The sequence below is a fragment of the Streptomyces gilvus genome, from assembly GCF_022513565.1.
Classification (GTDB): Bacteria; Actinomycetota; Actinomycetes; order Streptomycetales; family Streptomycetaceae; genus Streptomyces; species Streptomyces gilvus.
In genome coordinates, this window is record NZ_JAKWBE010000008.1 from 1 (window position 1) to 54,986 (window position 54,986).

The 54,986-nt window shown below is 71.4% G+C and carries 59 protein-coding genes (1 of these 59 running past the window's edge); 24 read left to right on the top strand and 35 right to left on the bottom strand.

From position 1 onward, the window contains the following. Positions 1–211 precede the first annotated feature (211 nt). Positions 212–853 carry a DNA-3-methyladenine glycosylase gene (locus tag MKW14_RS14380; RefSeq protein ID WP_240862878.1) on the bottom strand — a complete coding sequence of 214 codons (642 nt, stop codon included), beginning with the start codon at positions 851–853 and terminating at the stop codon, positions 212–214. 152 nt (positions 854–1,005) lie between these two features. On the opposite strand from MKW14_RS14380, the gene MKW14_RS14385 reads away from it, so the two are divergent. The 3 genes from MKW14_RS14385 to MKW14_RS14395 all read left to right on the top strand — a co-directional run bounded on the left by MKW14_RS14385 (position 1,006) and on the right by MKW14_RS14395 (position 3,021). Then, positions 1,006–1,788, top strand: a complete 783-nt coding sequence (locus MKW14_RS14385; RefSeq protein ID WP_240862880.1) for a sporulation protein — start codon at positions 1,006–1,008, stop codon at positions 1,786–1,788. A gap of 43 nt (positions 1,789–1,831) precedes the next feature. Next, positions 1,832–2,371, top strand: coding sequence for a YbhB/YbcL family Raf kinase inhibitor-like protein (locus MKW14_RS14390; protein ID WP_240862882.1), 540 nt, complete (start codon positions 1,832–1,834; stop codon positions 2,369–2,371). A gap of 143 nt (positions 2,372–2,514) precedes the next feature. Continuing rightward, complete coding sequence (locus tag MKW14_RS14395; protein WP_240862884.1) at positions 2,515–3,021, top strand: HNH endonuclease; 507 nt, start codon at positions 2,515–2,517, stop codon at positions 3,019–3,021. A 146-nt stretch (positions 3,022–3,167) separates the two neighbouring features. On the opposite strand, the gene MKW14_RS14400 is transcribed toward MKW14_RS14395, so the two are convergent. The 3 genes from MKW14_RS14400 to MKW14_RS14410 form a co-directional block, all read right to left on the bottom strand. After that, positions 3,168–4,109, bottom strand: a complete 942-nt coding sequence (locus MKW14_RS14400; protein WP_240862885.1) for an SPFH domain-containing protein — start codon at positions 4,107–4,109, stop codon at positions 3,168–3,170. Between the two features lie 131 nt (positions 4,110–4,240). Then, positions 4,241–4,672 (bottom strand): NfeD family protein, encoded by a 432-nt coding sequence (locus MKW14_RS14405; protein ID WP_208784235.1) that lies wholly within the window; start codon positions 4,670–4,672, stop codon positions 4,241–4,243. Between the two features lie 110 nt (positions 4,673–4,782). After that, positions 4,783–5,580, bottom strand: a complete 798-nt coding sequence (locus MKW14_RS14410; RefSeq protein ID WP_208784236.1) for an ABC transporter ATP-binding protein — start codon at positions 5,578–5,580, stop codon at positions 4,783–4,785. Between the two features lie 138 nt (positions 5,581–5,718). Between MKW14_RS14410 and MKW14_RS14415 the strand changes: the two genes are divergently transcribed. Beyond that, positions 5,719–6,507 carry an Rv1486c family protein gene (locus MKW14_RS14415; RefSeq protein ID WP_240862887.1) on the top strand — a complete coding sequence of 263 codons (789 nt, stop codon included), beginning with the start codon at positions 5,719–5,721 and terminating at the stop codon, positions 6,505–6,507. A 140-nt stretch (positions 6,508–6,647) separates the two neighbouring features. Here MKW14_RS14415 and chpE read toward each other — a convergent pair whose 3' ends face one another. From chpE to MKW14_RS14430, 3 genes are all read right to left on the bottom strand, one after another. Beyond that, the gene (gene chpE, locus MKW14_RS14420) at positions 6,648–6,890 is read right to left on the bottom strand and encodes a chaplin ChpE (protein ID WP_240862889.1); all 243 of its coding nucleotides are present in this window, start codon (positions 6,888–6,890) and stop codon (positions 6,648–6,650) included. A 168-nt stretch (positions 6,891–7,058) separates the two neighbouring features. Next, positions 7,059–7,700 (bottom strand): response regulator, encoded by a 642-nt coding sequence (locus tag MKW14_RS14425; protein ID WP_133048267.1) that lies wholly within the window; start codon positions 7,698–7,700, stop codon positions 7,059–7,061. Continuing rightward, positions 7,693–8,841 (bottom strand): GAF domain-containing sensor histidine kinase, encoded by a 1,149-nt coding sequence (locus MKW14_RS14430; protein WP_240862890.1) that lies wholly within the window; start codon positions 8,839–8,841, stop codon positions 7,693–7,695. Before MKW14_RS14430 ends, MKW14_RS14425 begins: the two co-directional genes overlap by 8 nt. A gap of 226 nt (positions 8,842–9,067) precedes the next feature. Here MKW14_RS14430 and MKW14_RS14435 point away from each other — a divergent pair, with 226 nt between their 5' ends. The 3 genes from MKW14_RS14435 to MKW14_RS14445 all read left to right on the top strand — a co-directional run bounded on the left by MKW14_RS14435 (position 9,068) and on the right by MKW14_RS14445 (position 11,922). Next, positions 9,068–9,769, top strand: coding sequence for an SDR family NAD(P)-dependent oxidoreductase (locus MKW14_RS14435; RefSeq protein WP_240862893.1), 702 nt, complete (start codon positions 9,068–9,070; stop codon positions 9,767–9,769). Next, positions 9,766–10,851 (top strand): S-adenosylmethionine:tRNA ribosyltransferase-isomerase, encoded by a 1,086-nt coding sequence (locus tag MKW14_RS14440; protein ID WP_240862895.1) that lies wholly within the window; start codon positions 9,766–9,768, stop codon positions 10,849–10,851. Before MKW14_RS14435 ends, MKW14_RS14440 begins: the two co-directional genes overlap by 4 nt. Positions 10,852–11,151: 300 nt before the next feature. Beyond that, positions 11,152–11,922 carry a transglycosylase SLT domain-containing protein gene (locus tag MKW14_RS14445; RefSeq protein ID WP_240862897.1) on the top strand — a complete coding sequence of 257 codons (771 nt, stop codon included), beginning with the start codon at positions 11,152–11,154 and terminating at the stop codon, positions 11,920–11,922. A gap of 99 nt (positions 11,923–12,021) precedes the next feature. Here the strand turns inward: MKW14_RS14445 and MKW14_RS14450 are convergent, their stop codons facing one another. Continuing rightward, positions 12,022–14,535, bottom strand: a complete 2,514-nt coding sequence (locus MKW14_RS14450; RefSeq protein ID WP_240862899.1) for an ABC transporter ATP-binding protein/permease — start codon at positions 14,533–14,535, stop codon at positions 12,022–12,024. A 240-nt stretch (positions 14,536–14,775) separates the two neighbouring features. Between MKW14_RS14450 and MKW14_RS14455 the strand changes: the two genes are divergently transcribed. Together MKW14_RS14455 and serB are read left to right on the top strand one after the other, a co-directional pair. Beyond that, a complete protein-coding gene (locus tag MKW14_RS14455; RefSeq protein ID WP_240862901.1) occupies positions 14,776–16,704 on the top strand; it encodes a streptophobe family protein in 1,929 nt (642 codons plus the stop codon). A gap of 805 nt (positions 16,705–17,509) precedes the next feature. Next, entirely contained in the window at positions 17,510–18,736 is a 1,227-nt protein-coding gene (gene serB / locus MKW14_RS14460) for a phosphoserine phosphatase SerB (protein WP_240862903.1), read from the top strand. Between the two features lie 91 nt (positions 18,737–18,827). Here serB and MKW14_RS14465 read toward each other — a convergent pair whose 3' ends face one another. From MKW14_RS14465 to MKW14_RS14475, 4 genes are all read right to left on the bottom strand, one after another. Then, positions 18,828–19,346, bottom strand: a complete 519-nt coding sequence (locus MKW14_RS14465; protein ID WP_240862904.1) for a SixA phosphatase family protein — start codon at positions 19,344–19,346, stop codon at positions 18,828–18,830. Positions 19,347–19,422: 76 nt separating this feature from the next. Then, a complete protein-coding gene (locus MKW14_RS14470; RefSeq protein ID WP_240862907.1) occupies positions 19,423–19,626 on the bottom strand; it encodes a hypothetical protein in 204 nt (67 codons plus the stop codon). 184 nt (positions 19,627–19,810) lie between these two features. Next, positions 19,811–19,927, bottom strand: a complete 117-nt coding sequence (locus tag MKW14_RS40895) for an SGM_5486 family transporter-associated protein (protein ID WP_276620575.1) — start codon at positions 19,925–19,927, stop codon at positions 19,811–19,813. A gap of 48 nt (positions 19,928–19,975) precedes the next feature. Beyond that, positions 19,976–21,310, bottom strand: a complete 1,335-nt coding sequence (locus tag MKW14_RS14475; protein WP_240862909.1) for a CynX/NimT family MFS transporter — start codon at positions 21,308–21,310, stop codon at positions 19,976–19,978. 81 nt (positions 21,311–21,391) lie between these two features. Between MKW14_RS14475 and MKW14_RS14480 the strand changes: the two genes are divergently transcribed. Beyond that, positions 21,392–22,081 carry a FadR/GntR family transcriptional regulator gene (locus tag MKW14_RS14480; RefSeq protein ID WP_240862911.1) on the top strand — a complete coding sequence of 230 codons (690 nt, stop codon included), beginning with the start codon at positions 21,392–21,394 and terminating at the stop codon, positions 22,079–22,081. Here the strand turns inward: MKW14_RS14480 and MKW14_RS14485 are convergent. From MKW14_RS14485 to fabG, 3 genes are all read right to left on the bottom strand, one after another. Further along, complete coding sequence (locus MKW14_RS14485; RefSeq protein ID WP_240862913.1) at positions 22,062–22,403, bottom strand: hypothetical protein; 342 nt, start codon at positions 22,401–22,403, stop codon at positions 22,062–22,064. The genes MKW14_RS14480 and MKW14_RS14485 overlap by 20 nt on opposite strands. Positions 22,404–22,556: 153 nt before the next feature. Further along, positions 22,557–23,324 (bottom strand): enoyl-ACP reductase FabI, encoded by a 768-nt coding sequence (gene fabI / locus MKW14_RS14490; protein ID WP_240862915.1) that lies wholly within the window; start codon positions 23,322–23,324, stop codon positions 22,557–22,559. A 5-nt stretch (positions 23,325–23,329) separates the two neighbouring features. Further along, complete coding sequence (gene fabG / locus MKW14_RS14495) at positions 23,330–24,049, bottom strand: 3-oxoacyl-[acyl-carrier-protein] reductase (RefSeq protein ID WP_240862916.1); 720 nt, start codon at positions 24,047–24,049, stop codon at positions 23,330–23,332. A gap of 254 nt (positions 24,050–24,303) precedes the next feature. On the opposite strand from fabG, the gene MKW14_RS14500 reads away from it, so the two are divergent. From MKW14_RS14500 to tyrS, 3 genes are read left to right on the top strand one after another with little or no spacing between them, the layout of a single operon-like run. After that, complete coding sequence (locus MKW14_RS14500) at positions 24,304–25,827, top strand: TldD/PmbA family protein (RefSeq protein ID WP_240862919.1); 1,524 nt, start codon at positions 24,304–24,306, stop codon at positions 25,825–25,827. After that, positions 25,824–27,218 carry a metallopeptidase TldD-related protein gene (locus MKW14_RS14505; protein ID WP_240862920.1) on the top strand — a complete coding sequence of 465 codons (1,395 nt, stop codon included), beginning with the start codon at positions 25,824–25,826 and terminating at the stop codon, positions 27,216–27,218. The genes MKW14_RS14500 and MKW14_RS14505 overlap by 4 nt, the downstream gene beginning before the upstream one ends. Before the next feature lie 56 nt (positions 27,219–27,274). Next, entirely contained in the window at positions 27,275–28,543 is a 1,269-nt protein-coding gene (tyrS, locus tag MKW14_RS14510) for a tyrosine--tRNA ligase (protein WP_240862922.1), read from the top strand. A gap of 88 nt (positions 28,544–28,631) precedes the next feature. Here tyrS and MKW14_RS14515 read toward each other — a convergent pair whose 3' ends face one another. Further along, positions 28,632–28,910 carry a GlsB/YeaQ/YmgE family stress response membrane protein gene (locus MKW14_RS14515; protein WP_240862924.1) on the bottom strand — a complete coding sequence of 93 codons (279 nt, stop codon included), beginning with the start codon at positions 28,908–28,910 and terminating at the stop codon, positions 28,632–28,634. A gap of 245 nt (positions 28,911–29,155) precedes the next feature. On the opposite strand from MKW14_RS14515, the gene MKW14_RS14520 reads away from it, so the two are divergent. Both MKW14_RS14520 and MKW14_RS14525 read left to right on the top strand, forming a co-directional pair. Next, the gene (locus MKW14_RS14520; RefSeq protein ID WP_240862926.1) at positions 29,156–29,554 is read left to right on the top strand and encodes a DUF3099 domain-containing protein; all 399 of its coding nucleotides are present in this window, start codon (positions 29,156–29,158) and stop codon (positions 29,552–29,554) included. A gap of 213 nt (positions 29,555–29,767) precedes the next feature. Continuing rightward, the gene (locus MKW14_RS14525) at positions 29,768–29,989 is read left to right on the top strand and encodes a hypothetical protein (RefSeq protein WP_240862928.1); all 222 of its coding nucleotides are present in this window, start codon (positions 29,768–29,770) and stop codon (positions 29,987–29,989) included. A 13-nt stretch (positions 29,990–30,002) separates the two neighbouring features. Here MKW14_RS14525 and moaA read toward each other — a convergent pair whose 3' ends face one another. The 3 genes from moaA to MKW14_RS14540 all read right to left on the bottom strand — a co-directional run bounded on the left by moaA (position 30,003) and on the right by MKW14_RS14540 (position 33,152). Then, the gene (moaA, locus tag MKW14_RS14530; protein ID WP_240862929.1) at positions 30,003–30,992 is read right to left on the bottom strand and encodes a GTP 3',8-cyclase MoaA; all 990 of its coding nucleotides are present in this window, start codon (positions 30,990–30,992) and stop codon (positions 30,003–30,005) included. Between the two features lie 181 nt (positions 30,993–31,173). Further along, positions 31,174–32,799, bottom strand: coding sequence for a monocarboxylic acid transporter (locus tag MKW14_RS14535; protein WP_240862931.1), 1,626 nt, complete (start codon positions 32,797–32,799; stop codon positions 31,174–31,176). Then, positions 32,796–33,152, bottom strand: a complete 357-nt coding sequence (locus MKW14_RS14540) for a DUF485 domain-containing protein (protein WP_240862933.1) — start codon at positions 33,150–33,152, stop codon at positions 32,796–32,798. Before MKW14_RS14540 ends, MKW14_RS14535 begins: the two co-directional genes overlap by 4 nt. Before the next feature lie 252 nt (positions 33,153–33,404). On the opposite strand from MKW14_RS14540, the gene MKW14_RS14545 reads away from it, so the two are divergent. From MKW14_RS14545 to MKW14_RS14555, 3 genes are all read left to right on the top strand, one after another. Further along, on the top strand, positions 33,405–34,931 hold the full coding sequence (locus tag MKW14_RS14545) for a S8 family serine peptidase (protein WP_240862935.1): 1,527 nt from the start codon (positions 33,405–33,407) through the stop codon (positions 34,929–34,931). Positions 34,932–35,004: 73 nt separating this feature from the next. After that, a complete protein-coding gene (locus MKW14_RS14550; protein WP_240862937.1) occupies positions 35,005–36,318 on the top strand; it encodes a CoA transferase in 1,314 nt (437 codons plus the stop codon). A 100-nt stretch (positions 36,319–36,418) separates the two neighbouring features. Then, a complete protein-coding gene (locus tag MKW14_RS14555) occupies positions 36,419–37,429 on the top strand; it encodes a CopD family protein (RefSeq protein ID WP_240862939.1) in 1,011 nt (336 codons plus the stop codon). 31 nt (positions 37,430–37,460) lie between these two features. On the opposite strand, the gene MKW14_RS14560 is transcribed toward MKW14_RS14555, so the two are convergent. The 8 genes from MKW14_RS14560 to MKW14_RS14595 all read right to left on the bottom strand — a co-directional run bounded on the left by MKW14_RS14560 (position 37,461) and on the right by MKW14_RS14595 (position 45,271). Beyond that, on the bottom strand, positions 37,461–38,510 hold the full coding sequence (locus MKW14_RS14560; RefSeq protein ID WP_374116566.1) for a zinc-binding dehydrogenase: 1,050 nt from the start codon (positions 38,508–38,510) through the stop codon (positions 37,461–37,463). Between the two features lie 64 nt (positions 38,511–38,574). Further along, complete coding sequence (locus MKW14_RS14565; protein WP_374116567.1) at positions 38,575–39,285, bottom strand: lysoplasmalogenase; 711 nt, start codon at positions 39,283–39,285, stop codon at positions 38,575–38,577. Beyond that, positions 39,282–40,172: a sterol desaturase family protein gene (locus MKW14_RS14570; RefSeq protein WP_240862942.1), complete on the bottom strand. Its 891-nt coding sequence runs from the start codon at positions 40,170–40,172 to the stop codon at positions 39,282–39,284. Before MKW14_RS14570 ends, MKW14_RS14565 begins: the two co-directional genes overlap by 4 nt. A 124-nt stretch (positions 40,173–40,296) precedes the next feature. Next, positions 40,297–41,007 carry a VIT1/CCC1 transporter family protein gene (locus MKW14_RS14575; RefSeq protein ID WP_240862943.1) on the bottom strand — a complete coding sequence of 237 codons (711 nt, stop codon included), beginning with the start codon at positions 41,005–41,007 and terminating at the stop codon, positions 40,297–40,299. A gap of 53 nt (positions 41,008–41,060) precedes the next feature. After that, positions 41,061–42,287, bottom strand: coding sequence for an amidohydrolase family protein (locus tag MKW14_RS14580; RefSeq protein ID WP_240862945.1), 1,227 nt, complete (start codon positions 42,285–42,287; stop codon positions 41,061–41,063). Then, positions 42,284–43,567, bottom strand: a complete 1,284-nt coding sequence (locus tag MKW14_RS14585) for an amidohydrolase family protein (protein WP_240862947.1) — start codon at positions 43,565–43,567, stop codon at positions 42,284–42,286. Before MKW14_RS14585 ends, MKW14_RS14580 begins: the two co-directional genes overlap by 4 nt. Before the next feature lie 10 nt (positions 43,568–43,577). Continuing rightward, positions 43,578–44,462: an SDR family NAD(P)-dependent oxidoreductase gene (locus MKW14_RS14590; RefSeq protein ID WP_240862949.1), complete on the bottom strand. Its 885-nt coding sequence runs from the start codon at positions 44,460–44,462 to the stop codon at positions 43,578–43,580. Then, entirely contained in the window at positions 44,462–45,271 is an 810-nt protein-coding gene (locus MKW14_RS14595) for an acetoacetate decarboxylase family protein (protein ID WP_240862951.1), read from the bottom strand. The genes MKW14_RS14590 and MKW14_RS14595 overlap by 1 nt, the downstream gene beginning before the upstream one ends. Before the next feature lie 173 nt (positions 45,272–45,444). Between MKW14_RS14595 and MKW14_RS14600 the strand changes: the two genes are divergently transcribed. The 5 genes from MKW14_RS14600 (at position 45,445) to MKW14_RS14620 (ending at position 50,206) form a co-directional block, all read left to right on the top strand. After that, entirely contained in the window at positions 45,445–46,428 is a 984-nt protein-coding gene (locus MKW14_RS14600) for a DEDDh family exonuclease (protein ID WP_240862953.1), read from the top strand. Positions 46,429–46,508: 80 nt separating this feature from the next. Continuing rightward, entirely contained in the window at positions 46,509–46,742 is a 234-nt protein-coding gene (locus MKW14_RS14605; RefSeq protein ID WP_240862955.1) for a metallothionein, read from the top strand. A gap of 49 nt (positions 46,743–46,791) precedes the next feature. Next, entirely contained in the window at positions 46,792–47,586 is a 795-nt protein-coding gene (locus tag MKW14_RS14610; protein WP_240862957.1) for an SURF1 family cytochrome oxidase biogenesis protein, read from the top strand. Between the two features lie 71 nt (positions 47,587–47,657). Beyond that, positions 47,658–49,445, top strand: a complete 1,788-nt coding sequence (locus MKW14_RS14615) for a glycoside hydrolase family 15 protein (RefSeq protein ID WP_240862959.1) — start codon at positions 47,658–47,660, stop codon at positions 49,443–49,445. Positions 49,446–49,450: 5 nt separating this feature from the next. Beyond that, positions 49,451–50,206, top strand: a complete 756-nt coding sequence (locus MKW14_RS14620) for an SDR family oxidoreductase (RefSeq protein WP_240862961.1) — start codon at positions 49,451–49,453, stop codon at positions 50,204–50,206. Between the two features lie 48 nt (positions 50,207–50,254). On the opposite strand, the gene amaP is transcribed toward MKW14_RS14620, so the two are convergent. The 5 genes from amaP to MKW14_RS14645 are packed head-to-tail and all read right to left on the bottom strand — an operon-like array spanning position 50,255 to position 52,577. Next, the gene (gene amaP, locus MKW14_RS14625) at positions 50,255–50,842 is read right to left on the bottom strand and encodes an alkaline shock response membrane anchor protein AmaP (protein WP_240862963.1); all 588 of its coding nucleotides are present in this window, start codon (positions 50,840–50,842) and stop codon (positions 50,255–50,257) included. Continuing rightward, positions 50,839–51,480 carry a DUF6286 domain-containing protein gene (locus MKW14_RS14630; protein ID WP_240862965.1) on the bottom strand — a complete coding sequence of 214 codons (642 nt, stop codon included), beginning with the start codon at positions 51,478–51,480 and terminating at the stop codon, positions 50,839–50,841. The genes amaP and MKW14_RS14630 overlap by 4 nt, the downstream gene beginning before the upstream one ends. Further along, a complete protein-coding gene (locus tag MKW14_RS14635) occupies positions 51,477–51,860 on the bottom strand; it encodes an Asp23/Gls24 family envelope stress response protein (RefSeq protein WP_240862966.1) in 384 nt (127 codons plus the stop codon). Before MKW14_RS14635 ends, MKW14_RS14630 begins: the two co-directional genes overlap by 4 nt. Beyond that, the gene (locus MKW14_RS14640; RefSeq protein ID WP_133048226.1) at positions 51,857–52,042 is read right to left on the bottom strand and encodes a hypothetical protein; all 186 of its coding nucleotides are present in this window, start codon (positions 52,040–52,042) and stop codon (positions 51,857–51,859) included. Before MKW14_RS14640 ends, MKW14_RS14635 begins: the two co-directional genes overlap by 4 nt. Positions 52,043–52,079: 37 nt before the next feature. Then, a complete protein-coding gene (locus tag MKW14_RS14645) occupies positions 52,080–52,577 on the bottom strand; it encodes an Asp23/Gls24 family envelope stress response protein (RefSeq protein ID WP_240862969.1) in 498 nt (165 codons plus the stop codon). 88 nt (positions 52,578–52,665) lie between these two features. Between MKW14_RS14645 and MKW14_RS14650 the strand changes: the two genes are divergently transcribed. After that, on the top strand, positions 52,666–53,415 hold the full coding sequence (locus MKW14_RS14650) for a nucleopolyhedrovirus P10 family protein (RefSeq protein ID WP_240862972.1): 750 nt from the start codon (positions 52,666–52,668) through the stop codon (positions 53,413–53,415). A gap of 25 nt (positions 53,416–53,440) precedes the next feature. Here MKW14_RS14650 and MKW14_RS14655 read toward each other — a convergent pair whose 3' ends face one another. From MKW14_RS14655 to MKW14_RS14665, 3 genes are all read right to left on the bottom strand, one after another. Then, positions 53,441–54,244 carry an enoyl-CoA hydratase/isomerase family protein gene (locus MKW14_RS14655; RefSeq protein WP_240862974.1) on the bottom strand — a complete coding sequence of 268 codons (804 nt, stop codon included), beginning with the start codon at positions 54,242–54,244 and terminating at the stop codon, positions 53,441–53,443. A 127-nt stretch (positions 54,245–54,371) separates the two neighbouring features. After that, on the bottom strand, positions 54,372–54,593 hold the full coding sequence (locus MKW14_RS14660) for a helix-turn-helix domain-containing protein (RefSeq protein WP_004002281.1): 222 nt from the start codon (positions 54,591–54,593) through the stop codon (positions 54,372–54,374). A 334-nt stretch (positions 54,594–54,927) separates the two neighbouring features. Continuing rightward, positions 54,928–54,986, bottom strand: partial view of an ABC-F family ATP-binding cassette domain-containing protein gene (locus MKW14_RS14665; RefSeq protein ID WP_240863184.1) — the 3' portion only. 1,540 nt of this gene lie beyond the right edge of the window; only the last 59 of its 1,599 coding nucleotides appear in the window; its start codon lies off the right edge, out of view — the gene reads right to left on this strand; the stop codon is at positions 54,928–54,930.

The following is a 54,986-nucleotide window of genomic DNA, read 5'->3' on the forward strand; positions in this document are numbered from 1 at the left end:
GGCGGGGCCTTTCGACATTCACTACGTTAGCCGATTCCCCGGAGAACTCATAATCGAGTTCCGCGAGTTCGAATTCGGACATGCGGACATGACGAATTCGACCCCGCTGAGGGGTGATCGTAGGTAGTGGTTTGGCCGCTTCCGGCTGCTGGCGAATCGCCGTACCCGGTTCAAGCGGCTCGGGCTACATTACGCACCTTCCAAGGCAGCGTCAACTTCGGCGGCGCCTCGGCGTATGGGCCCGATAAGGGCTCACCGTCGGGTCGTTCGCGAGCCAGTAGCGCCACGGGTGAACGCCTCCTTCGCCGGCCACTCCGGTGCGGGGACCGTTGAGTACCTGGTCGGAGGGGATCGGGGTGCCCGTGAGCATGCGCAAGGGGGTGTCGCCGGCGGCGCACGCGTCCGTACCGTCGAGGCTTCGGTCCACCCCCAGGGCCGTGGCCAGGCGGGCCGGGCCTTTGGCCAGTTCCTTGTCGTTGCGGGCCGAGAGTCGACGTTTGCGCGCGAGTTCGGCGCCCTCGATCACCTCGCCGGCGCGGAGCAGGACCGCGCTCGCCCGGCCCTCGGGACCGCAGACGAGGTTCATGCAGAACCACATGCCGTAGGTGAAGTAGACGTACACATGACCGGGGGGACCGAACATCACGTCATTGCGGGGCGTGCGGCCGCGATAGGCGTGGGAGCCGGGGTCGTTCGGGCCGTCGTACGCCTCCACCTCCGTGAGGCGCAGGGCTATCGGACCGTCCGGTGTGGTGCGCACGAGGACGCGGCCGAGGAGGTCCGGGGCGACGTCCAGGACGGGGCGGTCGAAGAACTCCCTGGGGAGTGGCGTACGGTCCGGGGGCGCGATCATGGCGTCCGAGCGTAGTCCAGGCGGCTGGATGCCAAGGGGTGGTCAAGATTTCCCCTCCTTGCCAGGGTGTGGGGCGGAACCGGTCGTGGCCGGATCGCGTTTGTAGGGATCAAGGGTCCGGACGTACGGCACGTACACGCAGAGGGAGAGACATGGCGTTCAAGAAGCTGCTCGCGAGTCTGGGGGCCGGCGGGGCTTCGGTGGAGACGGTGCTGACCGAGGTCAACGTCGTTCCCGGTGGCGTGGTCCAGGGGGAGGTGCGGATCCAGGGCGGGTCCGTGAACCAGGACATCGAGGGGCTGTCCGTCGGGCTGCAGGCCAAGGTCGAGGTGGAGAGCGGCGACGAGGAGTACAAGCAGAACATCGAGTTCACCAAGGTGCGGCTCGGTGGGGCCTTCGAGCTGCAGGCCGGGGCCGTGCACGCGGTGCCGTTCGGGCTGGAGATCCCGTGGGAGACGCCGATCACGATGATCGACGGTCAGGCGCTGCGCGGGATGAACATCGGGGTGACGACCGAGCTGGCGATCGCGCGGGCCGTCGACTCCGGTGACCTGGACCCGATCAACGTCCACCCGCTGCCGGCGCAGAAGGCGATCCTGGACGCCTTCATCCAGCTGGGCTTCCGCTTCAAGAACGCGGACATGGAGCGTGGTCACATCCGGGGGACCCGGCAGCGGCTGCCGTTCTACCAGGAGATCGAGTTCTACCCGCCGTCCCAGTACCGCGGACTGAACCAGGTCGAGTTGAGTTTCGTGGCCGACGAGCACGCGATGGACGTCGTGCTGGAGATGGACAAGAAGCCGGGGCTGTTCAGCGAGGGCAGTGACACCTACCGGTCCTTCCAGGTGGGTCTGCACGACTTCCACGGGACCGACTGGGCGGCTTATCTGAACCAGTGGCTGTCCGAGGTCGGCAGCAAGCGCAACTGGTTCTAGGCTCGGAACCACTGATTCACGTCATCGATCAGGAGGTACCGAGGTGCCCGAGCTCAAGCGGCGGCCGCTCCCCCACGACTTCCACCCGCCCGTGCCGTCGTTCACGGTGACGAGTGAGGACGTCCAGGAGGGCGCCACGCTCAAGGATGCTCAGGTCTACGCGGCCGGCAACACCTCGCCGCAGCTGCGGTGGGAGGGCTTCCCCGCCGAGACCAAGAGTTTCGCCGTGACCTGCTACGACCCGGACGCCCCGACGGGCAGCGGGTTCTGGCACTGGGTCGTGTTCGACATCCCGGCCTCGGTGGCGGAGCTGCCGGCGGGTGCGGGCAGCGGCAAGTTCGAGGGGCTGCCCGAGGGCGCGATCCAGGTTCGCAACGACTACGGGTCGAGGGACTTCTGCGGGGCCGCTCCGCCCGCCGGTGACGGGCCGCACCGGTATGTGTTCACGGTGTACGCGGTGGACCAGGAGAAGCTCGGTCCGGACGCGGACGCGACCCCGGCCGTCATCGGCTTCAACCTGCGGTTCCACGCGCTCGCGCGTGCGCAGCTGATCGGTGTGTACGAGGTGCCCGCCGAAGACTGACGTTCATGGAACGTTTGCCCGCCCCTGGTCTTGGAATTGATCAGGGGCGGGCAGTTTTTATTGCGTTGTCCATCTCGGCGTGCCCGGCCAGAGTTGATCCAGCCCGCCAGGGGGTGGGCCGGTGCACAGAGGAGGTGGGCTGGATGCGGGACACGCTGGTCTTGAACGCGAGCTTCGAGCCGCTGTCGACGGTGACGCTGAACCGAGCCGTTGTCCTGGTGCTGCAGGACAAGGCCGTCGTCGAGCAGGCCCACCCCGAACTGCGCATGCGGGGCGCCGACGTGGACATACCCGTGCCCCGGGTGATCAGGCTCTGCAGGTACGTACGGGTGCCGTTCCGAAGACAAGCCCCGTGGTCCAGGCGGGGTGTGCTGGTCAGGGACCGGCACAGGTGCGCGTACTGCGGCCGCAGGGCCACGACGGTGGACCACGTGGTGCCGCGGGCGCAGGGTGGTACGGACTCCTGGCTCAACACCGTGGCCTCGTGCGCGGAGGACAACCACCGCAAGGCGGACCGGACTCCGGAGCAGGCGGGGATGCCGCTGCTCAGGCAGCCGTTCGAGCCGACGCCGCGGGACGCGATGCTGCTGGCTTTGGGCGCCGAGGAGTTCGAGGCGCTGCCTGAGTGGCTCGCCATGGACGCCGCGTAGCCGTATGGCGCGGCGTCTGCGACGTTGCGGTGGTCTTGCGGCTGACGGTTGTTCGTGGCTTGTCGCGCCCACGCGGCGGAGCCGCACATCGATACTTCCCCGCACCCCTTGGGTGGGTGCGGGGAACCTGTGTTTGTGGGGAACCGTCAGTCTATGGAGGGGTTTTCGCGGCGCTCGGTGGCCCTGTCGGAGCCGGCGCCGTTCGAGTTGCCGCCCAGGCCGAAGTTGCCCATCGCGCCGGACAGGCCCTTGAGGGCGTCGCCGATCTCGCTGGGGACGATCCAGAGCTTGTTGGCGTCGCCCTCGGCGATCTTGGGCAGCATCTGCAGGTACTGGTAGCTGAGGAGCTTCTGGTCGGGGTCGCCGGCGTGGATGGACTCGAAGACCGTGCGGATGGCCTGGGCCTCGCCCTCGGCGCGCAGGGCGGCGGCCTTGGCCTCGCCCTCGGCGCGCAGGATCTGGGACTGCTTCTCGCCCTCCGCGGTGAGGATGGCGGCCTGGCGGGTACCTTCGGCGGTCAGGATCGCGGCGCGCTTGTCACGGTCGGCGCGCATCTGCTTCTCCATCGAGTCCTGGATGGAGGTCGGCGGCTCGATCGCCTTCAGTTCCACGCGGTTGACGCGGATGCCCCACTTGCCGGTGGCCTCGTCGAGGACGCCGCGCAGGGCCGCGTTGATCTCCTCGCGGGAGGTCAGGGTCCGCTCCAGGTCCATGCCACCGATGATGTTGCGGAGGGTGGTGACCGTCAGCTGCTCGATGGCCTGGATGTAGCTGGCGACTTCGTAGGTGGCCGCGCGGGCGTCCGTCACCTGGTAGTAGATGACCGTGTCGATGTTGACGACCAGGTTGTCCTGGGTGATCACCGGCTGCGGCGGGAACGGTACGACCTGTTCACGCAGGTCGATGCGGTTGCGGATGGTGTCGATGAACGGGACGACGATGTTGAGGCCCGCGTTCAGCGTCCGCGTGTAGCGGCCGAAGCGCTCCACGATGGCGGCGCTGGCCTGTGGGATGACTTGGATGGTCCTGATCAGGGCGATGAAGACCAACACCACCAGAATGATCAGGACGATGATGACCGGTTCCATCGTCGTTCCCCGTACCCTTCTCCGCCTCGGCGCTCTCGGAAGATCTTATGCTTGTTGAAGATCTTGCTGGTCGAGTCTGACAGACCGTCGTGCAACTCGGGTGCTGTTCGGTTCAGTTGAGTCGTACGAGGTCAGATGACGATCGCGGTCGCCCCCTCGATCTCCACGACGTCCACTTCCTGGCCTACTTCGTAGGCGCGTTCGGTGTCGAGGGAGCGGGCCGACCAGACCTCGCCGGCGAGCTTGATCCGGCCACCGGAACCGTCGACCCGTTCCAGGACGACGGCTTGTTTGCCCTTCAACGCGTCGACACCGGTGGCGAGTTGGGGACGTTGTCTGCTGTGCCGGACCGCGATGGGCCGGACCACGGCGATCAGCGCGACCGAGACGACGACGAAGGTGAGCACCTGGGCCACGGCGCCGAAGCCGAGTCCGGCGAAGACCGCGGCGGCGACGGCTCCCACCGCGAGCATGCCGAACTCCGGCATCGCCGTTACCACGAGCGGGATTCCGAGCGCGGCCGCGCCGACCAGCCACCACACCCAGGCGTCGATGTCGTTCACATGGTCATGGTAGGACCGGCGGTCCGTTCACCGACAGGGCGCAAAAGTCCGTAACCCCCCGGTTGTTGAGGGGATGGCCGAGGAGACTGCTGCGCGGGGTGTCGCGGGGGTCAGGACAGCGGGAGGCCGCGGGCGGTCCAGCGGTCGCCTACCTGTTCCACGACGAGCGGGAGGCCGAAGCAGAGGGAGAGGTTGCGGGAGGTGAGTTCGAGCTCCAGCGGACCGGCGGTGAGGACCTTGCCCTGGCGGATCATCAGGACGTGGGTGAAGCCGGGGGCGATCTCCTCGACGTGGTGGGTGACCATCAGCATCGAGGGGGCGATCGGGTCGCGGGCGAGACGGCCGAGACGGCGTACGAGGTCCTCGCGGCCGCCGAGGTCGAGGCCGGCGGCGGGCTCGTCGAGCAGGAGCAGCTCGGGGTCGGTCATCAGGGCGCGGGCGATGAGGGTGCGCTTGCGCTCGCCCTCGGAGAGGGTGCCGAACTTGCGGTCGAGGTAGTCGCTCATGCCGAGGCGGTCGAGGAACGCGCGGGCACGCTGCTCGTCGATGTCCTCGTACTCCTCCTGCCAGCCGGCGGTCATGCCGTAGGCGGCGGTCAGGACGGTCTGCAGGACGGTCTGGCGCTTGGGGAGCTTGTCGGCCAGGGCGATGCCGGCGACGCCGATGCGGGGGCGCAGTTCGAAGACGTCGGTGCCGGGCCTGCCGAGGGTCTCGCCGAGGATGGTGGCGGTGCCCTTGCTGGGGTAGAGGTAGCTGGAGGCGACGTTCAGGAGGGTGGTCTTGCCGGCGCCGTTGGGGCCGAGGATGACCCAGCGCTCGCCCTCCTTGACCGACCAGGAGACCTCCTCCACCAGAGCCCGGCCCTCGCGGACCACGGATACGTCCTCCAGCTCCAGAACATCGCTCATGAGCGCGTTGTCTCCCCTTGCAGTGTGACCGGTCTCGGCGTCTCGGCGGTCGCGGGCGCCTGCGGGCGCCGCCCTCGAAGAAATCTACGCCACCGGTCGGCCGGTCCATTCCATCGGTCCGGTCCTTAGGGTGGACGCATGTTCTCGGAACCACGTTCAGGACGCCTCGCGGCTTGGGGAAACGCCCTTTTGGCCGGACTTGTCTCACCGGACGACGCGGTGCTCGCGGTCGTCGGGGAGGATGCCGTGCACCGGATGGAGGGGCTGCCCGGCGAGTCGGGGCCGGTCGGGCTCACGCTCGGGCTGGGGCGGCTGCGGGCGCTCGGGGTGAGCGGTCTCAGGGTGGCGCTGCCCGCGCCGGGGCATCCGCTGGGGCTGAGCGGTCCGCCGGAGTTCAACGCGCGGGCGATCGAGGCCGAGGAGGCGGTGGTCTGTCACGGCGCCGCGCTGGGTCTGGTGCCGGAGGTGTACGAGGCCGGGCCCGACGGTGATGTGCACGTCGAGGTGGTCTGGCACTGTCTGCCGGTGCGGGAGGCGCCGCCGGCGGACGTGCCCTCGCTCGGCGAGGCGGAGCGGGAGCTGGCTGAGGCGCTGCGGGAGGCGACGGAGGTGTTGTCGCGGCTGGACGTGGCCGGGTCGGGGCCGGCGGCGGAGGCGGCGATCGACGCGTACCGGGCGCGGGCCGAGAGGGGCCGGGAGGTGCTCGCGCCGGGGTATCCGCCGCGGGCGGTGCGGGTGCTGGAGCTGGCGCGGCGGGTGGGTCTGCTGGTGTCCCTCGCCCGGGAGAACGGGCACGGGGGCGCGGTGAGTTCGGCGGAGATGGGGGCTCGGGCCGAGGCGCTGCGGCCTGTTGAGCGGACGGCTCGGCGGGCGCAGGTCGCGGCCTACAACGCGTACGTGGAGGAGCGGGAGCGCGGGATGCGGTGAGCGTCCCGGGCCGGTGCGCACAAGGGCCCTCGACCGGTGCGCACAAGGGCCCCTCGAGTCGCCGTGGACTCAAGGGGCCCGGTGTCGGCCTTCCGGGAGCACCCGGGAGGCCGGAGGTCACTGACCGGTGTCGTCGGACGTCAGCGGTTGAGGCCGAGGTTGCCGAAGGCGGGGTTCAGCACGCCGATGACGTTGACGCTGTTGCCCACCGCGTTGACCGGGATGTGCACCGGGGCCTGGACGAGGTTGCCCGAGACGACGCCCGGGGAGCCGACGGCCTGGCCGTCGGCGTGCGCGTCGGTGGCGGAGGCCATCCCGGCACCGGCGGCGATCAGACCGCCGGCCACCATCGTCACGGCCGCTGCCTTCTTCAGGTTCTTCACTTCTGAGCCCTCCTAGCGATCGCCGCGGCAGTCGCCGCAGCACGCACTGGAGAACGGCGGAGATCACCGGAGGTTGCGCCATCCGGGGGACATTCCCACGACGGTATGAATCTCTGTCCGGAGCGGAACCCTCCGTATTGCCGTCCGTGCGGCCCCGCGCAGGGTGTTTCAGCCCGCCACGCCGTGGCGTACGGCCCACAGGGCGGCCTGGGTGCGGTCCGCGAGGTCGAGCTTCATCAGGATGTTCGAGACGTGGGTCTTGACGGTCTTCTCGGACAGGACGAGGGCGCGGGCGATCTCCCGGTTGGAGCGGCCGTCCGCTATCAGGCCGAGCACCTCCCGCTCCCGCTCGGTGAGCGAACCAGCCCTGCCCTGGCCGGAGTTGGCCTCCTCCTGGGACAACAGGGCGCCCGCGACCTCGGGTTGGAGCAGGATGTGCCCGGCGTGCACGGAGCGGATGGCGCCGGCGAGCGCGTCGGGGTCCACGTCCTTGTAGACGTACCCGGCGGCTCCGGCGCGCAGGGCAGGGACCACCGTGCGCTGTTCGGTGAAGCTGGTGACGATCAGCACGCGCGCGGGGTTGTCGAGTTCGCGCAGTCTGCGCAGCGCGTCCACCCCGTCCATACCCGGCATCTTGACGTCCATGAGGACGACGTCGGGCCTCAGCTCCTCGGCGCGGGCGACCCCCTCGGCGCCGTCGGCGGCCTCGCCCACGACCTCGATGTCGTCCTGCACCTCCAGGAACGTGCGCAGGCCGCGGCGGACCACCTGGTGGTCGTCGACGAGCAGCACCCTGATTGCGTCAGCCACCGGGGACCTCCATCTCGATCGTGGTGCCCTTCCCGGGCGCCGATTCCACCGTGAGCCTGCCGCCGACCCCGCTCGCGCGGTCGCGCATGGACACCAGACCGAGGTGGCGCCCGGCCCGGCGGACGGCCTTGGGGTCGAAGCCGCTGCCGTCGTCGGTGACCCTGAGCAGCGTGCCGGTGCCGTGGCGGGCCAGGGTCACGCGCACGTCCTTCGCCTCGGAGTGCCTGAGGGCGTTGTGCAGGGCCTCCTGGGCGACGCGCAGGACGGCCTCCTCGTGGGCGGAGGGCAGGGCGCGCACGCCGTGGCTGTCGAAGGTGACGCGCGCGGTGTGGGCGCGGTCGAGGACCTGGACGTGGGTGCGCAGGGTGGCGACGAGGCCGTCCTCGTCGAGAACGGCGGGGCGCAACTCGACGACGGCCGCGCGCAGTTCGTCGGCGGCCTCGGCGGCGAGCGCGGCCACCTGCTGCAGTTCGCCCTTGGCGCGGGCGGGGTCGCGGTCGACGAGGGCGGCGGCGGCCTGGGCGGTCAGGCGCAGGGAGAACAGCTTCTGGCTGACGGCGTCGTGCAGTTCGTGCGCGAGGCGGGAGCGCTCCTCGGCGATGGTCAGTTCGCGGCTGCGCTCGTACAGGCGGGCGTTGGTGAGGGCGATCGCGGCGTGCTGGGCGAGGATGGCCAGCAGCTCCTCGTCCTGCTCGGTGAAGCCGCAACCGCCTTCCGGCTTGGGGCAGTTCTGCTTGTTGGCGAGGAAGAGGGCGCCGATGACCTCGTCGCCGTCGCGGATGGGCAGGCCCAGGAAGTCGGACATGTCGGGGTGGGCGGACGGCCAGCCCTCGAAGCGGGGGTCCTTGCGCACGTCGGCGAGGCGCTCCGGCCTGGCCTCGTGCAGCATCGCGGCGAGGATGCCGTGCTGGCGCGGGAGCGGGCCGATGGCCTTCCACTGGTCGTCGCTGACCCCGTCGACGACGAACTGGGCGAAGCCGCCGTGGTCGTCGGGTACGCCGAGCGCGGCGTACTGCGCGCCGAGCAGCTCACGGGCGGAGGCGACGATCGTCTTGAGGACGTCGCGCACCTCGAGATGCCTGCTCATGGCCAGCAGCGCGTCGCTGACGGCGGCGAGACCGGTCCGGGGGCCTTGGCTCATGACCTCACGGTACCGGCGGGGTGTGACAGCGCGGATCGGACCTGCGGGTGCCTGGTCGGGACCGCTGGGCCTAGGGCGGTCGGCTTAGGTCCGGGGCCCCGGACCTGCGACGTAGGCCGAAGGACCGCGCTGCTTTGGTGCCCGCGTCCGAGGCCGGCGGGCGGGCCCGTTCCTAGGTTGAGGGCATGGCCGTCGGAAGGCGGCGACGACGAGGGGACGTGGAGTCATGCCGGTAGCGATCATCACGGGGGCCTCCAAGGGGCTGGGGCGGGCGCTCGCCGAGGCCCTGGCCGCGCGGGGCTGGGATCTGGTGCTCGACGCCAGGACGGCCGAGGTGCTCCGGGAGACGGCGGCAGGGTTGGAGGCGAGGCACGGCACGCGCGTGCGGGCGCTGCCCGGGGACGTCACGGACGCCGGGCACCGGGCCGAGCTGGTGGCGGCGGCGTGGAAACTGGGCGGCGTCGATCTGCTGGTGAGCAACGCGAGCGCGCTGGGTGCCGAGCCGCTCGTACGGCTGGAGGGGCTGCCCCTGGAGGGGCTGCGGCGGGCGCTGGAGGTGAACGTGGTGGCCGCGCTGGGCCTGGTCCAGGAGGCGCTGCCGCTCCTGCGGGCCGCGGAGGCCGGCGCGGTGATCGCGGTCAGCTCGGACGCGGCCGCCGAGCCCTACGAGACCTGGGGCGGGTACGGGGCCTCCAAGGCGGCCCTGGACCAACTGGCGGCGGTGCTCGGCGAGGAGGAGCCCGGGCTGCGGGTGTGGGCGGTGGACCCCGGGGACATGGCGACGGACCTGTACGCGGCGGCCGTACCGGACGACGACGATCCGCGGCCCGCGCCGGCCGGGGTGGTCCCGGCCTTCCTGCGGCTGCTGGACGAACGGCCGGCGAGCGGGCGGTACGCGGCTCCGTCGCTGCTGGCGGAGGGGCGATGACGCTGGCCGTGCACGTGCCCGAGGAGCTGTCGGCGCGTGTCCCGGTCGAGCAGCGTGGGCCCGGGCTCGACCGGGACGCCGTGCGGCTGCTCGTGTCGCGGGGGACGGAGGTGTCGCATCACGCGTTCCGGGAGCTGCCCCGGCTGCTGCGGGCCGGGGATCTGCTCATCGTGAACACGTCGACCACGCTGGCCGCCGCCGTGGACGGGCGGGTGGGGCACGCGCGTGTGGTGGTCCACTTCTCCACGCGCGGGGACGACGGGCGGTGGGCGGTCGAACTGCGCGATCCCGACGGGAAGGGAACCACGCGCGTGCGCGCGGGCGGCCCCGCGGGGACGGAGGTGCGGCTGCCGGGGGGTGTGCGGCTGGTCCTGGAGGAACCGCTGAGCGCGTGCGGCGACCGTTTGTGGTGGGGGCGGGCCGCGGGGGCGGAGGTGCTCGGGATGCTGCGGGTGCACGGGCGGCCCATCCGGTACTCCTACACCGAGCGGGACCAGCCGCTGTCCGTCTACCAGACGGTGTTCGCGCTGCCGTCCGCCGACGGGACGGGCAGCGCGGAGATGCCGAGTGCGGCGCGGCCCTTCACGGCGCGGCTGGTGGCGGAGCTGGTGAGCCGGGGCGTGCAGTTCGCGCCCGTCACGTTGCACACCGGGGTGGCCTCGGCGGAGGCGCACGAGCCGCCGTATCCGGAGCGGTTCTCGGTGCCGGAGGCCTCGGCGCGGCTGATCAACGCCGTGAAGGCCGGTCGGGGGCGGGTCGTCGCGGTGGGGACGACGGCCGTGCGGGCCGTGGAGTCGGCGGCGGGCGCGGACGGTGTCGTACGCGCGCGTGAGGGGTGGACGGACCTGGTGGTGACCCCGGAGCGCGGGGTGCGGGTGGTGGACGGGCTGCTGACCGGTCTGCACGAGCCGGAGGCCTCGCATCTGCTGATGCTGGAGGCGATCGCGGGGCGGGCGGCGCTCGACCGCGGGTACGAGGAGGCGCTGCGCGGACGCTACCTGTGGCACGAGTTCGGGGACGTCCATCTCATCCTGCCGGAGGCACACCCTCACGCAGAGCATTGCTCCAGCAACTGCCGGTGAGACGGGCGGGGGCGCGATGTGAGCCCGCGCATAGGGCGCAGATCACGTACGAAGGTCGGTAGGAGATAGAGACTGACCTCATGAGCGGGACAGACGGTCCAGTCTGCCCCGTTTTGCCCCTGCCTGATCCACTACCCGGGATCGTACGTCACACCTTTGCCTCGGCATTTTGCGGCCGCTAAGAATGGCTGCCGTCGCTCAGCGCCGCGGGTTCCAGCCCGCGGCGTTCGTGCGGGAAGGGCCCCTGTCCCCCGCCTACCGAAGAGCGACCTCCGCGCTATTCGAAGAGGTCCGTCTGCCATGCCCAAGAACATCGACATCCGCCGTCACAGTCGTGCGCTGACCCGCCATCACAAGATCGCGATCAGTGGTGTCGCCGCCCTCGGTGCCGCCGCCATCGCCTTCACCGCGGTGCCCAGCAGCGCCGAGACGACCACGAGCGAGGCCCCCGCGTCCCGCGTGGCCTACAGCAACGAGCCGATCAAGGACGTCAAGGCGAGCGTCACCGACCGGCTCGCCGCCGACAGCATCAAGTCCGAGGCCGCGAAGGCACAGGCCGAGGCCCGCGCCAAGGCCGTCGCCGCCGCCGCGAAGAAGCGGGCCGCCGCCGCGGCCGCCGCCAAGAAGGAGGCGGAGGCCAAGAAGAAGGCGCAGGCCCGGAAGAAGGCCGCCGCCGAGCGCAGGGCCAAGGAGGCCGCGAGCCGCTCCGCCAAGCGCGCCGCCCTCAAGAAGGCGACCGTCAGGTCCTACGGCAACAACCTCGACGGCTGGATCAAGCACTCCCTGGACATCATGAAGTCCAAGGGCATCCCGGGCTCCTACAACGGCCTGTACCGCAACATCATGCGCGAGTCCTCGGGCAACCCCAACGCCATCAACGACTGGGACATCAACGCCATCAACGGCATCCCGTCCAAGGGCCTGCTGCAGGTCATCCCGCCGACCTTCAGCACGTACCACGTCGCCGGCACGTCCTGGAACATCTACGACCCGGTCGCCAACATCACCGCAGCCGCCAACTACGCGGCCCACCGCTACGGCACGATCGACAACGTCAACAGCGCGTACTGAGGTCAGCGCGGACCTCTGCCACGTGAACGCCGAAGGGCGGCACCCCCTGACGGGTGCCGCCCTTCGCGTCGTACGGACACGTCGTACGGGAGGACCGGACTACTTGCGCATGACCTCCGGCTCGTGGCGGCGCAGGAAGCGGGCCACGAAGAAGGCGCAGATCACAGCCAGCACGAGCAGCGCGATCATGTCCATGCTCCACGCGGTGACGGTGTGCTCCCACAGGGGGTCGTTGCTCTTGCCCTTGCCGGGGGGGCTGATCTTGTTGAAGTCCAGCGTGGCGCCCGCCGCGGCGACCGCCCAGCGGGACGGCATCAGGTACGAGACCTGGTTGGCGCCGATCGAGCCGTTCAGGGTGAACAGACAGCCCGTGAAGACGACCTGGATGATCGCGAACATGACCAGCAGCGGCATGGTCTTCTCGGAGGTCTTCACCAACGACGAGATGATCAGGCCGAACATCATCGAGGTGAAACCCAGCGCCATGATCGGCAGACAGAGCTCCAGGAGCGTGGCGTTGCCGAGGACCAGTCCCTGCTTGGGGATCTCCCGGCTGGCGAAGCCGATGACGCCGACCATCAGGCCCTGCAGCACGGTGACCACGCCGAGCACGAAGACCTTGGACATCAGGTAGGCGGAGCGGGACAGGCCGGTGGCGCGCTCGCGCTCGTAGATGACCCGTTCCTTGATCAGCTCACGGACGGAGTTCGCCGCGCCGGCGAAGCAGGCGCCGACCGCGAGGATCAGCAGCACCGTGGTGGCCGTGCCGTTCGGGACGGGCTGGCCGGTGGCCCGGTTGATCATCGGGTTGGGCAGCAGGCCCTTGCCGGAGTCGATGAGCAGGCTCACCGCGCCGAGGACCAGCGGCAGGATCACCGTCAGGGCCAGGAAGCCCCGGTCCGAGGCGATGACCGACACATAGCGGCGCACCAGCGTGCCGAACTGGCTCATCCAGCCCTGCGGCTTCGGCGGCTTCATCGCCTGCATCGGCGGCATCTGTACGGACTGTGGTGCGACCGCGTCGATGTCCGCGGCGTACATCTGGTAGTGCTGCGAGCCCTTCCAGCGTCCGGCCCAGTCGTAGTCGCGGTAGTTCTCGAAGGCGGAGAAGACGTCGGCCCAGGTGTCGTAGCCGAAGAAGTTCAGCGCCTCCTCCGGCGGGCCGAAGTAGGCGACCGCGCCGCCCGGCGCCATCACGAGGAGCTTGTCGCACAGCGCCAGCTCGGCGACGGAGTGGGTGACGACGAGGACCGTGCGGCCGTCGTCGGCGAGGCCGCGCAGCAGCTGCATGACGTCGCGGTCCATGCCCGGGTCGAGGCCCGAGGTCGGCTCGTCCAGGAAGATCAGCGACGGCTTGGTGAGCAGCTCCAGGGCCACCGAGACGCGCTTGCGCTGGCCCCCGGAGAGGGAGGTGACCTTCTTCTCCTTGTGGATGTCGAGCTTCAGCTCGCGCAGCACCTCGTCTATGCGGGCCTCACGCTCGGCGCCGGTGGTGTCGGCCGGGAAGCGGAGCTTGGCCGCGTACTTGAGGGCCTTCTTGACGGTCAGTTCCTTGTGCAGGATGTCGTCCTGCGGGACCAGACCGATGCGCTGGCGCAGCTCGGCGAACTGCTTGTACAGGTTGCGGTTGTCGTAGAGGACGTCGCCCTGGTTGGCGGGCCGGTAGCCGGTGAGTGCCTTCAGGAGCGTCGACTTGCCCGAGCCCGACGGGCCGATGACCGCGATCAGCGACTTCTCCGGGACGCCGAAGGAGACGTCCTTGAGGATCTGCTTGCCGCCGTCGACCGTGACCGTCAGATGACGGGCCGAGAAGGACACCTCACCGGTGTCGACGAACTCCTCGAGATGGTCGCCGACGATCCGGAACGTGGAGTGGCCGACGCCCACGATGTCGGCCGGGCCGAGGAGTTGGGAGCCGCCCTTGGGGATCGGCTGGCCGTTGACGTAGGTGCCGTTGTGCGAGCCGAGGTCGCGGATCTCCATGCGGCCGTCGGGCATCGAGTGGAACTCGGCGTGGTGCCGGGAGACCTGCAGGTCGGAGACGACCAGCTCGTTCTCCAGGGCACGGCCGATGCGCATCACGCGGCCGATGGAGAACTGGTGGAACGTGGTCGGGCTGCGGTCGCCGTAGACCGGCGGCGCCCCCGCGCCACCACCGGGGCCCGGCTGCTGCGGGACGTGCGCGGCGGCCTGCTGAGGCTGTCCCCACGCGGGCTGCGGCGCCTGCTGCTGCGGTGCCTGCTGCGCCCAGCCGGGGCTCGCGCCCTGCGCGGCGAACGGCTGTTGCTGCGGCTGGGCCTGCGGTGCTACGACGGCCGCCGCCGCGCCGGAGAGGTTCAGCCGAGGGCCGTCGGTCGCGTTGCCGAGGTGGACGGCCGAGCCGGGCCCGATCTCCATCTGGTGGATGCGCCGGCCCTGCACGAACGTGCCGTTGGTGGAGCCGTGGTCCTCGATGACCCAACTGCGGCCGCCCCAGCTGATCGTGGCGTGGCGCCAGGACACCCTGGCGTCCTCCAGCACGATGTCGCCCTGCGGATCGCGTCCGAGGGTGTAGGTCCTGGACGGCTCGAGCGTCCAGGTACGTCCATTTGATTCCAGTACGAGTTCCGGCACTCCAAGCCCCACTGAGTAGTCCCCCGAGTTACCCCCATCACAGGGAGTCTAGGGATGTCGAACATCGTCGGGAACTATTTCAGGCCCGCCCCTCTGACCGAAAGTCGGACCTTGTGAACACCACGCTCATACGCATCCGTCGGTTCCGTTGACGGGGTTGAAACCGACCCGGAGAGTGGTAAATCACGCGAGGGGGACACGCGCGGCCGCTCGGTCGCGCAGCGGATCGGGGGGTCTGCCATGAGCGCGTCGTCGAGTGTCGAGTCCGTACGGAGCGGCACAAGGGTGCCGTGGGGAGACGTCCTGCTGTCCGCGATCGCCTCCGTGAGCTGGGCGTTGATCGGGATGGCGGGCACGGCGGCCCTCGGTCTGCATCTTCTGGAGGCGGACTCGGCGGGTTCGCTGGGCCCGATGACCGCTGCCGTGGTGGCTCTTGGGGCAGGCGGTTCGATATCGCCGTCCGGCGACGTGTCCGCGTTCGGGCTCAAGGGCGCGGAGGCCCATACGGCCGTCACGATCACGCCACTGGGCGTCAGCCTGGTGGGGGCGCTGCTGCTGTCCTGGGTCTTCCTACGGTCCCTGCGGTCCGCGGGAGTTGTGATCGCGCCTGCCGAACTCCTCGCGCGCGCGGGCGCGGTGGTGGTGCTGTTCGTGGCGACACTGGGCGGGCTGGTGTGGGCGGGGCACGACGTCATCACCATCGACGGCGGCTCGCTCGGGCTGGACAAGCTCCCCGGCGCCGGTGGCGGGGGCGGCGGTGTGAACATCCCGGGCCTCGGGGATGTCGGGAACATCGGCGGGCTGCTGCCCGACAACATCGGCAACCTCATCCACGCCAAGGCGGCCGTCGGCTTCTCGGTCGACACGGCGCCCACCGTGCTGGGCGGGCTCGGCTGGTCGGTGGGGATCCTGCTGATCGCGCTGCTGGCCTCGCGCCGCACTCCCCTGCCGCGCGGCTGGGAGGCCGTGCACCGTGTCGTACGGCCGGCCGCTTCCGCGCTCGTCACGGTGCTGCTGGTCGCCGTGGCGACGGGGTGCGCGGCGGCGGTGTACGCGGCGATCGGCGACGCCCACCCCAAGCGGATCTTCGGGGCGGCGCTGCTGGGAGCGCCCAACGGCACCTGGCTCGGCATCCCGATCGGTCTGTTCGTCCCCTTCGACGGCAGGGCGACCGGCGTGCTGACCAAGTTCCTTCCCGATCCCCTGGACAAGCTCCTCACCGCGAAGACCGACCAGTCGGTGACCCTCGGCCGCCTGGCCGACCTGGACGGACGGGTGTGGCTGCTCGGCGTGGCGGCGGCGGTGACGATGCTGCTGGCGGGGGTGCTGGCGGCGGTACGGACCCCGGTCATCGCGCGCGCTACGGACTCCCGAGGCGTGGGTGGTCCGGGTGCCCTCGCCTTCGCGGGGCGGTGTGCGCTTCGGCTCGGCGTCCTGACCGCGCTGACGCTGCCGTTGCTCGCGTGGCTGACGGAGGTGTCGGTGGACGCCTCGCTGTCGGTCCTGGGCTTCGACGCGTTCGGCGCCGGGATCCAGCTGCGCGGGAATCTCGGTACGGCACTGCTGCTCGGTGCCCTGTGGGGTGCCGGCGCGGGGGCGGCCGGGGCGCTGCTGGCGTGGGTCACGGGGGCGGCGGGGCGGCGGGCGGCGCCGCTGGCGGTGGGGGGCTTGGGTGCGGGGGGCGCGGGTGCAGGGGCTGCTGGCGCTGGGCCCGTGGGTGCAGGGGCTGCCGGGGCCGGCTTGGGCACGGGAGCCGTGGGGGCGGGCACGCCGGTCGGGACCGCCGAGTATCCCCGGCACGCGCGTGGGCCGCAGCCGCCTCCGATGCCGGTGCGTGAACCGGGAACGGGGGTGCCGGGGCCGTACCGGCCCGGCTCGTCGTACCGGCCGCCGAACCCCGCCACCAATCCGTATCTGCAGCTGCCGGAGGAACTGCGGGAACCGGAGGACGAGCGTCCCGGCCCCGGCGAGGAGCAGGGGACGGGCGAGGCACCACCGCCCGGCACGGGGAACAGGGACGTGTACGGCGCGCCGACCGTGGCCCGGCCCTACGACGGCCCCCCGCCACGTCGACCGGGGAGCGGCCGCTCCCCGGAGGGCAACCGCCGCCAGCCACCCCCGCCGCCCCCGCCCCCTCCCCCACCCGGCCGCCCCAAGGGGGGTCACTGAGCGTGGCCGCGTTTCCCCAGGCGCAGGGTGGTTCCGCAGGCACGGGGCGGTTCCCCCTTGGCGCAGGGCCGTCCCCCGGACGCGGCCCGTTCCGTTGGACGCGGGGCGGTTCCCCGTACGCAGGGCCGTCCCCCGGACGCAGGGCCGTTCCCCGGGCGCGAGGCCGTTCCCCAGACCGGGGCCGTTCCGCAGGCGCAGGGCGCTTCCCCGGACACAGGAGTGTTCGCCGGACGCAAGACCGTTCCCCAGGCGCGAGGCCGTTCCCCACACGGGGGGGGCGGTTCCGCACGCGCGTGGCGCTCCCCCGGACGCGGGGCCGTTCCCCAGACGGAGGCCGTTCCCCAGGCACGGGGCCGTTCCCCAGACGGAGGCCGTTCCGCACGCGCGGGGCCGTTCCCCAGACGGAGGCCGTTCCCCAGGCACAGGACCGTTCCCCAGACGGAGGCCGTTCCCCAGGCACAGGACCGTTCCCCAGACGGAGGCCGTTCCGCACGCGCGGGGCCGTTCCCCAGACGGAGGCCGTTCCGCACGCGCGGGGCCGTTCCCCAGACGGAGGCCGTTCCTCAGGCACGGGGCCGTTCCCCAGACGGAGGCCGTTCCGCAGGCACGGGGCCGTTCCCCGGACGCCGGGCCGTCCCCCGGACGCAGGGCGGCTACCCGGACGCGCGGCGGTTACCCGTGGTGGTGCGGGCCGCCGTGGTCCCTCCGTCATGTGCCCGCCACCCCGTCGACACCCACTGTTCCGTGTCCGCCAGGCGGACCGCGGCGGCGGGCGGCACTGGGTGCCGGATACGGTGGGAGGACCATGAGCGCTTCGCAGATCCCGACCTCCGACGTTCCGGCCGACGCCCCGACCCTCCTCGTCAAGATCTTCGGCAAGGACGGGCCGGGCATCACGGCCGGCCTCTTCGACACCCTCGCCGCCTACTCCGTCGACGTGGTCGACATCGAGCAGGTCGTCACCCGTGGCCGACTCACGCTGTGCGCGCTCGTGACCCATCCGGCGGCCACGCTCGAGGGCGACCTCCGCGCCACCGTCCACAGCTGGGCGGAGTCGATGAAGATGCAGGCGGAGATCATCTCCGGCCGCGGCGACAACCGGCCGCGCGGCCTCGGCCGCTCCCTGGTCACCGTGCTCGGCCATCCGCTCACCGCGGAGGCCACCGCCCGGATCGCCGCGAAGATCGCCGAGGCCGGCGGCAACATCGACCGTATCTTCCGGCTCGCCAAGTACCCGGTGACCGCTGTCGAGTTCGCGGTCTCCGGTGTGGAGACCGAGCCCCTGCGCACCGCCCTGGTCACGGACGCGGCGGCACTCGGTGTCGATGTCGCGGTGGTCGCCGCGGGGCTGCACCGGCGGGCCCAGCGGCTCGTCGTCATGGACGTCGACTCCACGCTCATCCAGGACGAGGTCATCGAGCTGTTCGCCGCGCACGCGGGCTGCGAGGACAAGGTCGCCGAGGTGACGGCCGCCGCGATGCGCGGGGAGCTGGACTTCGAGCAGTCGCTGCACGCGCGCGTGGCGCTGCTGGAGGGGCTGGACGCCTCCGTGGTGGACAAGGTGCGCAGCGAGGTGCGGCTGACGCCGGGCGCGCGCACGCTCATCCGCACACTGAAGCGGCTCGGCTACCAAGTGGGTGTCGTCTCCGGCGGGTTCACCCAGGTCACCGATGATCTCAAGGAGCGGCTGGGGCTGGACTTCGCCCAGGCCAACACCCTGGAGATCATCGACGGGAAGCTGACCGGCAGGGTCACTGGGGAGATCGTGGACCGCGCGGGCAAGGCGCGGCTGCTGCGCCGCTTCGCCGCCGAGGCGGGCGTACCGCTCGCCCAGACCGTGGCGATCGGCGACGGCGCCAACGACCTGGACATGCTCAACGCGGCCGGTCTCGGTGTCGCCTTCAACGCCAAGCCCGTCGTACGGGAGGCGGCGCACACCGCGGTGAACGTGCCGTTCCTGGACACGGTCCTGTATCTGCTGGGCGTCACCCGCGAAGAGGTCGAGGCTGCGGACACGCACGACGACCGGTGATTCGCTCGGGAGAGCTCGCGAGAGCCGTCGCACCAAGGCCGTGGGCCCGGCACCGTTGCGGTGCCGGGCCCACGGCCTTGGTTGGCGGGCTCTACTCGGTCGGCGCCCAGTAGTCGACGAGGGTGGCCGCGGCGGGCTCCAGGCCCTTCCAGGAGCCGTCGAAGGACAGGACGGCGAAACCGGCGGCCGGGAAGCCGCGGCGGTTCATCCGCTCGCGGGCGTCGCCCTCGCCCGAGCCGGCCAGGATGTCGGCGAGGCCGTGCACACCCGGGTTGTGGCCGATCAGGATGACGTTCTGCGCGTCGTCCGGGGTCTCGTTCAGCAGGGCGATCAGCTCACCGGGCGAGGCCTCGTAGATCCGCTCCTCATAGACGGTTTTCGGCCGCTGCGGGAACTCGTGGACCGCGAGCTTCCAGGTCTCCCTGGTGCGGGTCGCGGTGGAGCACAGGGCCAGATCGAAGGGGATGCCGGTGTCGGCCAGCCTGCGTCCGGCGGCCGCGGCGTCCAGTCGGCCCCGCTCGGCGAGGGGGCGCTCATGGTCGGTCACCTGTGGCCAGTCGGCTTTCGCATGGCGGAAGAGGACGATCCTGCGGGGTTCAGCGACGCTCATGCCACCCAGCTTCGCATGAAACAGGCCATGGGGCGCAGGGAGTTGACCGGCGGCTCCACGGGTGCTCGACGGGTGCTCAGCGGGCTATGAGCTGCTGCGCCCGCTCGAAGACGTGGGTGATCACCGGGTCGCCGGCCGCCTGTGCGTCGCTGGGGTTCAGCATGAGCGCGAGGAGGACGACGAAGGCGAGCGCGGGCAGGGCGAGGGCCCACCAGGGCAGCCGGATGTCGATGCCGCCCGTGCTCGCCGGGAGGGGCCGGGTGTGCGTACGGGCCGACATGGGTGCCTCCGCGGTCTTCGAGTGGTCGGTGGTCCGCCGTCCGCGGCCACACTTCGAAGGTACGGAATCCGGCTCCCTCAACCCATCCGGAGATCCACCCACTTGACCCTGACACCCACCCCCTAGGGGATGGGGGGTTAGCCCTACCCCGGCGCGATGACGGCCGTCACCGACGGCAGGAAGGTCACGGGGAGACGATCGTCGCGACGATGGCGATGATCACGAAGATGGCGAAGAACGAGCCGAAGACGATCAGCATCTTCTTCTGGCCGTTCTGGGGATTCGGCTCGAGCACTGGCATACGGCCAGTCTCGCACCCCCCGTCCGCGCCGGATCCGCCGGGGTGAGCTCAGCGGGCGGCGGCCTCGTCCTCCACCGTGCGGTCGCGGCCCGCCAGGACGCCGACCACCATCTGCGGGACCATCAGCGCGGCCATGAGGGCGATCGGCAGCCCCCAGCCCCCGCTGTGCTGGTAGAGCACGCCGACCAGCAGGGGCCCGGGGATGGAGATGAGGTAGCCGGTGCTCTGCGCGAAGGCCGACAGCTGGGCGACGCCGGCACCGGTCCGGGCCCGCATGCCGACCATCGTCAGGGCGAGCGGGAACGCGCAGTTGGAGACGCCGAGCAGCAGGGCCCAGGCCCAGGCGCCGCCGGCCGGCGCGAGGTACAGGCCCGCGTACCCGGCGAGGCCGCAGGCGCCGAGTGCCAGCACGATCGGGCCCTGGTGGGGCAGCCTGGTGGCCACGCGCGGGATGACGAGGGCCAGCGGCACGCCCATGACCATCGTGACGGCGAGCAGCAGCCCGGCCGTGCTCGCGGGCACCCCGGCGTCCCGGAAGATCTGCGCCATCCAGCCCATCGTGATGTAGGCGGCGGTGGCCTGCAGCCCGAAGAAGACGGCCAGCGCCCAGGCGGTACGGCTGCGGGTGATCCGCAGTGCGGGCGTCTCCACGCGCGCGTGGACGCCGGCGGAGGTCCGGCCCCGGGCGGGCGCCTCCACGGGCGCGTGCTCCTGCCGTACCGCCGTGGCGGCGGGCGTCGCGCCCCGGTCCCGTACGAACGGGATCCACGGCAGTACGGCCGTCGCCGCGAGCCCCGCCCACACCGCGAGGCCGGTCCGCCAGCTGCCTCCCAGGGCGTCCGCCATGGGCACGGTCACCGCCGCCGCGACCGAGGTGCCCAGGGCGAGGGCCATGGAGTACAGGCCGGTCATGGAGCCGACGCGGTCCGGGAACCAGCGCTTGACGATGACCGGCATCAGGACGTTGCTGACGGCGATGCCCATGAGGGCGAGCGCGCTGGCGGCCAGGAAGCCGGCCGTGCCGCCCGCGTACGGCCGTATCAGCAGGCCGGCGGTGATTGCGACCATGCCCGCGCAGACGACCGCGCCCGTACCGAACCGGCGGGCGAGGCGCGGGGCCGTGACGCCGAAGACGGCGAAGCAGAGCGGGGGTACGGAGGTGAGGAGTCCGGCCACGCTGCCGCTCATGCCGAGCCCGTCGCGGACCTCTTCCAGGAGCGCGCCGAGGCTGGTGATGGCGGGGCGGAGGTTGAGCGCCGACAGGACGATGCCGATGACCAGCAGCCGCATCGTCCACGCGCGCGTGGCGGGCGGCCCGGGGTCCTGGCCGACCGAACTGCGCACGGTTTCGGACGTCGTCGTCGTGGTTTCCTCGCTCCGCATGCCCCCATCATAGAATCATGGGATGATTTGTTGTCCATCCCCTGGTCGGCCGCACTCGGCCACCTCGTGCGAAGGTGTGCCATGCCCCTGAGTCATCCCCGCCGTTCCGCGCTGTCCGAGCAGGTCATCGCCGCGCTGCGCAACCAGATCACCTCGGGCGAGTGGCCGGTCGGCTCCCGCATCCCGACGGAGCCGGAGCTGGTCGAGCAGCTCGGTGTGGCCCGCAACACGGTCCGTGAGGCCGTCCGCGCGCTGGCGCACAACGGTCTGCTGGACATCCGCCAGGGATCGGGCACGTACGTGGTGGCGACCAGCGAGCTGGCCGGTGTGATGCACCGCCGCTTCGCCGACGCCGACCCCCGGCACATCGCCGAGCTGCGCTCCGCGCTGGAGTCGGCCGCGGCGAGGCTGGCGGCCGAACGGCGCACGGAGAAGGACCTCAAGCAGCTCGACGCGCTGCTGGTGCGCCGCGAGGAGGCCTGGGAGTCGGGCGATGCGGAGGCGTTCGTGACGGCCGACGCCACCTTCCACCTCGCGGTGGTCTCCGCCTCCCACAACGACGTGATGACCGCGATGTACGCGGACCTGGGCGAGGTGCTGCGGGACTGGTTGCGCGAGGACGTGGGCGGCGCGCTGACCCCGGAGACGTACATGGAGCACACGCGGCTGGTGGACGCGATCCGCGCGGGTGACGCGGAGGCGGCCGGCGCGGCGGCGGCCAGCTATCCGTTCCTGTGCCGTCCGGGGCGGTTCACCGCTTCTGGTGGGTGATCCACGCCGAGCGGACCTCCTCCCAGCAGCGCCCGGTGAGCCGTACGGTCATGGCCGGCCCGGCGTCGACGGTGGCGCTGTCGGTGTCGAGGTCCCACCACCGGTCGCACTCCACGTGCAGGCTGACGCCGTCGGTCTGCGGATAGGGGTTGTGGCAGTACGCGGTCACTTGGGACCCGGTGACCTTGGTACGGCACTCGGCGCCGAAGGGCTCCGTCGGGGCGGGGCGCTTCACGCGTGCGTGGGGCACCGCCTCGTAAGGGAGACACAGGACGAGTACGACGGCTGCGGTCGCTGAGGCCAGGCTGCGGGACAGGCGCACAAGGGGACCTCCTCGGCCGTGCTCGGGAGGGGGCGTGTCGCGGGGGACGCGTAATCCAGAGTGCGTTGTCAGGGGTCTCCGGCGCCCGCTCGGCTAGGCCGAACGGGGGACGCCCCGCTCCTCCACGGAACGGGGCGCCGAGACGTACGGAGATCAGGCTCCGATGGCGTGCAGACCGCCGTCGACGTGGACGATCTCGCCCGTGGTCTTCGGGAACCAGTCGCTCAGCAGGGCGACGATGCCCTTGCCGGCCGGCTCCGGATCCTTGAGGTCCCACTCCAGCGGGGAGCGGCTGTCCCAGACGGAAGCCAGCTCGCCGAAGCCCGGGATGGACTTGGCGGCCATGGAGCCGATCGGGCCCGCGGAGACCAGGTTGCAGCGGATGTTCTGCTTGCCGAGGTCGCGCGCGAGGTAGCGGCTGGTGGCCTCCAGGGCGGCCTTGGCCGGACCCATCCAGTCGTACTGCGGCCAGGCGAAGGAGGCGTCGAAGGTGAGGCCGACGACCGAGCCGCCGTTCTGCATCAGCGGCAGGCAGGCCATGGTCAGCGACTTCAGGGAGTACGCCGAGACGTGCATGGCCGTGGCCACCGACTCGAACGGCGTGTTCAGGAAGTTTCCGCCGAGCGCGTCCTGCGGTGCGAAGCCGATGGAGTGCACGACGCCGTCGAGCCCGCCGAGTTCCTCGCCGACCAGGTCGGCCAGCCGGGCCAGGTGCTCGTCGTTGGTGACGTCGAGCTCGATGACCTTGGTGGGCTTGGGGAGCTTCTTGGCGATGCGCTCGGTCAGCGTGGGCCGCGGGAACGCGGTCAGGATGATCTCGGCGCCCTGCTCCTGGGCCAGCTTGGCGGCGTGGAAGGCGATGGAGGACTCCATCAGCACACCGGTGATCAGGACGCGCTTGCCCTCGAGAATTCCGCTCATGGTGTTCAGTGACCCATTCCCAGTCCGCCGTCAACGGGGATGACGGCTCCAGTGATGTACGAGGCGTCGTCCGAGGCGAGGAACCGCACCGTCGCGGCGACCTCCTCGGGCTGCGCGTAGCGGCCGAGCGGCACCTGGGCCACGATGCCCGCGCGCTGCTCGTCGGTGAGCACCTTGGTCATGTCGGTGTCGACGAAGCCGGGCGCGACGACGTTGAAGGTGATGTTGCGCGAGCCCAGCTCACGGGCGAGGGAGCGCGCGAAGCCGACCAGGGCGGCCTTGGAGGCGGCGTAGTTGGCCTGGCCGGCCGAGCCGAGGAGCCCGACGACCGACGAGATGAGGACGACCCGGCCCTTCTTGGCGCGCAGCATGCCGCGGTTGGCGCGCTTGACCACGCGGAAGGTGCCGGTGAGGTTGGTGTCGAGGACGGACGTGAAGTCCTCCTCGGACATACGCATCAGGAGCTGGTCCTTGGTGACGCCGGCGTTGGCGATGAGGACCTCGACCGGGCCGTGCTGGGCCTCGATCTCCTTGTAGGCCTGCTCCACCTGCTCGGTGTCGGTGATGTCGCACTTGACGGCCAGGCAGCCCAACTCTGTGAGGGCGGCCGGCGGCTCCCCGGAGCGGTACGTGATCGCGACCTTGTCGCCGGCGTCGGCGAACGCGCGGGCGATGGCGAGGCCGATGCCCCGGTTGCCTCCGGTGACGAGAACCGAGCGGCTCAACGGATCACCCTTTCGATAGGGGTCTGACACACCCGCCCAACACCTGGTGACAGGCGGCTTCAGTCGAAAACCTATCGGGCCGGTCGCACCCGAGGACATTCGGGCACCGACAGTGGCGTACGGGACTCACTGTCGGGTCCCTACAGAATGTTCCCGGCAGCGGCCCGAAACCTGTGGTCGGCGCGCCCGTCGACGCGACATGATCGGGGCAACCGCCGGTCCGGTCAGGTCACGACAGTCAAGGAGAGACCTCGGTGCCTCATACCATCGACGAAGCCTTCACGGCCCTACCTCTGCGCGCCCTCGCCGACGCGGCGCTGGCACGCGCGCGTGCGCTGGGCGCCGAGCACGCCGACTTCCGGTTCGAACGGGTGCGCAGCGCCTCCTGGCGGCTGCGGGACGCCAAGCTCGCCGGTTCGTCGGACACCACCGACCTCGGGTACGCGGTGCGGGTCGTGCACGGTGGCACCTGGGGCTTCGCGTCGGGAGTGGATCTGACGCTCGACGCGGCGGCCAAGGTCGCCTCGCAGGCGGTGGCGATGGCGAAGCTGTCCGCCCAGGTGATCAAGGCCGCCGGCTCGGACGAGCGCGTGGAGCTGGCGGACGAGCCCGTGCACGCGGACCGGACGTGGGTCTCGTCGTACGAGATCGATCCGTTCAGCGTGCCCGACGAGGAGAAGGCGGCGCTGCTCGCGGACTGGAGTGCGCGGCTGCTGGCGGCGAACGGCGTCAACCATGTCGACGCCTCGCTGCTGACCGTGCACGAGAACAAGTTCTACGCCGACACCGCGGGGACGGTGACCACCCAGCAGCGGGTGCGGCTGCATCCGTCGCTGACGGCCGTGTCGGTCGACGAGTCCAGCGGCGAGTTCGACTCGATGCGGACGATCGCGCCGCCGGTCGGACGCGGCTGGGAGTACCTCACGGGCACCGGCTGGGACTGGGAGAGCGAGCTGGAGCAGATCCCGGAGCTGCTCGCCGAGAAGATGCGGGCGCCGAGCGTCGAGGCGGGTCTGTACGACCTGGTCGTCGACCCGTCCAACCTGTGGCTGACCATCCACGAGTCCATCGGCCACGCCACCGAGCTGGACCGCGCGCTCGGCTACGAGGCCGCCTACGCCGGCACCTCCTTCGCCACCTTCGACCAGCTCGGCAGGCTCAGGTACGGCTCCGATCTGATGAACGTCACCGGCGACCGCACCGCCGAGCACGGACTCGCGACCGTCGGGTACGACGACGAGGGCGTCGAGGGCCAGTCCTGGGACCTGGTGAGGGACGGCAGGCTCGTCGGCTACCAGCTGGACCGGCGCATCGCCAGGCTGACCGGCTTCGAACGGTCGAACGGCTGCGCCTTCGCCGACTCCCCCGGCCATGTGCCGGTGCAGCGCATGGCCAACGTGTCGTTGCAACCGGATCCGGCGGGCATGTCGACGGAGGATCTGATCGGCAGCGTGGACCGCGGGATCTACGTCGTCGGGGACCGGTCGTGGTCGATCGACATGCAGCGCTACAACTTCCAGTTCACCGGCCAGCGGTTCTTCCGGATCGAGAACGGGCGGATCACCGGGCAGCTGCGGGACGTGGCCTACCAGGCGACGACCACCGACTTCTGGGGGTCGATGGCCGCGGTGGGCGGCCCGCAGACGTATGTCCTCGGGGGCGCCTTCAACTGCGGCAAGGCCCAGCCGGGCCAGGTCGCCGCCGTCTCGCACGGCTGCCCCTCCGCGCTCTTCAAGGGCGTCAACATCCTCAACACGACGCAGGAGGCCGGTCGATGAGCGCCCGCACCCACAAGCCCCACGAGATCGTCGAGCGGGCGCTGGAGCTGTCCACCGCCGACGGCTGTGTCGTCATCGCCGACGAGCAGTCCACCGCCAACCTGCGCTGGGCGGGCAACGCGCTCACCACCAACGGCGTCACCCGCGGCCGTACGCTCACGGTCGTCGCGACCGTCGACGGCAAGGAGGGCACCGCCTCCGGTGTGGTCTCGCGCTCGGCGGTGACCGTGGACGAGCTGGAGCCCCTGGTGCGGGCCGCCGAGGCCGCCGCCCGCAGCGCGGGGCCCGCCGAGGACGCGCAGCCGCTGGTGGCGGGCGTACCCGCGTCCCCGGACTTCACGGACGGGCCCGCGGAGACCACCTCCGCCGTCTTCGCCGACTTCGCGCCCGCGCTGGGCGAGGCCTTCGCACGCGCGCGTGCCGGCGGGCGCGAGCTGTACGGCTTCGCCAACCACGAGCTGGTGACGAGCTACGTCGGTACGTCGACGGGGCTGCGCCTGCGTCACGACCAGCCCAACGGCACCCTGGAGCTGAACGCCAAGTCGCCGGACCGTACGCGCTCGGCGTGGGCGGGCCGGTCGACGCGGGACTTCAAGGACGTCGACCCGGCGGCGCTGGACGCCGAGCTCGCCGTCCGCCTCGGCTGGGCCCAGCGGCGCGTCGAGCTGCCGGCCGGGCGGTACGAGACGCTGCTGCCGCCGACCGCGGTGGCCGACCTGCTGATCTACCAGCTGTGGTCGGCCTCCGGCCGCGATGCGGTCGAGGGGCGCACGGTGTTCTCCAGGCCGGGCGGCGGCACGCGCGTGGGCGACCGGCTGACCGAGCTGCCGCTGACTCTGCGCAGCGACCCGAACGAGCCGGGTCTGGAGTCGGCGCCCTTCGTGATCGCGCACTCCTCCGGGGGCGACCAGTCGGTGTTCGACAACGGGCTTCCGCTCAGGGCCACCGAGTGGGTGCGGGAGGGCGAGCTGCGGCACCTCACGACCACCCGGCACAGCGCGGGCCTGACCGGGCTGCCGGTGGCTCCCGCCATCGACAACCTCGTCCTGACCGGCGGCGCGGACCGTTCGCTGGAGGAGATGGTCGCGGGCACCGGGCGCGGGCTGCTGTTGACCTGCCTCTGGTACATCCGCGAGGTCGACCCGGCCACCCTGCTGCTGACCGGCCTGACCCGGGACGGCGTCTACCTCGTCGAGAACGGCGAGGTGACCGGCGAGGTGAACAACTTCCGGTTCAACGAGTCCCCGGTCGACCTGCTGGGCCGGGCCACCGAGGCCGGGCGCACGGAAAAGACGCTGCCGCGGGAGTGGAGCGACTGGTTCACTAGGGCTGCGATGCCGGCGCTGCGGGTGCCCGACTTCAATATGAGCTCTGTCAGTCAGGGCGTATAACCTCGTAGCCGGTGGTCGCTCGACCGCCCGAAGATCATCAAGGAGATACGAGAACCGTGACGGACATCGTCGACGAACTGAAGTGGCGCGGGCTGATCGCCCTCTCCACTGACGAGGACGCATTGCGCAAGGCGTTCGCGGACGGTCCCGTCACGTTCTATTGCGGCTTCGACCCGACCGCGCCCAGCCTGCACCTCGGCAACCTCGTGCAGATCCTGACGATGCGCCGGATCCAGAACGCGGGCAACCGTCCGCTGGGCCTGGTCGGGGGTGCCACCGGTCTGATCGGTGACCCGAAGCCCAACGCCGAGCGCACGCTGAACTCGCCTGAGGTCGTCGCGGGCTGGGTGGAGCGGCTGCGCGCGCAGATCGCCCCGCTGCTGGACTTCGACGGGCCGAACGCCGCGGTCATGGTCAACAACCTGGACTGGACCCAGGGGATGTCGGCCATCGAGTTCCTGCGGGACGTCGGCAAGCACTTCCGCGTGAACAAGATGATCGCGAAGGAGGCCGTCGCCCGGCGCCTGGAGTCCCAGGAGGGCATCAGCTACACCGAGTTCAGCTACCAGATCCTGCAGGGCATGGACTTCCTGGAGCTGTACCGGCGCTACGGCTGCACGCTGCAGACCGGCGGCAGCGACCAGTGGGGCAACCTCACCTCGGGCACGGACCTGATCCACAAGGTCGAGCCCGACGCCGTGGTGCACGCGCTGGGCACGCCGCTGATCACCAAGGCCGACGGCACCAAGTTCGGCAAGACCGAGTCCGGCACGGTCTGGCTCGACCCCGAGATGACCACGCCGTACGCCTTCTACCAGTTCTGGCTGAACGCGGACGACCGGGACGTCTCCAAGTTCCTGCGCATCTTCAGCTTCCGCTCCCGTGCGGAGATCGAGGAGCTGGAGAAGCAGACCGAGGAGCGACCGCAGGCGCGGGCCGCTCAGCGGGCGCTGGCGGAGGAGCTGACGACGCTGGTGCACGGCGCCGAACAGACGGCCGCGGTGATCGCCGCGTCGAAGGCGCTGTTCGGGCAGGGTGAACTGGCGGAGCTGGACGAGCGGACGCTGTCGGCGGCGCTGTCCGAGGTGCCGCACATCGAGGTCGCCGAGCTCGGCCCGGTCGTGGACCTGTTCGCCGAGGTCGGTCTGGTGGCCAGCAAGTCGGCCGCGCGGCGGACGGTGAAGGAGGGCGGGGCGTACGTGAACAACGTCAAGGTCGCCTCCGAGGACGCCGCCGCGGCCGAGGAGGATCTGCTGCACGGGCGGTGGCTGGTGCTGCGCCGGGGCAAGAAGAACCTGGCGGCGGTCGAGGTGACGTCCGCGTAGTCGACGGACTCCGCGTAGTCGACGGACTCCGCGTAGTCGACGAGGGCCGGGTTTCCATGGCGGTGCATGGAAACCCGGCCCTGTCCTGTCAGGCCGTCTGTTTCCGCTTGCCCAGCGTCGCCATGTACAGCATGTCGACCACGAAGACGATGATGATCGCGGCCACGAGCTGGAAGGCGTGGCGGCTCCAGTCGATGCCGCGGGTCGACTCCACCCCGACGGCGCGTGCGATCGCGTTGCCGACGATCGCGCCGAGCATGCCGCAGATGGTGGTCAGCCAGAGGGGACTGTGCTGCTTGCCGGGGATGATCGCCTTGGCGATCAGGCCCAGCACGAATCCCACGATGATCGCCCACAACCAGCCCATGACTGCCTCCTTCTACGGCTCGCGGTGAGCACTAGGGACAGTCTTCGCCCGTACCCCGTACGGCGCATGTCGGGTGCCGCCGTACGTGCTACGGCCGATGCCGTTCGCCCAGGCGGGAGGTGACCCGGTCTCGTAGGCGACGCAGGCGCGGCGTAACGTTGGAGGGGTCCGGACCTCGTACCCCGACCGGGGTCGGACCGGGCACGGGGCGGTGCGGGGCCGATGCGGGCGGATGGTGGAATGTGATGCGGAAGCAGCATGGCGGTGGCAACGGCCAGGTGTTCCGGATCACCGGGGCCCGGACGGGACTCCACGAGGACGTACGCGGCCGGCAGCGGCGGTATGTGATCTCGATGTCGATCCGTACGGTGGCGGTGATCCTCGCGGCCTCGCTGTGGAACGTCGAACGGCCTGTCGCGATCGTGGCGTTGGTACTGGGAGCGGCGCTGCCCTATATCGCGGTGGTGATCGCGAACGCCGGACGGGAGAACGCGCCGTCGCTTCCGACGACCTTCGTGACCATGCCGATGCGTCCGATGATCACACCGCCACGGACGAACGACGGTTTCGCGGAACCCGTCCCGGAAGATGTCGCGACGGAGCCGGGGCCGGGCGTACGAAGCGAGCCGCGCGACCGGGCCTGAGCGGCGCGGAGGTGTCGTAAACGGAAGGCGACTACGCGCCAAGCTCAAGAAAAGCTCAGATCAATCATGTTGTTCCAGTGCCGGGCGACGGGTTACCCGTGACATACTTCGTAGGCGCTCCGCATCCCCCGTCGGAGCGACGGACCGACGCCGGGCAGCTCCCCCCGTGGCTGCTCGGCGTCGCCTTTTGTGCAGCGGTTGTGAGACGAATCTGTGAGTGACGAGACCACCCCCATCTGCTCCGCCAAGGGCTGCCGCGTCGCCGCCGTGTGGGTGCTGGCGTGGAACAACCCGAAGATCCACACGCCGGAGCGGCGCAAGACCTGGCTCGCCTGTGAGGAGCACCGGGAGCATCTGTCGCAGTTCCTCGGGGTACGGGGGTTCCTGAAGGACGTCGTGCTGCTCTCGGAGTGGGAAACGGCCGACGGAGCCTAATACCGCAACGACACTAACCGCCGATCGCCGACATCGGCCTGTCCGGCTGGACGAAGGACGGGTCGTCCAGGCCGGCGCCCGCCTTCTTGCCCCACATCGCCAGGCGCCAGATGCGGGCGATCTCCTCGTCCGGTGATCCGTCGCGCAGGGCGGCTCGCAGGTCCGTCTCCTCCCTCGCGAACAGGCAGGTGCGTATCTGGCCGTCGGCGGTGAGGCGGGTGCGGTCGCAGGCCGCGCAGAAGGGGCGGGTGACGGAGGCGATGACGCCCACGCGGTGCGGGCCGCCGTCGACCAGCCAGCGCTCGGCGGGGGCCGAGCCGCGCTCGTCCGCGCCCTCGGGGGTGAGGTCGAAGCGGGTCCGCAGGGAGGCCAGGATGTCGCCCGCCGTCACCATGCCCTCGCGCTTCCAGCCGTGCTGGGCGTCCAGGGGCATCTGCTCGATGAAGCGCAGCTCGTAGTCGTGCGCGACGGCCCAGGCGAGGAGGTCCGGGGCCTCGTCGTCGTTCAGGCCCGGCATCAGGACCGAGTTGACCTTCACCGGGGTCAGTCCCGCCTCGCGGGCGGCTTCGAGGCCGTCGAGGACGTCCTGGTGGCGGTTGCGGCGGGTGAGGGTCTTGAAGACGTCCGGGCGCAGGGTGTCGAGGGAGACGTTGACCCGGTCCAGACCGGCCGCCTTCAGGGCCGTCGCGGTGCGCCTCAGGCCGATGCCGTTGGTGGTGAGGGACATCTGGGGGCGGGGATCCAGCCCGGCGACGCGCTCCACGATGCCGACCAGGCCGGGGCGCAGCAGGGGCTCGCCGCCGGTGAAGCGGACCTCCTCGATGCCCAGTGAGGTGACGGCGATGTCGATCAGACGGACGATCTCGTCGTCGGTGAGCAGATCGGGCTTGGCCAGCCACTGCAGGCCCTCCTCGGGCATGCAGTACGTACAGCGGAGGTTGCACCGGTCGGTCAGTGAGACCCTCAGGTCGGTGGCCACTCGGCCGTAGGTGTCGATGAGCACGCGGGCCCCCTCCCTCGTAGCGGATCAGTGCGGGCGGATCAGCGCCGATGAACTTTTTCCTGTCACCTGCGAGCCTACGTGACACGACTGACAACGACAGCGGCCGGATCCCACGAGGTGCGACGCGGCCGCGTCGTAGGGATCTACGACGCGGCCGCCGCGAGGGGTGGTGCGGGGGTTGTCAGTGGGCTCCGGTGCCGGTGAGGGAGCGGACCTCCAGTTCGGCGTACTTGCCGGCGTCCGGCTGCTCCTTGGAGAGGTAGGTGCCGACGATGCCGAGCAGGAAGCCGACCGGGATCGAGATGATGCCGGGGTTCTCCAGCGGGAACCAGTGGAAGTCGACGTCCGGGAACATCGACGTCGGCTTGCCCGAGACGACCGGCGAGAACAGCACCAGGCCGACCGCGGTGACCAGGCCGCCGTAGATCGACCACAGGGCTCCGGAGGTGGTGAACCGCTTCCAGAAGAGGCTGTAGAGGATCGTCGGGAGGTTGGCGGAGGCGGCGACCGCGAAGGCGAGCGCGACCAGGCCGGCCACGTTCAGGTCGCGGGCGAGGGCGCCCAGGACGATGGAGACCGCGCCGATGCCGACGGTCGCCCAGCGGGCCGCGCCGATCTCCTGCTTCTCGGTGGCCTGGCCCTTCCTGATGACGTTCGCGTAGATGTCGTGCGCGAAGGAGGAGGACGAGGCCAGGGTCAGGCCCGCGACGACCGCGAGGATCGTGGCGAACGCGACCGCGGAGATGGTGGCGAGCAGGATCGCGCCCCAGTTGGAGTCCACGCCCCCGAGATGGAGGGCGAGCAGGGGCGCGGCCGTGTTGCCCGCCTTGTTGGAGGCGATGATCTCGTCGGGCTTGATCAGCGCGGCGGCGCCGAAGCCGAGGGCGAGGGTCATCAGGTAGAAGGCGCCGATCAGGCCGATCGCCCAGATCACGGACTTACGGGCGGCCTTGGCGGTGGGCACCGTGTAGAAGCGGATCAGGATGTGCGGCAGGCCGGCGGTGCCCAGGACCAGGGCGATGCCGAGGGAGATGAAGTCCAGCTTGGTGGTGCCCGTGGCGCCGTACTTCAGGCCGGGCTCCAGGAAGGCGGCGCCCTTGCCGCTGTTGTCGGCGGCGGAGCCGAGCAGGTCGGAGATGTTGAAGTGGAACTTCAGCAGCACCAGGAAGGTCAGCAGCAGCGCGCCCGCGATCAGCAGGACCGCCTTGACCATCTGCACCCAGGTGGTGCCCTTCATGCCGCCGATGGTGACGTACACGATCATCAGGACGCCGACCAGGGCGACGATGCCGATCTTGCCGCCGTCGCTGGTGATGCCGAGCAGCAGCGAGACCAGGACGCCCGCGCCCGCCATCTGGGCCAGCAGGTAGAAGATCGAGACGACGATGGTGGACGTGCCGGCCGCCGTGCGGACCGGGCGCTGGCGCATGCGGTAGGCGAGGACGTCGCCCATGGTGTAGCGGCCGGAGTTGCGCAGCGGTTCGGCGACCAGGAGCAGGGCGACCAGCCAGGCGACCAGGAAGCCGATGGAGTACAGGAAGCCGTCGTAGCCGAAGAGGGCGATGGCGCCCGCGATGCCGAGGAAGGACGCGGCGGACATGTAGTCGCCGGAGACGGCGAGGCCGTTCTGGAAGCCGGTGAACTGGCGTCCGCCGGCGTAGAAGTCGGCGGCGTCCTTGGTCTGGCGGCCGGCCCAGACGGTGATGACGAGGGTCGCGGCGACGAACACCGCGAACAGGGTGATGATCAGCGGGCGGTGCTGGCTCGCCTCGCCCGCGGCGAGCAGGGTGTGCTGCGCGGGGCTCATGCGCCGCCCTCCATCCGGGTCTTGATGGCCTCGGCCTTGGGGTCGAGCTCGGCGGCGGCGTGCCGCGAGTACCACCAGGCGATCAGGAACGTGGTCAGGAACTGGGCGAGGCCCAGCACGAGGGCCACGTTGACATTGCCGACCACCTGGGTGCCCATGAAGTCGTCCGCGTAGTTCGACAGCAGGACGTACAGCAGGTACCAGGCGATGAAGCCGATGGTGAGCGGGAAGGCGAACGAGCGGTGGGAGCGGCGCAGTTCACCGAACTCCGCGCTCTCCTGGACCGTCACGAACTCCTCGGTGGAGGGGAGTTGGGCCTGGGTTTTCGAGGGGGGCGGTGTCTCGGTGGCCACGGAGTCTCCTCGCGTTGCGGATGCGGGCGGGACGGGGTCGGGGCGAGTGTCCTCGCGTTCCCTGTCCAAGGTCACGGCGCCACGCGAGGACAGGTTCAACGTCCTTGACCTCTTTCCGAACTCGCCTTGGGGAACTCATTGCTGACCAGCGACGTCGGGGGATAGTTTTCGCCCTGGACCGCCCGTCATGTACCTGCCCGAGCACCACCTGTGTCTCGGGCGGTTCTCGTATCCGGATGATGTGGAGACCCCATGGCTCATCTGCGTTCCAGACGCCGGCTCGCCCTCGCGGTGCCGATCGCGCTGTCGCTGACCGCCTCGCTCGGCTTCCTCCCCGCGGCCGCGCAGGCCGCCCCGCGAGCGGAGTCCGCCTCCCAGGCCGCCGCCGCGGACACCTACGCCTACCTCGTCAACACCAGGACGGACCCTTACACGATCAAGTCGGTCAAGGCCGCGATCAAGGCGGCCGGCGGTTCCGTCGTGGTGTCGTACGACAGGATCGGTGTGATCGTCGTCCACTCCACGGACCTCGACTTCGCGAAGAAGATACGCAAGGTACGCGGCGTGCAGTCCGCCGGCGCCTCGCGGACCTCGCCGGTGCAGGCGGCGGGGACGACGGACGAGGGCGCGGTGCAGTACCTCTCCAAGGCCGAGTCGGCGAAGGTCGCCAAGGGGGCCACCGCGGGCGAGGAGCCGCTCGAGGCCGACCAGTGGGACCTGAGGGCGATCGGCGCCGACAAGGCGGCCCGGATCGACCCGGGCAGCAAGAAGGTGACCGTCGCGGTCATCGACGTCGGCGTCGACGACACCCACCCCGACATAGCGCCGAACTTCTCGCCCTCACAGTCCGCGAACTGCGTGAGCGGCAAGGCGGACACCACGTACGGCTCCTGGCGGCCGGTGGACGCCGACCACTACCACGGCACGCATGTGGCCGGCGAGATCGCCGCCGCTCGCAACGGCATCGGTGTCGCGGGCGTCGCGCCCGGTGTGAAGGTCGCCGGCATCACGGTGGCCCAGCCGGACGCGAACCAGCTGTTCTTCCCGGAGAGCGTCGTCTGCGCCTTCGTGTTCGCCGCCGACCACGGCGTCGAGATAACGAACAACAGCTACTACGTTGATCCGTGGCAGTACAACTGCATGGACGATCCCGATCAGCGCGCGATCGTCGACGCGGTCAACAGGGCCCAGTTGTACGCCCAGCGCAAGGGCACGCTCAATGTCGCCGCGGCGGGCAACTCCAACGACGACCTCGACTCGAACGCCCTGGTCGACGCCTCCAGCCCGGACGACTCGACGCCGGTGAACCGTACGGTCGATCCGCACGAGTGCTTCGACGTGCCGACCCAGCTGCCGGGTGTCGTCACGGTCAGCGCGACGGGCGTCAAGGGCGCCAAGTCGTACTACTCCAGCTACGGCTACGGCGTCGTCGACGTCGCGGCGCCGGGCGGGGACAAGTACCAGATCCCGGACACGCCGTCGAAGAACGGCCGCATCCTGTCCACGCTGCCCGACAACCAGTACGGCTACCTCCAGGGCACGTCGATGGCGACTCCGCACGTGGCGGCCGTGGCCGCGCTGCTGAAGTCGACGCACCCGTGGGCGACGCCGGCCCAGTTGCAGTCGCTGCTGAAGGCCCAGGCGGTGAACCCGGGCTGCCCGACGGACCCGTACGACGGGGACGGCGACGGCGTGGTGGACGCGACCTGTGTGGGCGGCAAGCGCGTCAACGGCTTCTACGGATTCGGCATCGTGAGCGCCCTGCGCGCGGTGAAGTAGACCGGCACGGATCCTTGCGGTACGGATCCCCTCGGTCCATATATTGATTGAGTCAATACTGCATAGTGCAGTCATGACTTCAATCAAGACAGTGGTGCGGGAGGGCGCTCTCCAGGGGCGCCTTCCCGTACGGGAGCTGGCGCGCGCCTGCGTCGGGTCCTGCGCCTCGGCCGCCGCCGGACTGGCGGCGCTGCGGGCGGGGCTCGACCGGGTGCCCGAGGTCCGGGTGGACGACGGGGCCGTCGCCACCGCGTTCCACAGCGAGCGGCATCTGCTCGTCGACGGACGGGCGCCGGTCACCTTCGCGCCCTTGTCGCGGTTCTGGCGGACGTCGGACGGCTGGGTGCGGACGCACGCGAACTATCCCCACCATCGGGCGCGGCTGCTCGGTGTGCTGGAAGCGCCCGAGGACGTGGGCGCCGTCGAGGCGGCGCTCGCGGCGCGCACCGCGGCGGAGGTCGAGGAGTCCGTCCACGCGGCCGGGGGCCTGGCCGTGGCCCTGCGCACCCCCGAGGAGTGGGCCGCCCATGAGCAGGGCGCCGAGGTGGCGCGGCGGCCCCTCGTCGAGCACGAGCGGCTCGACGACGCACCCGCGCGGGTGCTCACGCCGATCGACGGAACTCCCCTGCTGCCCGCCGCCGGGGTGCGCGTGCTGGACCTGACGCGGGTGCTGGCCGGCCCGGTCGCGACCCGCACCCTCGCCCTGCTCGGCGCGGACGTACTGCGCCTGGACCCCCCGCATCTGCCCGAACTGCCCGACCAGCACGCCGACACGGGGTTCGGGAAACGCTCGGCACTGCTGGACCTGGCGGCGGACCGGGCCGCCTTCGAGGAACTGCTCGGCGGGGCGGACGTCGTGGTCACCGGGTACCGGCCCGGCGCCCTGGACCGGTACGGGCTCTCGCCCCGGGCGCTGGCCGAGCGGCGGCCGGGGATCATCGTGGCCCAGGTGTCGGCGTGGGGCGCGTACGGGCCCTGGGCCGGGCGGCGCGGCTTCGACAGCCTGGTGCAGGTCGCGACCGGCATCGCGGCGGTCGAGGGGTCGATGCAGGCGCCGGGCGCGCTGCCCGCGCAGGCTCTCGACCACGGGACGGGCTATCTGCTGGCCGGCGCCGTGCTGCGGGCGCTGACCGAGCAGTCCTCCGAGGGCGGCAGCAGGTCCGTGCGGCTGGCGCTGGCACGAACGGCCCAATGGCTCCTGAACGGTGTGACCGCCGGTCCGGCGGGGGAGCTCTCCTACGACGGGCCCGGGCCCTGGCTCGCCGGGACGGACAGCGCGCTGGGACGGCTGCGGTACGCCCTGCCTGCGGTGTCCTTCACGGGCGGGCCGGTCGACTGGGCGCGGCCGCCGAGGCCCTGGGGATCGGATTCCGCTCGCTGGGACTGAGCCACGGGCCGTCCGAAAACGTACCCATGTGCGGAATGCCGTACCCTCTGTTGTTTCCCTCGACTTGCCCGGTTCTGCGGCACCTGGTGAAGATCTTCGGGTGACTTTGACCAGACCCACGCCCGAGGCGGCCGACGCCGGCGGGCCCATACGGCGCCCCGGCGCCGGCCGGGCCACCGCCGTCCTCGTCCTGGTGGGCCTCGCGGCCCTGATACCCCTGTTCGGTCCGACCGCCGCGCTGCACGGCACCGGCGAGGCCGCCGCCCCCGCCGTCGCCGGTGTGGCGCTGCTGCGGTCGGTGCTGTTCGCCGCGCTGTGCGTCCCGGTGGGCGAGTGGTTCATCAACCGTCTGGCCCGCTCGCTGCCCGGCGCCCCGCGCGACACGCCCCGCAGTTGGAGCCTCTGGGCGGCCCTCGCCGGTTTCGTCGCGGCCCTGGGGCTGGCCTCCATCGTCTCGACGGGCAATCTGGTGCCGCGCAGCCTGGCCCAGGTCGACGTCGGCGGTCTGTACGCCACACGCGACGGCCGGCTCGCGCTGCTCGAGGTCAACGCCTTCCTCGTGGCCGCCCTGTGCGCCCGCTCGCGCCGCCCCGCCATCCAACTCTGGCCGGTGGCCGCGGTGATCGTGGCCGAGGCCCTGCGCGCGCATCCCGGCACCGAGCACACCCCGCTCCTCGGCTCAGGGCTGACGCTGGTTCATCTGACCTGCGCGGCTCTGTGGGTGGGCGGTCTGCTGCACGCCCTGCGCACCCTGCGCCTGTGGGGTCCCGTCGAGGCGGGCCCGGCGCTGCTCGGCCTCTACGCGCGCGTGGCGGCCGTCCTGCTCGCCGCCATCACCGCGACCGGCGTGTGGAGTTCGCTGCGCCGCATGCCCCCGCACACGATCCTGGACCAGCTGACGACGACGGCCTACGGGCGCACCCTGCTGGCCAAGGTGCTCCTGGTGGCCGCCGTCGCCCTGCTGGCCCTGTGCGCGCGGATCCGGCTGCGCCGCGCCACCGACCCGCTCTCGGCCTGCTCCCCCGCGCGCGCCGAGGTCGTCGCCCTGGGAGTCGTGGTCGTGGTCTCGGGGCTGCTGACGGCGTTGCCGCTGCCGATCCGCTGGTCGTGACGTTGATCCACATCCGTTGATCAACCGTTGATCAACCGTTGGTGACCAGGACCTTGAGCGCCGTGCGCTCGTCCATCGCCTTGTAGCCGTCCGGGACGCCCTCGATGCCGACGGTCATGTCGAAGACCGGCGACGGGTCGATCGTGCCGTCCAGGACATCGGGCAACAGGTCCGGGATGTAGGCGCGGACGGGAGCGACGCCGCCGCGCAGCGCGATGTTCCGGTCGAACATGACGCCCAGGTCGACGCCGGTGCCGCTGCCGTGCGGAACACCGACGAAGCCGATGGCGCCGCCGTCGCGCGTGATCTCGATCGCCGTGCGCATCGACTGCTCGGTGCCGACGGCCTCCACCACCGCGTGCGCGCCCTGGCCACGGGTGAGTTCGCGCACCGCCTCGACGGCAGCCTCCCCACGCTCGGCGACGACGTCGGTGGCGCCGAAACGGCGGGCGATGTCCGTGCGGACCTGGTGACGGCCGAGCGCGATGATCCGCTCCGCGCCCAGCCGCTTGGCGGCCAGCACCGCGCACAGACCGACCGCTCCGTCGCCGACGACGGCGACCGTGGCACCCGGGCGGGTGCCCGCGCCGAGGGCCGCGTGGTGGCCGGTGCCCAGGACGTCGGAGAGGGTCAGCAGCGCGGACAGCAGGTGCTCGTCGGACGCGGCCTCCTTCGGCAGCCCCACGAGGGTGCCGTCGGCGAACGGCACGCGCACGGCCTCGCCCTGGCCGCCGTCGTGCCCGACGGAACCCCAGAAGCCGCCGTGCTCGCAGGAGGTGGTCAGGCCCTCGCGGCAGTAGTCGCAGACGCCGTCGGACCACATGAAGGGAGCCACGACCAGGTCACCGCGCCGCACTCCCGTGACCTCGCTGCCGGTCTCCTCGACGAACCCGAGGAACTCGTGCCCGATGCTCCCCCAGTGCCTTAAAGGCCTGGGGGGACCCCCAGCCCGGCCGACGGGCCGCATCGCCGCGGTAGGCCCACAGATCGCTGCCGCAGATGCAGGCTCGCAGCACCCGCACCACCGCGTCGGTGGGCAGCTGCACCACGGGCTCGGGCACGTCCTCCACCCGCATGTCATAGGGGGCGTGGATGGTGGTGGCGCGCATGGCGAGGATCCCTCTCGTGCGGTGTCGTGGCTGCGCTCAGGGGGTGGTCGAGCGCAGTTCACGGTACGCCGTCGCGGGCGCGGGCCGCTCTTCGAGGGTGCCCCGGACCAGCAGGAACTGCGCTGCCGCGTACGTCAGCATGATCCACAGGTCGGGTCTCGGCGGCTGCGGCCAGTCGGCGACGCCGGTCGCGATGAGGGTGTCGGACAGCAGGAACAGCGCACCGCCGAGCCCGGCGACCGGGCCGAGCCGGGCGGCGGCGGTGTACGCCATGGCCGTGAGCAGGGCGCTGTAGCAGGCGACGGGGACGCGCAGGTCCGTGGGCAGGTCCGGCCACAGCACGGCGACCGTGGTGACGAGTGCGGCGGCGTAGAGGGGGGCGAGCAGACGGCCACGCGCGCGGGACGTGCCATGCGGCGGTCGCCGTCGGCGGAAGAGGACGACGTAACAGACGTGCCCCGCGGCGAAGGACGCCATCCCGGCGAGGAAAGCCCAGTCCGCGTCGGACAGCAGCAGGACGTCACCGCCCCAGCCGCACAGGAGCGCGGCGATCAGCAGCCGGGGCCCACCGCGCACGCCCGCGTGGGCGGCGAGGAGCGGCATCAGCAGGGGCTTGGCGACGACGTGGCCGGGTTGGAAGCCGGCGGCCAGGGAGACGAGATCGACGACGGTGGCGGTGACGAAGGCACCGAGGAGGAGATGCGCGAGGGCACGGATGCGCGCCCTGCCCTCAGAGCCCGGTGTCACGCGGCCGCGGTCCCCTCGGCCGGGGCCGGCTCCGCGACCGGGGCGGCCTCCACCGGGGGCGTCGGCGCCCAGCCCGGCCCCCGGAAGACCCGCCCGGCCCGCTCGCCCCAACTCCTCGCCGCCCGGACGTCCTTGATGATCGCGACGTACTCATGGGTGGCCACCTTGACCGGGTTGAACGTGTTGATGTTCTTGGTCAACCCGTAGACGGGGCGTTCGGTCTCGGGCACGAAGGAGCCGAAGAGCCGGTCCCAGACGATGAGGATGCCGCCGAAGTTGCGGTCCAGATAGCCGCCCTGGGAGGCGTGGTGGACGCGGTGGTGGGACGGGGTGTTGAAGACGAACTCGAACCAGCGGGGCATCTTGTCGATGCGTTCGGTGTGGATCCAGAACTGGTAGACGAGGTTGGCCGAGGAGCAGAACGCGAGGGCGGCCGGGTGCACGCCGGCGGCGACCAGGGGGACGTAGAACGGCCAGACCGTCCACGTCGTCCAGGGCTGGCGCAGCGCGGTGGTGAGGTTGAACTTACGGCTGGAGTGGTGGACGACGTGGCAGGCCCACAGGATGCGGATGACGTGATGGCCGCGGTGGGACCAGTAGTAGAAGAAGTCCTGGCCGAGGAGCATCAGGGGGACGGTCCACCACAGCACGGGCACGCGCAGGGGCGTGAGTTCGTAGATGGCCGAGTAGATCGCGACGATCGGGATCTTCCAGAAGAAGTCGAAGACGAGACTGCCGAGCCCCATGCCGACGCTGGTCGCGGCGTCCTTGGTCTCGTATCCGGCCGCCTCCTCGTCGGGATGGACGCGCACGCTGATCATCTCGACCACGGTGAGCAGCACGAAGGCGGGTATCGACCACAGCACGACATCGGGCAGGTTCGGCATGGGGGCACCGTAGAACCGCTGGTCGGCCGCGGCCAGACGTTGTTACCCACAAGTATTTCCCGGGGTACGCGCTTGCTTCTTGGTCATCTCCGCCAATGGGTGTGCGCGCTGCGGCCGGCGCGCGCTATACCCCGGCGGCGCCGAGCAGCGCCCCCGCCGCGTACGTGACGCCCATCGCCAGCGCGCCGCCCACCACGTTCCGCAGAACGGCGCGCCCCGGTTCCGCGGCGCCCAGGCGGGCGCTGCTCCAGCCGGTGAGGACGAGGGCGGCCAGGACCGAGACCACGGTGATCCACACCCGCCAGCCCGCGGGCGGCAGCACGATCGCGAGCAGCGGCAGCAACGCGCCCACCGTGAACGCGAAGAAGCTCGCCCAGGCCGCGTGCCAGGGGTTCGTCAGCTCGTCGGGGTCGATGCCGAGCTCCACGCGCGCGTGCGCCCTGAGCGCGTCCCGTTCCGTCAGCTGCTCGGCGGCCTCACGGGCGACCTCGCGGGACAGTCCGCGCTCCTCGAGCAGCTGTGTCAGCTCCTCCAGCTCGGCCTCGGGCTGCTCGCGCAGCTCCCGCTTCTCCATCGCCAGGGCGGCCATCTCGGAGTCGCGCTGGGTGGACACGGAGACGTACTCGCCCGCGGCCATCGACATCGACCCGGCGAGCAGCCCCGCGAGCCCGGCGGTGAGGAGCGCGGAACGGTTGTCGGTCGCGCCGGCCACACCGACGACGAGCCCCGCTGTGGAGACGATGCCGTCGTTGGCGCCGAGCACCGCCGCCCGCAGCCAGTTCAGCCGCTGCCCCAGTGGGCCGCCGTGCGCCTCGCCGTGCGTTGGTTCGGTCACACGGGGAGGATGCCACCCCGAGGACGATCACAGGCGTACCAACCCTCTCGACGTCACCAGACGCGGACCTGGGCCCCCTTCGCGAACAGCGGGCTGGTCGCGTCCTCCGGGGGTTCCGGCAGGGGCTGGGCGATCTCCTCCACCGTCGGGCCCACCTTCGCCGCGATGGGGTCCAGCAGGTCCAGGTCGAAGCCGTAGACGCGGGCCGCGTTGCCGCCCAGCATCGCGGTCAGGTCCTCCCGGGGCACGGCCGCGCAGGCGAAGCGCAGGCCCTCGCGCGTGTACGGGTAGGTGCCCTCGTCGTGCGGGTAGTCGCTGCCCCACATGATCTTGTCGACGCCGATGCGGTCCCGCAGCGGCACCTCGTGGGGCCGCATGAAGCTGGCGCCGACGTAGCAGTTGTGGCGCCAGACCTCGGAGGGCGGTTTGCCCATGCGGGCGGCGAGGCCGGCGCCGAACTTGGACTCGGCCGTGGACGCCTTGGTCGCGGCGGCGACCAGACGGCCGTGGTAGTAGTCCAGCATGTCGAGCACGCCCGGGATCCAGCCCGAGCCCTGCTCCGTGAGGACGAGTCTCAGGTCCGGATGACGACGGAAGGCGCCGCCGAAGACCAGGTGCCACAGGGCCCGGTGGGAGAACCAGGTCGTCTCGACCATGAAGACCGCGCGGGCGGCCGGTTCGTCGCCGAGCGGCGGGGACGCCGAGCCCGCGTGGTGGTTGACGGGCACGCCCAGCTCCTCGCAGACGGCCCAGATGGGGTCGTACGCCTGCGAGTAGAGCTCCGGCAGCCCCGAGCCCGGCGGGGTGCCGGGGAGCAGCAGGCCGCCCTTGAGGCCCGCCTCGGCGGCCCGCCTGATCTCCTTGACGGCGGCCTCGACATCACCGAGAAGGATCTGGAAGACGCCCGCGCGCCGGCCGGGCGCCGCCGCGCAGAAGTCCGCGAGCCAGCGGTTGTGCGCACGCAGTCCGGCCCAGCGCCGCTCGAACTCCTCGGCGGTCGGGGCGGGCGCCATCAGGGACCCGGACGGGAAGAACGGCGGGATGGTGTTGGGGAAGACCACCTCGGCGACGATGCCGTCCTGCTCCAGCTCCGCCAGCCGCCGCTCGGAGTTCCAGTTCTGGTCGGCCGCGTCGGCGAGCAGGTCCTCGTAGGGGTTGACGTAGGTCGCCGCCCACACGTCGAACTCGTCGTGGTAGCGCTTCTCCAGGTAGGGCTTGTAGTCGAGGAGGTCGGCTCCCGCGTGGCAGTCGGCCGAGATGACCGTGTACCTGTCGTTCACCGCGTCACCCCCAGGGTCGGGAAGTCATGGTCGGTCAGCCAGTGCCGGCCCACCTCGCGCGAGCGCGCCCAGGACGCCACCACGGCCTCCTGGTCGTCCGGCTGGCCGAGGTCGGCCGGGGTGGGGCCGATGCGCCGGGCCAGCGGGGTCAGCTTCGCCACGTCGAAGCCGAAGGCCTCGGCGGCCGCGAGGCCCAGCATGCGGCGCGTCTCGGTGACCGGGATGTCGTGGAAGGTCCGGCGCAGCCACGCGCGCGTGTCGGGCCAGGTGCCCTCGGGGTGTGGGAAGTCGCTGCCCCAGAGGATGTTGTCGACGCCGATCTCGTAGCGCTGGGCGAGTTCGCGGCGCTTGGTGTTGGTCGCGCAGACGAAGACCTGGCGGTCGAGGTACTCGCTCGGCGGCCGTTTCAGCTCCGCGAAGGGGGAGAGCTTCTTGCCGCCGTGCGCGCCGAGGTAGAGGCGGTCCATGAACCACAGCAGGTTCGGCAGCCACCAGCAGCCCGACTCCGCGACCCCGAACCTGAGGCCGGGATGGCGTTCGAAGACCCCGGACCAGAGCAGGAACCACAGGGGGCGGGCCGGCCACCAGGTCACCTCGCTGACGAAGATGCCGAGGTGGTCGCCGTACTCGTGGCGCGGCGCCGAGCCGGAGTGGGTCAGCACCGGCATCCCGCACTCGGCCGCCGCCGCCCACACGGGGTCGTAACGGCGGTCGTGATAGGGCTCGTTGTCGCCCCACAGCGCCGGGATCATCAGCGCGCCGAGCCCCGACTCGCCGGCCCGGTGGATCTCGGCGACCACCTTGGTCACCTCGGCCGTGACGGGCAGCAGGGCGACCCCGCAGTGCCGTTCGGGGTTCTGCGACACGAAGTTCGCGAGCCAGCGGTTGTGCGCCTGCGCGCCGGCCATGCCGAGCTCCGGGTCGTGGTCGCCGGACAGGCCGAGGCCCACTCCGAAGGGCGCGGCGGTCCGGCTGTCGACGGCGTCCGCGTCCGGGAAGACCACCTCGGCGGCCACCCCGTCGCCGTCGAGCTCCTTCAGCCGTTGCACTGTGTCCCAACCCCCGCGCAAGCCCTCCTCGTTGTCCTGGAACCACTTGGCCGCGAACGCGTCGTTGCGGATGCCGAGCCGGGTCATCTCCTCGCGACGGCGTTCGCGCCCGGCGAGGAACTCGTCGAAGTCCCGGTGGAAACGGCTGTCCAGATAGGGCCGGTACTCCTCGGTGGGCAGTCCGGCGTGGCAGTCGGAGGAGATGATCAGATACGGCTCCTGGTCGGTCACATCGGCCTCCTCAGTCCAGGATGAAGCTCTCCAGGTACGACGGGTTCGTGCGCTCCAGCATCGAACCGGCCCGCGCGCGGATCTGGGCGTCGCTGTGCTCGCTCGGCGGCAGCAGCCAGAAGCGGTCGGCGCGGACGCCCTCGACGACGAACTCCGCGACCTCCTCCACGGGCGTGAAACGGACCTCCTTGCCCGCCGCCCGCATCGCGGTCTCCCACTGGTCGAGGCTGCGGTACGGGGTTCTGCGCTGCCGTTCCTTCGCGTACCGCTCGGGACGGTTGCGGTGCGACTCCCACAGGCCGGTGCGCAGCATGTGCGGGCCCGGGAAGAGCACCGAGGCGCCCACGCGCGCGTGCTCCGCCCTCAGATGGGCGTACAGGGACTCGGTCATGGTGACGACGGCCGCCTTGGTGACGGCGTACACGGAGGCGGTGGGCAGTGGGGCGATGCCGCCGTCACCGGAGGACGTGTTGACGACATGACCGGGTTGACCGGAGTTGATCATCCGTGGAACGAACGCCTGGATCCCGTGGAAGACGCCCCACACATTGACGGAGAACGCCCACTTCCAGTCGTTCGGTTCGTGCTCCCACATCCGGCCCTCGGCGCCCGAGCCGACCCCGGCGTTGTTGCACAGCAGATGGACGGCGCCGTAGGTGTCGTAGGCCGACTCGGCGAGGTCGAGCACCTGTTGGCGCTCGCCGACGTCCACCACGCGCGCGTGCACCTCGGCGCCGGCGGCCCGCAGATCCCCCGCGGCCTTCTCCAGCGCGCTCTCCTCGACGTCCGCGAGGACCACCTTCAGCCCCTCCGCCGCGAACCGCCGGGCCATCGCGAGCCCGATCCCGCTCGCGGCACCGGTGACGACGGCGACCTGGCCTGCCCGCAGCTCCATCAGCCGACGCTCCCCTCGGGGCTCTCCGGCGGCGCGTCGTGGACCTGCCGCGGATCGTCGTAGCGCTGGTGGACGTACGGCAGCAGCGCCTCGCCGCCGACCCGTTCGACGACCTTGCCGCGCTGGTCGCTGGTCTTCTCGCCGAGGGTGATGTCGAGGAGCCTGAGGACCGGGAGGTCGGCCACCGGGTCGAACATCGACTCGCGCAGGACGACGTCCCCGGTGACGCGTTCCAGCCGGCGTACCTTCTCGTGGCGCACGCAGTGCACGAGCACCGGGTCGGCGTCGAAGCCCGAACCGTCCACCGCGGGAAGGAACTTGAAGTAGAAGTCGGTCCTGCGGCTCGGCTCGGGCAGGGGCAGCTCCTCGCCGACCCGGCCGCGCACCTCCACGAAGGCGATGTCGTGCCGGGCCATCCACGCCCGCACCGCGGCCCCGTCCCGCTCGACCCGCACCTCGCCCAGCTTCTTCGGCTCCCCGAAGACCTCACGGCCGCCGGTCAGGGCCCGCTCATGGGTCATCGGCATCACGAGCGGGTACCAGCCGTCGACGCCGCCGTGGCTCGCGGCGACCGCGAACGAGCCCGCGCCGAGCGGGTATCCGGGCAGGTCGACCTCGCTGATGTTCACCCGGACCAGCGGCCGGCCGGTGGGTTTCAGCGGCGGTGGCAGCACCGCGGCCAGGGCGTCCGGGTCGGTCTCCCACCGGGCCACCACACCGGTGGACCAGATGTCGGGAAGTCTCGCGCTCGCCGTCCGCGCCGCGGCGATCTCCGCCTCGGTCCGTGCGCCGTACCGTACGCGTGCCATACGCCGTACCGCCCTTCCGTCGAGGGGTCACACGCCGGGCGGGAGGCACGCTTGCACCGGGCGGTGAAAAGGTCCATAGCCGCGCGCGGGGCATTCCGGACATTCGAACCGGCTTGTGGGACAGGGCACCTGACGGAAGGGAGTGTCAGTGGCGGCCCGTATCCTCAGGGACCATGCTCGAAGACCGTACGACGACCGCAGCGCCCTCCCCCACGGCGTGGCCGGCCGCGTATCCGCAGGGATACGCGGTCGTTGACGTGGAGACCACCGGCCTCGCCCGGGACGACCGGATCATCTCCGCGGCCGTCTACCGGCTGGACGCGCGCGGCGAGGTCGAGGACCACTGGTACACGACGGTCAACCCGGAGCGGGACCCGGGCCCGGTGTGGATCCACGGTCTGACGAGCGAGATGCTCGAAGGCGCCCCCCTGTTCACGGACATCGCCGGGGAGTTCGCGACCCGGCTGGAGGGCCGGGTGCTCGTCGCGCACAACGCGGTCTTCGACTGGCAGATGATCGCGCGGGAGTACGCACGCGCGCGGAGTGAGGCGCCGGTCCGTCAGCGCCTGTGCACCATCGCCCTGTCCAAGGAGCTGGGCCTGCCGCTGCCCAACCACAAGCTGGAGACCCTGGCCGCCCATTTCGGCGTGGTGCAGCGCCGGGCGCATCACGCGCTGGACGACGCGCGGGTGCTGGCGGAGGTCTTCCGGCCGAGCCTCGCGGCAGCGGCGGCGGGCGGCGTGCGCCTGCCGTTGCTGGAGTGCCGCCCGCTGACGGAGTGGAGCGACAGCCCGGTGCCGCACCAGCCGGGCGGCTACGGCGGTTACCGGCCGACGAGTTGGCGCCCCTCGCGCAGACGGCCCGCCTGCCCCTACCCCAACCCGGGCCGCTACCAGGACGGCGAACCGCTCAAACAGGGCATGCGGGTGGCGTTCTCCGGCGACACCTCCGTCGAGCGGGACCTCCTGGAGGACCGCGCGGTGGAGGCGGGGCTGCACGTCTCGACCAGCATCTCCCGGCTCACCAGTCTGCTCGTCACGAACGACCCGGACTCGGGCACCTCGAAGGTCGTCAAGGCGCGGCAGTACGGCACCCCGGTGGTGGACGAGGCGGCCTTCGGGCAGCTGCTGCGCGATGTGGCGCCGGCCGACGAGTGACCCGTACGGACGGGTGATCGCGCGGCGACTCGCCCACCGCCGACTCGCCCCCGCGGCGGTGACGGCTCACCCTATGACCCATGGCGAGATGCGAAGTTTGCGGCAATGACTACGGAATGACCTTCGAGGTCCACGCACAGGGTGCTGTCCATGTGTTCGACTGCTTCTCCTGTGCGATCCACCGCATGGCCCCCGTCTGCGAGCACTGCCGGGTGCAGATCATCGGGCAGGGCGTCGAGGTCGGGAACCAGTGGTACTGCGGTGCCCACTGCGCCCGCGAGGCGGGGAAGACGGGGATCGTCGACAAGGTGTGACCCGCCACCCGCGTGCGTGCGCCCCACGACCGAGTTGTACGGTCGTGGGGTGTACCGCTTCCTGTTGACCCGGCAGTGGGTGATCCTCACGCTGGTCGCCCTGCTGCTCATCCCCACGATGATCAGGCTGGGCATCTGGCAGATGCACCGCTACGAGGAGCGCAGCGCCCGCAACCAGCTGGTCTCCGACGCGCTGCACGCCAAGCCGGTGCCCGTCGAGGAGCTGACCTCGCCGGGACACACCGTGACCAGGCACGACCGCTACCGCACGGTCACGGCGAAAGGTCACTTCGACACCAGGGACGAGGTCGTCGTCCGCCGCCGCACCAATGACGACGACGAGGTCGGCTACCACGTCCTGACCCCGTTCGTGCTCGCCGACGGCAAGGTGCTGCTGGTCAACCGCGGCTGGATCCCCTCCGACGGCCCGAGCCAGACGACGTTCCCCAAGGTGCCCGCGCCGCCCGCCGGCACGGTGACGATCTCCGGGCGGCTGATGCCCGACGAGACGACCGCGGCCAGCGGCATCAAGGACCTCAAGGGGCTGCCGCCCCGGCAGATCATGCTGATCAACAGCGAGGAGCAGGCCCGCCGTCTCGGCGCCGAGGTGCTCGGCGGCTACATCCAGCAGACGGCGCCCCAGCCGAAGGGCGACACCCCGGAGCAGATCTCCGACCCGGGCAAGGAAGACGCCCCGCTGAACTACGCGTACATGATCCAGTGGTGGCTGTTCGCGGCCGGCGTCCCCTACGGCTGGTGGGTGCTGGTCAAGCGGGAGCGCCGGGACCGGGCCGAGGCGGCGGCGAAGGAATCCGAGACGGAGGCCGAACCGGCGTCCGTGTGAGGCGCCGGCCCGGCTCACCCGCCCGGCTCACCGCCTGATTGTCGGCCCACGCCGCCGGGAACCCGCACAGCGTGCACCCGCGCATCGAGGACTACGCCCTGATCGGCGACGAACAGACGGCGGCGCTGGTCGGCCGTGACGGCTCCGTCGACTGGCTGTGCCTGCCCCGCTTCGACTCCGCGGCCTGCTTCGCCCGGCTGCTCGGCGACGAGGACAACGGTTACTGGCGCATCGCCCCCAAGGACGCCGAGGGCCCCTGCACCCGGCGGGCCTACCGGCACGACACCCTCGTCCTGGACACGGAGTGGGAGACGAGCGAGGGCGCGGTGCGCGTCACCGACCTGATGCCCGAGCGGGACCGCACCCCCCACCTCGTCCGCATCGTCGAGGGCCTCGGCGGCCGGGTCACCGTCCGCGGCACCCTGCGCCTGCGCTTCGACTACGGCTCGATCGTGCCCTGGGTGCACCGGTCCGGCGGGGAGCGGGTGGCCGTCGCCGGCCCGGACGCGGTGTGGCTGCGCAGCGAACCGGAGGTGCACACCTGGGGCGAGGACTTCGGCACGCACGCGGAGTTCACCGTCGAGGAGGGCGAGCAGGTCGCGTTCGTCCTCGGCTGGCACCCCTCGTACGAGTCGCCCCCGCCGCGCATCAACCCGCACAAGGCCCTGCGCACCAGCGTCCGCGACTGGCGGGAGTGGGCGGGGCGCTGCCGTTACGACGGCCCGCACCGCGACACCGTCGTCCGCTCCCTGATCACCCTCAAGGCCCTCACCTACCGTCCCACCGGCGGCATCGTGGCCGCCCCCACCACCTCGCTCCCGGAGGAGCCGGGCGGCGTGCGCAACTGGGACTACCGCTACTGCTGGCTGCGCGACTCGACCCTCACCCTGAACGTGGGGCTGTCCGCGGGCTACCGCGAGGAGGCCGAGGCCTGGCGCGACTGGCTGCTGCGCGCGGTCGCGGGCGACCCGGCCGACCTGCAGATCATGTACGGCCTCGCGGGCGAGCGGCGGCTGCCGGAGACCGAGCTGCCGTGGCTGTCGGGCTTCGCGGGCTCCACGCCCGTACGGACCGGCAACGACGCCTACACGCAGCTGCAGCTGGACGTGTACGGCGAGGTCATGGACTCGCTGTACCTGGCCCGGAGCTCGGGGCTGTCCACCAGGCCGCACATGTGGGCGATCCAGGTGGCGCTGATGGACTGGCTGCGCGACGAGTGGCGGCAGCCGGACGAGGGGCTGTGGGAGGTCCGCGGCGGCCGGCGGCACTTCGTGCACTCGAAGGTCATGGTGTGGGTGGCCGCCGACCGGGCCGTGCGCACGCTGGAGGAGAACCCTCAGCTGGACGGCGACCTCGACGGCTGGCGCGCGCTGCGCGACGAGGTCCACCGCGAGGTCTGCGAGAAGGGCTTCGACAGCGAGCGGAACACCTTCACGCAGTCCTACGGCTCGCGCGAACTCGACGCCGCGCTGCTGCTCATCCCGCGCGTGGGCTTTCTGCCGCCGGAGGATCCGCGGGTGCGCGGCACGATCGACGCGATCCGCGAGGACCTGGCGCACCACGGCTTCCTGCGCCGCTACAGCCTGGACGAGACGACCGTCGACGGGCTGCCCGGCGACGAGGGCACCTTCCTGGTGTGCTCGTTCTGGCTGGCGGACGCGCTGCAGATGACGGGCCGCGCCGAGGAGGCACGCGAGCTGTTCGAACGGCTGGTGGGGCTCTGCAACGACGTGGGGCTGCTGTCCGAGGAGTACGACCCCGTGGCCGGCCGCCAGCTCGGCAACTTCCCGCAGGCCTTCAGTCACGTCGGTCTGGTGAACACCGCCCTCGCCCTGTTCGGCGGCGGCGAGGCAGGATAGGGGCCATGGATCTTGGACTGAAGGACCGGGTGTACGTCGTCACGGGAGCCACGCGGGGCCTCGGCAACGCGGCGGCGCGGGAGCTTGTCGCCGACGGGGCGAAGGTGGTGCTGACCGGCAGGGACGAGAAGCGGGCCGCCGACGCGGCGGCCGAACTGGGGCCGGACGCCATGGGGGTGGCCGTCGACAACGCCGATCCGGAGGCGGCGGCGCGGCTGATCGCGGTGGCGCGGGAGCGGTTCGGGCGGTTCGACGGCGTCCTGGTGAGCGTCGGCGGGCCCGCTCCGGGGTTCGTCGCCGACAACACGGACGAGCAGTGGCAGACGGCGTTCGAGTCGGTGTTCCTCGGCGCGGTGCGGCTGGCCCGGGCGGCGGCCGCGGAGCTGGAGGCCGGGGGTGTCATCGGGTTCGTGCTGTCGGCGTCGGTGCACGAGCCGATCCCGGGACTGACGATCTCCAACGGGCTGCGGCCCGGGCTCGCCGGTTTCGCCAAGTCCCTGGCGGACGAGCTCGGGCCGCGGGGCATCCGGGTCGTGGGCCTGCTGCCCTCCCGCATCGACACGGACCGGGTGCGCGAGCTGGACGGGATGTCCGCGGACCCGGAGGCCACGCGGGCCGCGCACGAGTCCCGTATCCCGCTCAGGCGTTACGGCACTCCGGAGGAGTTCGGGCGGGCCGCGGCGTTCCTGCTGTCGCCCGCCGCGTCCTATCTGACGGGCATCATGCTTCCCGTGGACGGCGGGATGCGGCACGGCTTCTGAGGGCTTCAGAGGCTCGACCAACCCTTTGCTCCTGAGGGCCTGCGGGGCTCAACTGACCCTTTCCGCACGGTGCTTGACGGCCTTCAGGCGGACCTCCGCCGGGAGGGCGGCCAGGCCCGCCGAGTCGCGGGCGTGGGTCAGGGCCCGGGTCGTCAGGTGGTGCAGGGCCCAGGACGGGTCCACGTGCGGCTCCAGGAGGAGCTGGACGCGGGCCTGCGGGGCCGTGCGACGGCCGGTGAGGTGGGCGTGGGCGTGGGCGACGCCGTCCGGCTCCGCCGCCTCTGTCGCCAGGACGCCCTCCAGGGCGCGGCCCCGCAGCAGCGCCCCCTCGCTGTCGCCGGTGTCCACCAGGACCTCTCCCAGCCTGCGCCGGCGCAGCACCGCGGCCAGCCACCACAGGGCGAGCAGGACGAGGACGGCGAGGGCGCCGAGCACCGTCGGCCACCACCAGCCGTGACCCTCCCAACGGGTGCGCTCGGCGTCGCTCAGCAGGACGTCGTGGCGGCCGCCGTGGATCCACCAGGACGGCGGGTTCGCGCCCAGCCCGACGGCCAGGACGGAGCCGCCCAGGGCCAGAAGGGCGAGGCCCACGACGCCGATCAGCACACGGTTGACGATCCGCAGCACCGCCCTCACCCCTTCCGCCCGATGCGCCGTACACGGACACGCAGCGCGGGCGGACGCGAGAGCCCCATACCGCTGATCGCGGCACCCAGCGAGGCCTCCAGGTCCTCCTGTACGTCGTCCAGTTCGCGGAAGTGGGAGACGACGTGCACGTCGGCGCGCGAGCGGCCCATCCTGACCCGCGCCGACTGGACGCCGGCGATCTCCATGGCACGGTCGCGCAGCACCAGGGCCGCGGCCTCCCGGTGCAGTCCGGCGTGGACGTCGGGGTGGACGCGCCGCATCGGCAGGACGCCGCGCAGTCCGGGCGTGGCCGCCAGCACGATCAGCCAGACGCCGAGGGCGGCGGCGACTCCGGCGCCGACGAGGACCCAGGTGTCGTCGAGGGGGCGGTGGGCGAGCTGGTGGGCCAGTTCGCGGCGCCAGGCCATGGCGGGCCGGTGCGCCCGTACGGCGGCGACGTCGTACAGGAACATGCCCGCGACGGCGAGGACCAGCAGTGCCACGACGGCCGCGGGGACGCGGCGCGCGGACCAGAAGCGGCCCTCGGGGCCGTGGTCGCCGACGACCGGGGGCGGTGGTGCCTCCGGCGCCCGCTCGATGACCGGCAGTCGTTGTGTGGTGCCCTCCGAGCCCTGGGGCTCGCTCATCGCGTCCTCCCCTGTGCCGCGCCGTGCGCCGGGGTCAGATGCAGCCGTTCCACGTGGACGGCGACCTCCGGCACCTCCATGCCCACCAGAGCGCGTACCCGGGAAGCGACATGTCGACGCACATCCGCGCACCGGGCGCCGATGTCGCACGGATAGTCGAGTTCGAGATGGAGACGGATGTGGGCGGTGCGGTGGTGGACGACGACCGTCGCGTAGGGGTGTGACGCCTCGTCGGACTGGCCGGTGAGCGCCTCGCGGGCCGCCTCGGCGGCGATCTTCGAGACGACCCGGTCGGCGATCCGGGTCGCGCCGCGCTCCCCCGGCGCGACGGCGGCCGGGGGTCTGCCCAGTTCACCGACGCCGTCGCTCACCCCCGTCACCGCCGGCGGTCGTCACGCGTGCGGAAGAAGTCGCCGAGTTCCAGGTCCCCCTCCAGGAACCGGCCCGCGACGAAGCCGATGGCGCCCAGGGCCGCCACCAGCAGGAAGGCCCCGAAGCCGCCGAAGTAGCCGGCGAAGCCCAGCGCCATCCCGGCGATCATGCCGACCACGGCCATGCTCATCGTGTGCTCCCCTCACGGTCGTTCACAGGCCGGTCGGTCACTGGATCCGGGGCTCCGGCTCCTCGTCCTCTTCCTCCGGCAGCTTCACGTCGCTCACCGCGATGTTGACCTCGACCACCTCGAGGCCGGTCATCCGCTCCACGGCCGCGATGACGTTCTCACGGACGGCGCGGGCGACGTCGGCGATGGAGACGCCGTAGTCGACGACGATCTCCAGGTCGAGCGCGGTCTGCACCTCGCCGACCTCGGCCTTCACCCCGCGGGTCACCGACTTCGAACCGCCGGGCACGCGGTCGCGCACGGCGCCGAAGGTGCGGCTGAGTCCACTGCCGAGGGCGTGGACGCCGAGCACGTCCCGGGCGGCCAGCCCGGCGATCTTCTCCACGACCCCGTCGGCGATGGTCGTACGGCCGCGGGTGCCGGGGTCTCCGCCGCCGCGCCGTGTCGCCTGCGACCTGCGGGTCCCCGGGGTCTCGGGTAGGTCCTTCTCGCCCGTGGGGGTCCTCGTCCGGTTCTGCTCCGTCATGTCGGTCATCGCCGTACGTCCCTTCCGGTTCGTCGTCCTGTGACCACGGTAAGTGGGGTTGCCGCGGGGCGCGCCGGGGATGCGGCAGGCTGGAGGAATGACCGCGGACGGATGGGCTCGGACGGTACGGCACCGGCTGGGGGTGGGCAGGCTCCTGCCGCTGGGGGCGCCGGGCGACGGCGCGTGGATCGCGGAGGAGGCGGCCGCGGCGGTCCTGCGGCATGCGGCCGCCGGTCTGCCCGCAGTACGGCTGGACGTCCTCCGCATCGCCCTCACCGACCCGGAGGACGCCCACGACCCCGTCGTACCGCCCCCGCCGAGCGCACTGCCGCCGGGACCGCTGCGGATCACGGCGGACTTCGCGGCGACGACGACCGAGCCACTGCCGACGACGGCGACCCTCCTCCGCACGACGCTCGCGACGGCGGCGACGGAACTGCTGGGGCTGACGGTGACGGAGGTGGATCTACGGGTGACGGAACTGCTGGACGAGGAGCAGGAGTCGGCGGAGGCCGGTGTGTCCTCGGCGGTCCGCCCCGCCGATGCCCCGACGGCACCGCAGCGGCCGACGGACCCGGGGACTCCCGACGAGGACCGAGTGGCCGCCGCCGTCCTGACCGTCCCGGGCGTGACCCGTCTGACGAGCGCCCTCGGACGCCGGGCCGTGCGCCTGGCGGAGGACCGTGAGACGGAGGGCGCACTCCCCCGCCGCCACGCACACGTGGAGTTCGCGGTCGACGTGGACCGCCGGGCCCTGGACGTGGCCCGCGAGGTCCGCACCGCCGTCTCCGAGTCCTTGCCTGACCACCCGGCGGTAACGGTGCTGGTCACGGCGGTGGATCACTGACCTGAGCGTCGCCTCGGGCCGTGGGTCACTCGCCGAGGCCCGCCAGGTCTCGCAGGCGGCGGGCCTGGGCGGCTCGTTCCGCTGCGCGCTGGTCGTCGTAGGTGCGGTGGTGGGCGCCGCGGATGAGGGTCTTGGTTTCGATGACCGCGTCCCGGGGGGCCGACAGGATCGCCGACGCCAGGTCGGAGACGGCGGCGTCCAGTTGGTCGGCGGGGACGGCGAGGTTGGCGAGGCCGGTGCTGACCGCCTCCTCGGCCTGGACGAAGCGGCCGGTGAGGCAGATCTCGAGTGCGCGGCCGTAGCCGACGAGGGCGACGAGCGGGTGCGTGCCGGTCAGGTCCGGGACCAGGCCCAGGCTGGTCTCGCGCATGGCGAACTGCACGTCGTCCGCGACGACGCGCAGGTCACAGGCGAGGGCGAGCTGGAAGCCGGCCCCGATGGCATGTCCCTGTACGGCGGCGATGGAGACGAGGTCGCCGCGCCGCCACCAGGTGAAGCCGTCCTGGAAACCGGCGATGCTCGCGTCGAGTTCACCGTCGCTGCTGCGTGCGAGGTCGATGAACGTCGGCTCGCCCTCGATGCCCTCGGGCGTGAACATCTGCCGGTCGAGGCCGGCGGAGAAGGACTGCCCCTCGGCACGCAGCACCACGACACGGACCGACCCCGGCAGCACCCGCCCGGCCTCGGCGAGCGCCCGCCACATCGCGGGGCTCTGCGCGTTGCGCTTGGCCGGGTTGGTGAGCGTCACCGTGGCGATCGCGTCGTCGACGGTGAGCCGTACGCCGTCCTTGTCGAGTACGGGACCGAGGTCCTGGGCGGACGTGGCCATGGGGCGCCTCCGATGCGTGCGGTCAGCAGAGCAGTAGGGACTACAAGCTAAGTGACTGCACAGTAACCACCCGGCCAGTCATCCGGCCGACCGGGTGGCCACCATCGAAGCCGATGGGCCGCCCGGGTCAGGACGAGGCGGCCTTCTTGCCCCGTGTCGCACCGCCACGCCCACGGAGCGTGACGCCCGACTCGCTGAGCATCCGGTGCACGAAGCCATACGAGCGGCCGGTTTCCTCGGCCAGTGCCCGAATGCTCGCACCGGAGTCGTACTTCTTCTTCAGGTCTGCCGCGAGCTTGTCGCGCGCGGCGCCGGTCACCCGGCTGCCCTTCTTCAGAGTCTCGGCCACCCGTGCCTCCTCATGGGAAGTGCGCTCTGGTCTCCTCATGATCACCCCTCCGGGCCGTCATGGCCACCCATTCGGCAAGGTCCGTGAGACAGGCTTTTGACGACAGGAGCGCGTCCCCACATACGGAACCTGATGTTCCGCGTGGTCGTGTTCGTTCGGCCGAACGGGTTGATCCACGAAGTGCCAGGTCAGGACGTGACGCGGCCGAGCCCTTCCGGAGGGAGGGCTCGGCCGGGAAATCGATGTAGGACACACCTCGGTACGAGGAGATCTCACACAGATGGTGGATCACCGATGGGCCGAATGATCCATACGCCGTTGATCACGCTTTCGATCAAGCGAGGGCGACGAGGTCCGCGTAGTCGGAACCCCACAGATCCTCGACCCCGTCGG

Excerpts from the sequence above, each read along its gene's own strand:
- MKW14_RS14400 (WP_240862885.1), bottom strand. The coding sequence starts at position 4,109 with ATGGAACCGGTCATCATCGTCCTGATCATTCTGGTGGTGTTGGTCTTC.
- MKW14_RS14605 (WP_240862955.1), top strand. The coding sequence starts at position 46,509 with ATGGCGAGATGCGAAGTTTGCGGCAATGACTACGGAATGACCTTCGAG.
- MKW14_RS14570 (WP_240862942.1), bottom strand. The coding sequence starts at position 40,172 with ATGCCGAACCTGCCCGATGTCGTGCTGTGGTCGATACCCGCCTTCGTG.
- fabI (WP_240862915.1), bottom strand. The coding sequence starts at position 23,324 with ATGAGCGGAATTCTCGAGGGCAAGCGCGTCCTGATCACCGGTGTGCTG.
- MKW14_RS14620 (WP_240862961.1), top strand. The coding sequence starts at position 49,451 with ATGGATCTTGGACTGAAGGACCGGGTGTACGTCGTCACGGGAGCCACG.
- MKW14_RS14655 (WP_240862974.1), bottom strand. The coding sequence starts at position 54,244 with ATGGCCACGTCCGCCCAGGACCTCGGTCCCGTACTCGACAAGGACGGC.
- MKW14_RS14505 (WP_240862920.1), top strand. The coding sequence starts at position 25,824 with ATGAGCGCCCGCACCCACAAGCCCCACGAGATCGTCGAGCGGGCGCTG.
- MKW14_RS14430 (WP_240862890.1), bottom strand. The coding sequence starts at position 8,841 with ATGAGCCAAGGCCCCCGGACCGGTCTCGCCGCCGTCAGCGACGCGCTG.
- MKW14_RS14550 (WP_240862937.1), top strand. The coding sequence starts at position 35,005 with ATGACTTCAATCAAGACAGTGGTGCGGGAGGGCGCTCTCCAGGGGCGC.
- MKW14_RS14650 (WP_240862972.1), top strand. The coding sequence starts at position 52,666 with ATGACCGCGGACGGATGGGCTCGGACGGTACGGCACCGGCTGGGGGTG.
- MKW14_RS14380 (WP_240862878.1), bottom strand. The coding sequence starts at position 853 with ATGATCGCGCCCCCGGACCGTACGCCACTCCCCAGGGAGTTCTTCGAC.
- MKW14_RS14600 (WP_240862953.1), top strand. The coding sequence starts at position 45,445 with ATGCTCGAAGACCGTACGACGACCGCAGCGCCCTCCCCCACGGCGTGG.
- MKW14_RS14435 (WP_240862893.1), top strand. The coding sequence starts at position 9,068 with ATGCCGGTAGCGATCATCACGGGGGCCTCCAAGGGGCTGGGGCGGGCG.
- MKW14_RS14475 (WP_240862909.1), bottom strand. The coding sequence starts at position 21,310 with ATGCGGAGCGAGGAAACCACGACGACGACGTCCGAAACCGTGCGCAGT.
- MKW14_RS14385 (WP_240862880.1), top strand. The coding sequence starts at position 1,006 with ATGGCGTTCAAGAAGCTGCTCGCGAGTCTGGGGGCCGGCGGGGCTTCG.
- serB (WP_240862903.1), top strand. The coding sequence starts at position 17,510 with ATGAGCGCTTCGCAGATCCCGACCTCCGACGTTCCGGCCGACGCCCCG.
- MKW14_RS14560 (WP_374116566.1), bottom strand. The coding sequence starts at position 38,510 with ATGACATGCGGGTGGAGGACGTGCCCGAGCCCGTGGTGCAGCTGCCCA.
- MKW14_RS14515 (WP_240862924.1), bottom strand. The coding sequence starts at position 28,910 with ATGGGCTGGTTGTGGGCGATCATCGTGGGATTCGTGCTGGGCCTGATC.
- MKW14_RS14455 (WP_240862901.1), top strand. The coding sequence starts at position 14,776 with ATGAGCGCGTCGTCGAGTGTCGAGTCCGTACGGAGCGGCACAAGGGTG.
- MKW14_RS14470 (WP_240862907.1), bottom strand. The coding sequence starts at position 19,626 with ATGTCGGCCCGTACGCACACCCGGCCCCTCCCGGCGAGCACGGGCGGC.
- MKW14_RS14395 (WP_240862884.1), top strand. The coding sequence starts at position 2,515 with ATGCGGGACACGCTGGTCTTGAACGCGAGCTTCGAGCCGCTGTCGACG.
- MKW14_RS14445 (WP_240862897.1), top strand. The coding sequence starts at position 11,152 with ATGCCCAAGAACATCGACATCCGCCGTCACAGTCGTGCGCTGACCCGC.
- MKW14_RS40895 (WP_276620575.1), bottom strand. The coding sequence starts at position 19,927 with ATGCCAGTGCTCGAGCCGAATCCCCAGAACGGCCAGAAGAAGATGCTG.
- MKW14_RS14535 (WP_240862931.1), bottom strand. The coding sequence starts at position 32,799 with ATGAGCCCCGCGCAGCACACCCTGCTCGCCGCGGGCGAGGCGAGCCAG.
- MKW14_RS14640 (WP_133048226.1), bottom strand. The coding sequence starts at position 52,042 with ATGAGCATGGCCGTGGTCGGCATGATCGCCGGGATGGCGCTGGGCTTC.
- MKW14_RS14630 (WP_240862965.1), bottom strand. The coding sequence starts at position 51,480 with ATGAGCGAGCCCCAGGGCTCGGAGGGCACCACACAACGACTGCCGGTC.
- MKW14_RS14415 (WP_240862887.1), top strand. The coding sequence starts at position 5,719 with ATGTTCTCGGAACCACGTTCAGGACGCCTCGCGGCTTGGGGAAACGCC.
- MKW14_RS14410 (WP_208784236.1), bottom strand. The coding sequence starts at position 5,580 with ATGAGCGATGTTCTGGAGCTGGAGGACGTATCCGTGGTCCGCGAGGGC.
- MKW14_RS14645 (WP_240862969.1), bottom strand. The coding sequence starts at position 52,577 with ATGACCGACATGACGGAGCAGAACCGGACGAGGACCCCCACGGGCGAG.
- MKW14_RS14440 (WP_240862895.1), top strand. The coding sequence starts at position 9,766 with ATGACGCTGGCCGTGCACGTGCCCGAGGAGCTGTCGGCGCGTGTCCCG.
- MKW14_RS14595 (WP_240862951.1), bottom strand. The coding sequence starts at position 45,271 with ATGGCACGCGTACGGTACGGCGCACGGACCGAGGCGGAGATCGCCGCG.
- MKW14_RS14590 (WP_240862949.1), bottom strand. The coding sequence starts at position 44,462 with ATGGAGCTGCGGGCAGGCCAGGTCGCCGTCGTCACCGGTGCCGCGAGC.
- MKW14_RS14520 (WP_240862926.1), top strand. The coding sequence starts at position 29,156 with ATGCGGAAGCAGCATGGCGGTGGCAACGGCCAGGTGTTCCGGATCACC.
- MKW14_RS14465 (WP_240862904.1), bottom strand. The coding sequence starts at position 19,346 with ATGAGCGTCGCTGAACCCCGCAGGATCGTCCTCTTCCGCCATGCGAAA.
- MKW14_RS14545 (WP_240862935.1), top strand. The coding sequence starts at position 33,405 with ATGGCTCATCTGCGTTCCAGACGCCGGCTCGCCCTCGCGGTGCCGATC.
- MKW14_RS14480 (WP_240862911.1), top strand. The coding sequence starts at position 21,392 with ATGCCCCTGAGTCATCCCCGCCGTTCCGCGCTGTCCGAGCAGGTCATC.